Origin of the sequence: Mesorhizobium loti (assembly GCF_003148495.1) — a bacterium.
In the GTDB taxonomy this organism is placed as follows: domain Bacteria; phylum Pseudomonadota; class Alphaproteobacteria; order Rhizobiales; family Rhizobiaceae; genus Mesorhizobium; species Mesorhizobium loti.
This window is the reverse complement of the sequence record NZ_QGGH01000008.1, coordinates 57175-113237: the sequence shown is the minus strand read 5'-3', so window position 1 is coordinate 113237 and position 56063 is coordinate 57175. Positions and strand designations below refer to the sequence as shown.

General features: G+C 61.8%; 58 protein-coding genes, 1 tRNA gene and 1 pseudogene (2 of these 60 only partly in view). 44 read left to right on the top strand and 16 right to left on the bottom strand.

Translation table 11 applies throughout. The annotated features are described in order from the left end of the window. Positions 1 to 1263, bottom strand: a pseudogene (locus C8D77_RS25390) (SulP family inorganic anion transporter) (its annotated part extends 411 nt beyond the left edge of the window); the annotation flags it as partial. Positions 1264 to 1472: 209 nt separating this feature from the next. On the opposite strand from C8D77_RS25390, the gene gyrA reads away from it, so the two are divergent. Next, positions 1473 to 4277, top strand: a complete 2805-nt coding sequence (gene gyrA / locus C8D77_RS25385; RefSeq protein ID WP_109669172.1) for a DNA gyrase subunit A — start codon at positions 1473 to 1475, stop codon at positions 4275 to 4277. 74 nt (positions 4278 to 4351) lie between these two features. Here the strand turns inward: gyrA and C8D77_RS25380 are convergent, their stop codons facing one another. Beyond that, positions 4352 to 4504: a hypothetical protein gene (locus C8D77_RS25380; RefSeq protein WP_082525247.1), complete on the bottom strand. Its 153-nt coding sequence runs from the start codon at positions 4502 to 4504 to the stop codon at positions 4352 to 4354. Between the two features lie 194 nt (positions 4505 to 4698). Between C8D77_RS25380 and coaD the strand changes: the two genes are divergently transcribed. The 6 genes from coaD to tgt all read left to right on the top strand — a co-directional run bounded on the left by coaD (position 4699) and on the right by tgt (position 9069). Further along, the gene (gene coaD / locus C8D77_RS25375) at positions 4699 to 5199 is read left to right on the top strand and encodes a pantetheine-phosphate adenylyltransferase (protein WP_109669169.1); all 501 of its coding nucleotides are present in this window, start codon (positions 4699 to 4701) and stop codon (positions 5197 to 5199) included. A 108-nt stretch (positions 5200 to 5307) separates the two neighbouring features. Continuing rightward, on the top strand, positions 5308 to 5802 hold the full coding sequence (locus tag C8D77_RS25370; RefSeq protein WP_245951871.1) for a peptidylprolyl isomerase: 495 nt from the start codon (positions 5308 to 5310) through the stop codon (positions 5800 to 5802). A gap of 27 nt (positions 5803 to 5829) precedes the next feature. Next, a complete protein-coding gene (locus C8D77_RS25365) occupies positions 5830 to 6342 on the top strand; it encodes a peptidylprolyl isomerase (protein WP_109669164.1) in 513 nt (170 codons plus the stop codon). 12 nt (positions 6343 to 6354) lie between these two features. Then, positions 6355 to 6804: a DMT family transporter gene (locus tag C8D77_RS25360; protein WP_109669161.1), complete on the top strand. Its 450-nt coding sequence runs from the start codon at positions 6355 to 6357 to the stop codon at positions 6802 to 6804. After that, positions 6804 to 7946, top strand: a complete 1143-nt coding sequence (gene queA / locus C8D77_RS25355) for a tRNA preQ1(34) S-adenosylmethionine ribosyltransferase-isomerase QueA (protein ID WP_109669158.1) — start codon at positions 6804 to 6806, stop codon at positions 7944 to 7946. Before C8D77_RS25360 ends, queA begins: the two co-directional genes overlap by 1 nt. Continuing rightward, a complete protein-coding gene (gene tgt, locus C8D77_RS25350; RefSeq protein ID WP_109669156.1) occupies positions 7939 to 9069 on the top strand; it encodes a tRNA guanosine(34) transglycosylase Tgt in 1131 nt (376 codons plus the stop codon). The genes queA and tgt overlap by 8 nt, the downstream gene beginning before the upstream one ends. 4 nt (positions 9070 to 9073) lie before the next feature. Here tgt and C8D77_RS25345 read toward each other — a convergent pair whose 3' ends face one another. Beyond that, positions 9074 to 9493 carry a DUF4864 domain-containing protein gene (locus tag C8D77_RS25345; RefSeq protein WP_109669154.1) on the bottom strand — a complete coding sequence of 140 codons (420 nt, stop codon included), beginning with the start codon at positions 9491 to 9493 and terminating at the stop codon, positions 9074 to 9076. Positions 9494 to 9758: 265 nt separating this feature from the next. On the opposite strand from C8D77_RS25345, the gene C8D77_RS25340 reads away from it, so the two are divergent. The 16 genes from C8D77_RS25340 (at position 9759) to C8D77_RS25265 (ending at position 26439) form a co-directional block, all read left to right on the top strand. Further along, complete coding sequence (locus tag C8D77_RS25340) at positions 9759 to 9995, top strand: Lrp/AsnC family transcriptional regulator (protein WP_010909609.1); 237 nt, start codon at positions 9759 to 9761, stop codon at positions 9993 to 9995. Between the two features lie 171 nt (positions 9996 to 10166). After that, the gene (locus C8D77_RS25335) at positions 10167 to 11579 is read left to right on the top strand and encodes a circularly permuted type 2 ATP-grasp protein (RefSeq protein WP_164548689.1); all 1413 of its coding nucleotides are present in this window, start codon (positions 10167 to 10169) and stop codon (positions 11577 to 11579) included. Between the two features lie 21 nt (positions 11580 to 11600). After that, positions 11601 to 12542 (top strand): alpha-E domain-containing protein, encoded by a 942-nt coding sequence (locus C8D77_RS25330; protein ID WP_109669149.1) that lies wholly within the window; start codon positions 11601 to 11603, stop codon positions 12540 to 12542. 85 nt (positions 12543 to 12627) lie between these two features. After that, positions 12628 to 13422: a transglutaminase family protein gene (locus C8D77_RS25325; RefSeq protein WP_109669147.1), complete on the top strand. Its 795-nt coding sequence runs from the start codon at positions 12628 to 12630 to the stop codon at positions 13420 to 13422. Positions 13423 to 13454: 32 nt separating this feature from the next. Beyond that, positions 13455 to 14186: a proteasome-type protease gene (locus tag C8D77_RS25320; RefSeq protein ID WP_109669145.1), complete on the top strand. Its 732-nt coding sequence runs from the start codon at positions 13455 to 13457 to the stop codon at positions 14184 to 14186. A 101-nt stretch (positions 14187 to 14287) separates the two neighbouring features. Continuing rightward, positions 14288 to 15700, top strand: a complete 1413-nt coding sequence (locus C8D77_RS25315) for a pyridoxal phosphate-dependent decarboxylase family protein (RefSeq protein ID WP_109669143.1) — start codon at positions 14288 to 14290, stop codon at positions 15698 to 15700. 127 nt (positions 15701 to 15827) lie between these two features. Further along, complete coding sequence (locus C8D77_RS25310; RefSeq protein WP_109669141.1) at positions 15828 to 16595, top strand: DeoR/GlpR family DNA-binding transcription regulator; 768 nt, start codon at positions 15828 to 15830, stop codon at positions 16593 to 16595. 126 nt (positions 16596 to 16721) lie between these two features. Further along, a complete protein-coding gene (gene glpD, locus C8D77_RS25305) occupies positions 16722 to 18248 on the top strand; it encodes a glycerol-3-phosphate dehydrogenase (RefSeq protein ID WP_109669138.1) in 1527 nt (508 codons plus the stop codon). 42 nt (positions 18249 to 18290) lie between these two features. Beyond that, positions 18291 to 19370, top strand: a complete 1080-nt coding sequence (locus C8D77_RS25300; RefSeq protein ID WP_109669136.1) for an ABC transporter ATP-binding protein — start codon at positions 18291 to 18293, stop codon at positions 19368 to 19370. Between the two features lie 10 nt (positions 19371 to 19380). Beyond that, entirely contained in the window at positions 19381 to 20448 is a 1068-nt protein-coding gene (locus C8D77_RS25295; protein WP_109669133.1) for an ABC transporter ATP-binding protein, read from the top strand. Beyond that, entirely contained in the window at positions 20449 to 21315 is an 867-nt protein-coding gene (locus C8D77_RS25290; RefSeq protein WP_109669130.1) for a carbohydrate ABC transporter permease, read from the top strand. It abuts the gene before it with no gap. 1 nt (position 21316) lies between these two features. Next, positions 21317 to 22240: a carbohydrate ABC transporter permease gene (locus tag C8D77_RS25285; RefSeq protein WP_109669127.1), complete on the top strand. Its 924-nt coding sequence runs from the start codon at positions 21317 to 21319 to the stop codon at positions 22238 to 22240. A gap of 2 nt (positions 22241 to 22242) precedes the next feature. Further along, a complete protein-coding gene (locus C8D77_RS25280) occupies positions 22243 to 22530 on the top strand; it encodes a DUF2160 domain-containing protein (protein ID WP_109669124.1) in 288 nt (95 codons plus the stop codon). 79 nt (positions 22531 to 22609) lie between these two features. After that, positions 22610 to 24334 carry an ABC transporter substrate-binding protein gene (locus C8D77_RS25275; protein ID WP_109669121.1) on the top strand — a complete coding sequence of 575 codons (1725 nt, stop codon included), beginning with the start codon at positions 22610 to 22612 and terminating at the stop codon, positions 24332 to 24334. Positions 24335 to 24431: 97 nt separating this feature from the next. Then, the gene (gene glpK, locus C8D77_RS25270; protein WP_109669119.1) at positions 24432 to 25925 is read left to right on the top strand and encodes a glycerol kinase GlpK; all 1494 of its coding nucleotides are present in this window, start codon (positions 24432 to 24434) and stop codon (positions 25923 to 25925) included. Between the two features lie 34 nt (positions 25926 to 25959). Continuing rightward, complete coding sequence (locus C8D77_RS25265; protein WP_109669117.1) at positions 25960 to 26439, top strand: DUF6882 domain-containing protein; 480 nt, start codon at positions 25960 to 25962, stop codon at positions 26437 to 26439. Positions 26440 to 26537: 98 nt separating this feature from the next. Here C8D77_RS25265 and C8D77_RS25260 read toward each other — a convergent pair whose 3' ends face one another. Further along, positions 26538 to 27053 (bottom strand): BA14K family protein, encoded by a 516-nt coding sequence (locus C8D77_RS25260; protein WP_109669115.1) that lies wholly within the window; start codon positions 27051 to 27053, stop codon positions 26538 to 26540. 304 nt (positions 27054 to 27357) lie between these two features. Here C8D77_RS25260 and C8D77_RS25255 point away from each other — a divergent pair. Then, positions 27358 to 27433 (top strand) — tRNA-Lys (locus C8D77_RS25255). A 745-nt stretch (positions 27434 to 28178) separates the two neighbouring features. Here C8D77_RS25255 and C8D77_RS25245 read toward each other — a convergent pair. The 6 genes from C8D77_RS25245 to C8D77_RS25225 form a co-directional block, all read right to left on the bottom strand. Beyond that, positions 28179 to 28475, bottom strand: coding sequence for an adenylate cyclase (locus C8D77_RS25245; RefSeq protein ID WP_206438728.1), 297 nt, complete (start codon positions 28473 to 28475; stop codon positions 28179 to 28181). 143 nt (positions 28476 to 28618) lie between these two features. Then, on the bottom strand, positions 28619 to 28825 hold the full coding sequence (locus tag C8D77_RS37690; RefSeq protein ID WP_170136814.1) for a hypothetical protein: 207 nt from the start codon (positions 28823 to 28825) through the stop codon (positions 28619 to 28621). 244 nt (positions 28826 to 29069) lie between these two features. Continuing rightward, positions 29070 to 30203: a DNA-processing protein DprA gene (gene dprA / locus C8D77_RS25240; RefSeq protein ID WP_109669367.1), complete on the bottom strand. Its 1134-nt coding sequence runs from the start codon at positions 30201 to 30203 to the stop codon at positions 29070 to 29072. A gap of 17 nt (positions 30204 to 30220) precedes the next feature. Then, positions 30221 to 30808, bottom strand: coding sequence for a glycerol-3-phosphate 1-O-acyltransferase PlsY (plsY, locus tag C8D77_RS25235; RefSeq protein WP_109669109.1), 588 nt, complete (start codon positions 30806 to 30808; stop codon positions 30221 to 30223). A gap of 57 nt (positions 30809 to 30865) precedes the next feature. After that, on the bottom strand, positions 30866 to 32152 hold the full coding sequence (locus C8D77_RS25230) for a dihydroorotase (RefSeq protein WP_109669107.1): 1287 nt from the start codon (positions 32150 to 32152) through the stop codon (positions 30866 to 30868). Continuing rightward, on the bottom strand, positions 32149 to 33114 hold the full coding sequence (locus C8D77_RS25225) for an aspartate carbamoyltransferase catalytic subunit (protein WP_056587495.1): 966 nt from the start codon (positions 33112 to 33114) through the stop codon (positions 32149 to 32151). The genes C8D77_RS25230 and C8D77_RS25225 overlap by 4 nt, the downstream gene beginning before the upstream one ends. Before the next feature lie 193 nt (positions 33115 to 33307). Between C8D77_RS25225 and C8D77_RS25220 the strand changes: the two genes are divergently transcribed. The 3 genes from C8D77_RS25220 to C8D77_RS25210 all read left to right on the top strand — a co-directional run bounded on the left by C8D77_RS25220 (position 33308) and on the right by C8D77_RS25210 (position 36041). Beyond that, a complete protein-coding gene (locus tag C8D77_RS25220) occupies positions 33308 to 34936 on the top strand; it encodes a DNA alkylation response protein (protein WP_109669365.1) in 1629 nt (542 codons plus the stop codon). Between the two features lie 194 nt (positions 34937 to 35130). Then, positions 35131 to 35700 carry a hypothetical protein gene (locus C8D77_RS25215; RefSeq protein WP_109669105.1) on the top strand — a complete coding sequence of 190 codons (570 nt, stop codon included), beginning with the start codon at positions 35131 to 35133 and terminating at the stop codon, positions 35698 to 35700. Then, positions 35700 to 36041 carry a DUF6105 family protein gene (locus C8D77_RS25210; RefSeq protein ID WP_109669102.1) on the top strand — a complete coding sequence of 114 codons (342 nt, stop codon included), beginning with the start codon at positions 35700 to 35702 and terminating at the stop codon, positions 36039 to 36041. The genes C8D77_RS25215 and C8D77_RS25210 overlap by 1 nt, the downstream gene beginning before the upstream one ends. On the opposite strand, the gene ruvX is transcribed toward C8D77_RS25210, so the two are convergent. Further along, a complete protein-coding gene (gene ruvX / locus C8D77_RS25205) occupies positions 35959 to 36465 on the bottom strand; it encodes a Holliday junction resolvase RuvX (RefSeq protein WP_109669100.1) in 507 nt (168 codons plus the stop codon). The two genes, C8D77_RS25210 and ruvX, sit on opposite strands and share 83 nt — an antisense overlap. A 122-nt stretch (positions 36466 to 36587) precedes the next feature. Between ruvX and C8D77_RS25200 the strand changes: the two genes are divergently transcribed. The 8 genes from C8D77_RS25200 (at position 36588) to C8D77_RS25160 (ending at position 42426) form a co-directional block, all read left to right on the top strand. Beyond that, entirely contained in the window at positions 36588 to 37295 is a 708-nt protein-coding gene (locus C8D77_RS25200) for a metal-dependent hydrolase (RefSeq protein WP_109669097.1), read from the top strand. A 54-nt stretch (positions 37296 to 37349) separates the two neighbouring features. Next, positions 37350 to 37736: a hypothetical protein gene (locus C8D77_RS25195; RefSeq protein WP_164757647.1), complete on the top strand. Its 387-nt coding sequence runs from the start codon at positions 37350 to 37352 to the stop codon at positions 37734 to 37736. After that, on the top strand, positions 37733 to 38575 hold the full coding sequence (locus C8D77_RS25190; protein WP_215732081.1) for a radical SAM family protein: 843 nt from the start codon (positions 37733 to 37735) through the stop codon (positions 38573 to 38575). The genes C8D77_RS25195 and C8D77_RS25190 overlap by 4 nt, the downstream gene beginning before the upstream one ends. 198 nt (positions 38576 to 38773) lie before the next feature. Then, positions 38774 to 39061, top strand: a complete 288-nt coding sequence (gene gatC / locus C8D77_RS25180; RefSeq protein ID WP_109669093.1) for an Asp-tRNA(Asn)/Glu-tRNA(Gln) amidotransferase subunit GatC — start codon at positions 38774 to 38776, stop codon at positions 39059 to 39061. A 7-nt stretch (positions 39062 to 39068) separates the two neighbouring features. Continuing rightward, positions 39069 to 39524: a GNAT family N-acetyltransferase gene (locus tag C8D77_RS25175; protein WP_109669091.1), complete on the top strand. Its 456-nt coding sequence runs from the start codon at positions 39069 to 39071 to the stop codon at positions 39522 to 39524. Continuing rightward, the gene (locus tag C8D77_RS25170) at positions 39524 to 41089 is read left to right on the top strand and encodes an amidase (RefSeq protein ID WP_109669089.1); all 1566 of its coding nucleotides are present in this window, start codon (positions 39524 to 39526) and stop codon (positions 41087 to 41089) included. Before C8D77_RS25175 ends, C8D77_RS25170 begins: the two co-directional genes overlap by 1 nt. Before the next feature lies 1 nt (position 41090). Beyond that, a complete protein-coding gene (locus tag C8D77_RS25165) occupies positions 41091 to 41621 on the top strand; it encodes a hypothetical protein (RefSeq protein WP_109669087.1) in 531 nt (176 codons plus the stop codon). Between the two features lie 7 nt (positions 41622 to 41628). Continuing rightward, on the top strand, positions 41629 to 42426 hold the full coding sequence (locus C8D77_RS25160) for a YdcF family protein (RefSeq protein ID WP_109669085.1): 798 nt from the start codon (positions 41629 to 41631) through the stop codon (positions 42424 to 42426). On the opposite strand, the gene C8D77_RS25155 is transcribed toward C8D77_RS25160, so the two are convergent. After that, positions 42399 to 43118: a DUF599 domain-containing protein gene (locus C8D77_RS25155; protein WP_109669083.1), complete on the bottom strand. Its 720-nt coding sequence runs from the start codon at positions 43116 to 43118 to the stop codon at positions 42399 to 42401. The genes C8D77_RS25160 and C8D77_RS25155 overlap by 28 nt on opposite strands. Before the next feature lie 178 nt (positions 43119 to 43296). Between C8D77_RS25155 and C8D77_RS25150 the strand changes: the two genes are divergently transcribed. The 4 genes from C8D77_RS25150 (at position 43297) to C8D77_RS25135 (ending at position 46728) form a co-directional block, all read left to right on the top strand. After that, on the top strand, positions 43297 to 44700 hold the full coding sequence (locus tag C8D77_RS25150) for an L-serine ammonia-lyase (protein WP_109669081.1): 1404 nt from the start codon (positions 43297 to 43299) through the stop codon (positions 44698 to 44700). Between the two features lie 76 nt (positions 44701 to 44776). Beyond that, positions 44777 to 45214 (top strand): DUF1489 family protein, encoded by a 438-nt coding sequence (locus C8D77_RS25145; protein WP_109669079.1) that lies wholly within the window; start codon positions 44777 to 44779, stop codon positions 45212 to 45214. Positions 45215 to 45298: 84 nt separating this feature from the next. Then, positions 45299 to 46030: a vWA domain-containing protein gene (locus C8D77_RS25140; protein WP_109669077.1), complete on the top strand. Its 732-nt coding sequence runs from the start codon at positions 45299 to 45301 to the stop codon at positions 46028 to 46030. Then, a complete protein-coding gene (locus C8D77_RS25135) occupies positions 46030 to 46728 on the top strand; it encodes a DnaJ domain-containing protein (protein ID WP_109669075.1) in 699 nt (232 codons plus the stop codon). Before C8D77_RS25140 ends, C8D77_RS25135 begins: the two co-directional genes overlap by 1 nt. A gap of 46 nt (positions 46729 to 46774) precedes the next feature. Here the strand turns inward: C8D77_RS25135 and C8D77_RS25130 are convergent, their stop codons facing one another. Continuing rightward, positions 46775 to 48205 carry a D-alanyl-D-alanine carboxypeptidase gene (locus C8D77_RS25130; protein WP_109669073.1) on the bottom strand — a complete coding sequence of 477 codons (1431 nt, stop codon included), beginning with the start codon at positions 48203 to 48205 and terminating at the stop codon, positions 46775 to 46777. Positions 48206 to 48488: 283 nt separating this feature from the next. Between C8D77_RS25130 and C8D77_RS25125 the strand changes: the two genes are divergently transcribed. From C8D77_RS25125 to C8D77_RS25105, 5 genes are all read left to right on the top strand, one after another. Continuing rightward, a complete protein-coding gene (locus C8D77_RS25125) occupies positions 48489 to 48818 on the top strand; it encodes a phasin family protein (protein ID WP_109669071.1) in 330 nt (109 codons plus the stop codon). A 296-nt stretch (positions 48819 to 49114) separates the two neighbouring features. Then, positions 49115 to 49444 (top strand): ATP-dependent Clp protease adapter ClpS, encoded by a 330-nt coding sequence (gene clpS, locus C8D77_RS25120; protein WP_056587551.1) that lies wholly within the window; start codon positions 49115 to 49117, stop codon positions 49442 to 49444. A gap of 6 nt (positions 49445 to 49450) precedes the next feature. Beyond that, positions 49451 to 51919, top strand: coding sequence for an ATP-dependent Clp protease ATP-binding subunit ClpA (gene clpA / locus C8D77_RS25115; RefSeq protein WP_109669069.1), 2469 nt, complete (start codon positions 49451 to 49453; stop codon positions 51917 to 51919). 63 nt (positions 51920 to 51982) lie between these two features. Beyond that, positions 51983 to 52582: a chloramphenicol phosphotransferase CPT family protein gene (locus C8D77_RS25110; protein WP_109669067.1), complete on the top strand. Its 600-nt coding sequence runs from the start codon at positions 51983 to 51985 to the stop codon at positions 52580 to 52582. A gap of 135 nt (positions 52583 to 52717) precedes the next feature. Next, positions 52718 to 53620 carry a phosphatase PAP2 family protein gene (locus C8D77_RS25105; RefSeq protein ID WP_245489019.1) on the top strand — a complete coding sequence of 301 codons (903 nt, stop codon included), beginning with the start codon at positions 52718 to 52720 and terminating at the stop codon, positions 53618 to 53620. Between the two features lie 3 nt (positions 53621 to 53623). Here C8D77_RS25105 and C8D77_RS25100 read toward each other — a convergent pair whose 3' ends face one another. The 3 genes from C8D77_RS25100 to C8D77_RS25090 all read right to left on the bottom strand — a co-directional run. Then, the gene (locus C8D77_RS25100; RefSeq protein WP_109669065.1) at positions 53624 to 54052 is read right to left on the bottom strand and encodes an HIT family protein; all 429 of its coding nucleotides are present in this window, start codon (positions 54050 to 54052) and stop codon (positions 53624 to 53626) included. A 99-nt stretch (positions 54053 to 54151) separates the two neighbouring features. Continuing rightward, a complete protein-coding gene (locus C8D77_RS25095; RefSeq protein WP_109669063.1) occupies positions 54152 to 55366 on the bottom strand; it encodes a GNAT family N-acetyltransferase in 1215 nt (404 codons plus the stop codon). Positions 55367 to 55422: 56 nt separating this feature from the next. Beyond that, positions 55423 to 56063, bottom strand: the 3' portion of a protein-coding gene (locus C8D77_RS25090; protein WP_109669354.1) for a glycerophosphodiester phosphodiesterase. It continues 88 nt past the right edge of the window; the window shows 641 of its 729 coding nt (coding positions 89–729); the start codon falls outside the window, past its right edge; its stop codon occupies positions 55423 to 55425.

Below are 56063 nucleotides of genomic sequence, written 5' to 3'. Positions count from 1 at the left end.
GATCGGAAGCGTGCGGGTCGCGCTCCAGATGCCGTGCAGCAGCGACAGGCCGATGCCGATCGCCACGCCGGTCTCGATCGGCAGCACGACGATCGCTGCCATGGTGATGAGGATCAGTGCGAATTCGACCGGCGCCTGCCGGTAGACATTGGCGAATACCTTCCAGCGCAGAATGTGCTGCGCCACGAACAGCAGAACACCGGCAAGGGCGGCCTGTGGAACATCGGCAAGCAGGCCGCCGCCGAAAGCACCGAACGCCAGCACGATGGCCGCGGCAATGAGGCCGGACAATTGCGAGCGGCCGCCCGACTGGGCGACGATTGCGGTGCGCGGCGGGCTGGCATTGACGGCAAAGGCGCCGAACAGGCCCGATACGATGCTGCCGGCGCCAACGCCGACGAAATCGCGATTGATGTCGGGAGCCTCGCCCTGTTGCGGCGCGAAGGAACGGGAGGTGGCCGCCGTCTGCACCATGACGACGATGGCGATCAGCAATGCCAGTGGAAACAGCGCCTGCACATCGTCGAGACTGGCACGCGGCAGGCCGGCTTGTAGCAGCCCATTGGGCAAGGCGCCGAGCACTTCGACGCCGCGGTCCTTAAGGCCGAGGACGGCAACCGCGATGGTGGCGAGCACCATGGCGATCAACGCGCCGGGGACGCGGGCGCTGATCCGGTCGGCACAGAAGACGATCGCGAACACGCCGAGACCGAGCCCGAGGCTCCAGGGATTGGTGAGATGGAGATTGCCGGCGATCTCACCGATGCGCCGCAACGTCTCGCCGCTTTCGGCGGGCAGGCCGAGCAATCCGGGCAATTGCGAAACGATGATATGGACGGCGATGCCGGCCAGAAAACCCGTTGTGACCGGCACCGACAAGAGGTCGGCGATCCAGCCAAGGCGAAAGACACCGCTGAGCGTCACGATCAGCCCGACCATCAGCGCCAGCATGGCTGCCAGCGCCAGATAATGCGGCGACCCGGATGCGGCGAGCATCGCGAGGCCACCGGCAAACAAGGGCGTGATGGTCGAATCCGCGCCGGACGAGAGATGCCGGTTGGCACCGAACAGGGCAAATGCCACCGAACCGGCGACAAAGGCGAAGAAGCCGATCTCCGGGGCAAAGCCGCCCAGCCGGGCCGTTGCCATCTGTTCGGGAATGGCAATCGCCGCCAGTGTCACGCCCGCGATCAGATCGCTGTTGAGATCCCGCGGTCGCCAACCGCTCAGTGCTCGCAAAGGCAGCCACGGGGTCCAATTCATCGCGCTCGTGGCTTTCGCAGGGGAAAACGGTCCATTGCAGGCTTTTGCCTCAGTGCGGCGAAAACCGCCTTGGCCATATCGTCGCAATCAGTGGTATCCATTTGAAATTACCACCAAAAATGACACTGGAAAAGTGCCTGGCATGTTGGAGTTTCAGCCTTGCTTCCTATATAAGCACCAAGTGATTCCTGATTAGATTGTGATCCGATTTGACCGACCAGAAGACACCGCGCGGCGCCGAAGGCGGCCCCACCGGCATCGAGCCGATATCCATCGTCGAGGAGATGCAACGTTCCTATCTCGATTACGCCATGAGCGTGATCGTCAGCCGTGCGCTGCCCGATGTGCGCGACGGCCTGAAGCCGGTGCACCGCCGCATTCTCTTCGCCGCCCATGAGAGCGGCTACCACTGGAACCGCAAATATGTGAAGTCGGCGCGTCCGGTCGCCGACGTGATGGGTAAATACCATCCGCATGGCGACGCTTCCATCTATGACGCCTTGGTGCGCATGGCGCAGGACTGGTCGCTGCGCGTGCCGCTGATCGACGGACAGGGCAATTTCGGTTCCATCGACGGCGATCCGCCTGCGGCGATGCGCTACACGGAAGCGCGGCTTACCAAGGTCGCGCATGAGCTTTTGGAGGATATCGACAAGGACACCGTCGATTTCCAGGATACGTATGATGCGTCGGGCAGCGAACCAAAGGTTCTGCCGGCACGGTTTCCCAATCTTCTGGTCAACGGCTCCGGCGGCATCGCCGTCGGCATGGCGACCAACATCCCGCCGCACAATCTCAGTGAAATCTGCAACGGCGCCATCGCCATCATCGACAATCCGGCGATCGACCTGCCGGCGTTGATGGAGATCATTCCGGGACCGGATTTCCCGACCGGTGGCATCGTGCTTGGCCGTTCCGGCATCTACAGCGCCTATTCGACCGGCCGCGGCTCCATCGTCATGCGCGGCAAGGTCAACATCGAGCAGCGCGGCAACGACCGCGAGTCGATCATCATCACCGAAGTTCCCTACCAGGTGAACAAGTCGTCGATGATCGAGAAGATGGCCGAACTGGTGCGCGACAAGCGCATCGAGGGCATTTCCGACATTCGCGACGAGAGCGACCGGCAGGGCTACCGGGTTGTCATTGAATTGAAGCGCGACGCCGTTGCCGACGTCATCCTCAACCAGCTCTATCGTTTCACGCCGCTGCAGACCTCTTTCGGCGCCAATATGGTGGCGCTGAACGGCGGCAAGCCGGAAGTGATGAACCTGACCGATATGCTGAAGGCGTTCGTCACCTTCCGCGAAGAGGTGATTACCCGGCGGACGAAATTCCTGCTGCGCAAGGCGCGCGACCGCGCCCATGTGCTGGTCGGTCTCGCTATCGCCGTCGCCAACATCGACGAGGTCATCAAACTGATCCGCACCGCGCCGGATCCGCAGACCGCGCGTGAGCAGTTGATGGAGCGGCGCTGGCCGTCCGGCGACGTCGAATCGCTGATCCTTCTGATCGACGATCCGCGCCATCGCATCAACGAGGACGGCACCTACAATCTGTCCGAGGAGCAGGCGCGCGCCATCCTCGAGCTGCGCCTGCAGCGCCTGACCGCGCTCGGCCGCGACGAAATCGCCGACGAGTTGAACACGATCGGTGCCGAAATCATTGATTATCTGGACATTTTGTCTTCCCGCGCGCGCGTCCAGCAGATCGTCAAGGACGAGCTTGCCGCCGTACGCGACGAGTTCGGCACGCCACGCCGCACCGAGCTCACCGATGGTGGGGCGGACATGGAAGACGAGGACCTGATCCAGCGCGAGGACATGGTCGTGACGGTGAGCCATTCCGGCTACATCAAGCGCGTGCCGTTGTCGCTCTACCGGGCACAGCGCCGTGGCGGCAAGGGCCGCTCCGGCATGTCGACCAAGGAAGAGGATTTCGTCACCCGGCTGTTCGTCGCCAACACGCATACGCCGGTGCTGTTCTTCTCATCGCGCGGCATCGTCTACAAGGAAAAGGTCTGGCGGCTGCCGATCGGCAATCCGCAGTCGCGCGGCAAGGCGCTGATCAACATGCTGCCGCTGGAGCAGGGCGAGCGCATCACCACCATCATGCCGCTGCCCGAGGACGAGACCAGTTGGGGCGAGCTCGACGTGATGTTCGCCACCACGCGCGGCACCGTGCGCCGCAACAAGCTTTCCGATTTCGTCCAGGTCAACCGCAATGGCAAGATCGCCATGAAGCTGGAGGAGGAGGGCGACGAGATCCTTGGCGTCGAGACCTGCACCGACAATGACGACGTGCTTCTGACCGCCAGTTCCGGTCAATGCATCCGCTTCTCGGTTGGCGACGTGCGCGTCTTCCAGAGCCGCAATTCTGTCGGCGTGCGCGGCATAACCATGGCTGAGACCGACCGCATCATCTCGATGTCGGTGATCGAGAATGTCGATGCGCCGCCGGCCGAGCGCGCTGCCTATCTGAAGCGAGCGGCGGCCGAACGGCGGCTTGCCGCTGGAATCGCTGCCGGCGAAGAGGAAGAGATCGCGCTGACCAATGAAGAGGTCGGCGAGGAGACGGAGCTTTCCGACGAACGCTACGAGTTCCTCAAGGCGCATGAGAAGTACGTGCTGACGGTGACCGAATTCGGCTACGGCAAGCGCTCTTCGTCCTATGATTTCCGGCTGACCGGACGTGGCGGCAAGGGCATCCGCGCCACCGATGTGTCGAAGGTGGCCGAGATCGGCCGGCTGGTGGCGACCTTCCCGGTCGGCAATGACGATCAGATCATGCTGGTATCGGATGGCGGCACCGTTATCCGGGTGCCGGTCAACGGCATCCGTTTCGCCAGCCGCGCCACCAAGGGCGTGACCATCTTCAACACGGCTGAAGGTGAAAAGGTGGTGTCGGTCGAGCGAATCTCGGAACCGCAATCGGATGAAGAAAGCGAAGAGATCGTCGAGGGCGGTGCTGATGCCGCTGCGGCGCCTGACGCCGGTCCGGAAGGTGCGGACTAGGTCCGGCACCCAGGTTTTGACATAGCAACGCCGGCCCATCGGCCGGCGCGGCAGCAAGTTCAGGCTCTATCAGTTCAGTAGTGACGATAGGGCTTGCGGGGGCCGAAGCCTTCGAAGCGCTTGGTGTTTGCCTTGACGCGGACACGTTGTGCCTCCTGATGCAGCCCAAAGACGGTGGCGATCAGCATGGCGACGGTCATTGCGGTGGCGAGCATGTAGATCAGCATGTGCGTGTTCTCCTGCGCCTAACAACGGATAGATGGGATTTTGGTTTCATCTTATTTAGGTGCAACCTAGTGAACGCTGCGTGAAGGCTTCGTGATCAGCGTGTTCATCTGTCGTTCATGTGCCGGAAAAGGTTCACGGCCGGCGCGCCGATCGGATTTGCCTTTGCGAGAGAGGCTCGCTAGAAGCACCTGCCATGACTGAACGCATCGCCCTCTATGCCGGCTCCTTCGACCCGCTGACCAACGGCCATCTCGACGTGCTGAAGGCGTCGCTGGCGGTGGCCGACATCGTCTATGCGGCGATCGGCATTCATCCGGGAAAGCAGCCGCTGTTTTCCTTCGAGGAGCGGGTGAAGCTGATCGAGACAGCGACGAAGGCAGAATTCGGCAGCGACGGCGCCCGCATCAAGGTCGTCGCCTTCGACGGGCTGGTCATCGACGCGGCCAGGAAGCAGGGCGCCTCGATCATGATCCGCGGCCTGCGTGACGGCACCGACCTCGACTATGAGATGCAGATGGCCGGCATGAACGAGACCATGGCGCCTGAACTGCAGACGGTTTTTCTGCCCGCCAGCCCTTCCGTGCGCACCATTACCGCCACACTTGTCCGCCAGATTGCCTCGATGGGAGGCGACATCCGCCCCTTCGTGCCGGCGGCGGTTGCCGGCGCGCTCACCGCCAAATTCAAGAAATAAGACCCGGAGACAGATATGCAGCTGAAAAAGCTCGCCTCGTTCCTCGTTGTGCTTGCCGGTCTTGTGACCGCATCGGTCTCGGCTTTTGCCGCCGACCCGGAAAACACCATGATCGTCACGCTGAAGGACGGCGACGTCACCATTGCGCTGAGGCCCGACCTCGCGCCCAAGCATGTCGCCCAGATCAAGAAGCTGGTGCGCCAGGGCGCCTATGACAACGTCGCCTTCCATCGCGTCATCGACGGCTTCATGGCGCAGACCGGCGACGTCAAGTTCGGCAATATGAAAAAGGGGTTCAGCGCCGAGGCCGTCGGCACCGGTGGTTCCGATCTGCCCGACCTGCCGGCCGAATTCTCGCAGACCGAACACTACAAGCGCGGCGTGGTCGGCATGGCCCGCTCGCAGGACCCCAACTCTGCCAATTCGCAGTTCTTCATCATGTTCGCGCCGGCGCCGCCGCTCGATGGGCAGTACACCATCGTCGGCAATGTCGTCAGCGGCATGGAACTGGTGGATCACATCAAGAAGGGCGACCAGGCGGACAACGGCACGGTCTCCGATCCCGACCGGATGATCAAGGTGCGCATCGCTGCCGACAAATAACTCTGTTTTCTCAAAAGGATATCTGACATGGCCGAAATCAAGGACCGCGAGAACGCGCTCATCATGGAAACGACCAAGGGCAAGGTCGTCATCGAACTTTTCCCCGACCTGGCGCCCGGCCATGTCGCCCGCATCAAGGAACTGGCCCGCGAAGGCGCCTATGACGGCGTGGTCTTTCACCGCGTCATCGAAGGCTTCATGGCGCAGACCGGCGACGTCAAGTTCGGCAATTCCTCGAAGCCGACATTCGCTCCATCCCGCGCGGGCATGGGCGGCTCGGAAAAGCCGGATTTGAAGGCTGAATTCTCCAACGCCAACCATGGCCGCGGCACCTGCTCGATGGCCCGGTCGCAGAACCCGAACTCGGCCAATTCGCAGTTCTTCATCTGCTTTGACGATGCCGCCTTCCTCAACCGTCAGTATACGGTCTGGGGCCAGGTCATCGAAGGCATGGACAATGTCGACAAGATCAAGCGCGGCGAGCCGGTGCAGGATCCCGACAAGATCGTGTCGCTGAAGGTCGCGGCTGACGTCAAGTAAGGGTAAGCGACAATGATGGGCGTCGTCTGGTCGCTTCTCGGCATCCTGTCCGGCGCCTTCATTGCCATTCAGGCACCGATCAATTCGCAGTTGGCGCGCGGCCTGGGTCTCCCGGTCGCGGCGGCTGCGTTTTCGTTCCTGTCGGGCGCGATCGTGCTCGGCATCATCTCCGTTACGGTGGTGAAGCTGCAAGGTATCTCGCTCGACTGGAAAGCGCCGGCGCCCTGGCTGTTCGTGGCCGGTGGCATGCTCGGCGGCTTCTATGTCACGCTGTCGACGATTCTGACGCCGCGCATCGGCGCCGCCGCGCTGATGGCGTTTCTGGTCGCCGGCCAGTTGCTGGCCGGCATGCTCATCGACCGCGTCGGCTTCCTCGGCGTCGCGGTGCGTGAAATCTCGCTCGGCCGCATCGCCGGCGCGGTGCTGCTGCTGGCCGGAGCGCTGCTCGTCCGGCTCTACTGATGCGCGTCGACCTCTTCGACTTCGACCTGCCGGAGGAGCGCATCGCGCTTCGCCCTGCGGAGCCGCGCGACAGCGCCAAGATGCTGGTGGTCAAGTCAGGCGAAGGGTTGGACGACCGCAGGGTTGGCGACCTGCCGTCTTTGCTGAGGGCGGGCGACGTGCTGGTGTTCAACGACACCAAGGTCATTCCGGCGCAGCTCAAAGGCATCAGACGGCGCGGCGAGGCGGCGGCGCAGGTCGAAGCCACGCTGCATATGCGCATGGCGCCGGATCGCTGGCTGGCCTTCATGCGGCCAGGCAAGCGCATCGCCGCAGGCGACCGCATCCATTTCGGCCATGACGGCAATTCCTGTTTCCTCGGCCAGCTCGACGCCACGGTGATCGAGAAAGGCGAGGGCGGCGAAGCACTGCTTGGCTTCGACCTGTCGGGGCCATTTCTCGACGAGGCACTGCACGCCGTCGGCCATATTCCGCTGCCGCCCTATATCGCCTCGAAGCGCGACGATGACGAACGCGACCGGGCCGACTACCAGACCATTTATGCCCGCGAGGAAGGCGCCGTCGCGGCACCGACAGCGGGCCTGCATTTCACGCCGGAGCTTTTTGCAGCGCTTGACGCCAAGGGCATCGAACGCCGCTTCGTCACCCTGCATGTCGGCGCCGGCACGTTCCTGCCGGTGAAGGCGGACGACACCGCCGACCACAAGATGCATGCCGAGACCGGTTCGGTCAGCCGAGAAACCGCGGATGCGCTCAATGCGGCGAAGGCGAGGGGCGGGCGCATCGTTGCTGTCGGCACGACCTCGCTGCGGCTGCTGGAGAGTGCGGCGCGTGAGGACGGCACTCTGCTTGCATGGTCCGGCCCGACCGATATCTTCATCACGCCCGGCTACCGCTTTCGCACCGCCGACATGCTGATGACCAATTTCCACCTGCCGCGCTCGACACTGTTCATGCTGGTTTCGGCCTTCAGCGGCCTCGAGACGATGCGCGCGGCCTATGCGCATGCCATCGAGAACCGCTACAGATTCTATTCCTATGGCGACGCAAGCCTGCTTTTCCGAGCGGAGACGAGCGATGGACAGTCGCTCGACAAGCAGGCACCGGGCGCCCCGGTCCACGACAAGGAATTCAATGGCTAAGCCGTTCAGCTTCAAGGTTCTGGCGACTGACGGTAAGGCGCGGCGCGGTGTGATCGACATGCCGCGTGGCGAAATCCGCACGCCGGCCTTCATGCCGGTCGGCACCGGCGGCACCGTCAAGGCAATGTATATGGACCAGGTGCGCGGCGTTGGCGCCGACATCATCCTGGGCAACACCTACCATCTGATGCTGCGGCCTGGCGCCGAGCGCGTGGCGCGGCTCGGCGGCCTGCATGAATTCGCCCGCTGGCCGCATCCGATCCTGACCGACAGCGGCGGGTTCCAGGTGATGTCGCTGTCGAAGCTGAGAAAGCTGACTGAAAAGGGCGTCACCTTCCGCTCGCACATAGACGGCGCCGCCTACGAGATGTCGCCGGAACGCTCGATCGAGATCCAGGGGCTGCTCGATTCCGACATCCAGATGCAGCTCGACGAATGCACGGCGCTGCCGGCCGAGATGAAGGAGATCGAGCGCGCCATGGAGTTGTCGCTACGCTGGGCCGAGCGCTGCAAGACGGCGTTCGGCGACCAGCCGGGCAAGGCGATGTTCGGCATCGTGCAAGGCGGTGACAATGCAGCACTGCGGATGCGTTCGGCGCAGGCGCTGAGCGCAATGGAGTTGAAAGGCTACGCTGTTGGCGGCCTTGCCGTCGGCGAGCCGCAAGCCGTGATGCTCGAAATGCTCGACATCACCTGTCCGGAACTGCCCGACAACAAGCCGCGCTATCTGATGGGTGTCGGCACGCCGGACGATATCCTTAAATCGGTGGCACGCGGCATCGACATGTTCGATTGTGTGATGCCGACGCGGGCCGGCCGCCACGGCCTTGCCTATACAAGGCGCGGCAAGGTCAATCTGCGCAACGCCCGCCATGCCGACGATCCGCGTCCACTGGATGAGGAAAGCGATTGCCCGGCCGCCCGGGACTACTCGCGCGCCTATCTGCATCATCTGGTGCGCTCGCAGGAAGCGCTTGGCGCCATGCTTTTGACCTGGAACAATCTTTCCTACTACCAGAAACTGATGCAGGACATCCGCGCTGCGATCGAGGTCGGCACCTTCCAGGCGCGCGGCGCAGAAATCACCGAGGGCTGGGCGAGGGGCGATATCTCGTTGCTGTGAGGCCTCAAGTGCTGAGCGAATTCGACGCGCGCAGGCTGCAGCCGGTGATCTGGAATGTGCCGTCGGGCTGTTGCTGCAACGTGTAGACAGCCTCGTAGTCCTTGCCGTCGGGGCCGACGATCAGTACCTGCTGGACGATCGAACCCGGGGCCGTCTCCTCGACCTTGCCGAAGGAATAGGTCTGCGGCTTGCGCACCGGCGGGTAGCCGTTTGTCACCATGTTCATGAAGGCATCGACGCTCGGGAAAATCCGTTTCACATTAGGCGCGGCGAAGCTATAGGCAGTGGCGCCGTCATTGGCGATGAGTGCCTTCAACTGGCCATCGATGACGGACTGCCCTGCCTTGATCTCGGCATCGCCGGCAAATGCCGACGACACAAAGAGGAATGGAACGAATGCGAATGCGAAAAAGGCGCGGCGCATGGCCTGTCTCCGTTGTCCCGTGGAATATCTTCCCTCAAAAATAGTGCTGTCCGAAGACGCATCATAACATACGCTTGGCAGCGCATCGCGGTTTCAGCGATTGCGAATAATCGCTGGCGATCGGCGGCAGGTTGCAGCCTGTGGCGGAGCTGCGGGAGCTCGTAGCCCAGGTCCAGGCCGGCTGAGCATTCATTCCAGCGCTTGAAAGCCCGCCTCCAGTCTGCCAGAAGGGCCGCTGGACTTGGACGTTTAGCGGGACGAAGCCATGAAGGCGTTTTTCGTGCAGATCAAATGCGAGTTGGGCAAATCCTATGAGGTTGCCAGCGCGCTTGCCGATGCCGAGATCGCTTCGGAAATCTACTCCACCGCCGGCAATTACGATCTGCTCGCCAAATTCTATGTCGACGACGAGGAAGACGTCGGCCATTTCGTCAACGAGAAGGTGCAGATTCTCCCCGGCATCAAGGACACCTTCACCGTCGTCACGTTCCGCGCCTTTTAGCCATCGAGCGCACTTGCCCGGACACCAGGCAAAGCCTGATTACCGTCATATTTTGACTGCCTTAATTTTAGGCAGGTGCAACATACTGATCGCCCGTATCTCCCAAATCACCGATTGCGCTTGATTTTCTCCGGCGACGCCAGTGAAATGGCGTCACAGGGGAGTATGCGATTGGCAGCGTTCGATGAAATGCTTCCGGAAGTCTCCGGATTGAGAAGACCATATTCGGCTTATGATCGCTGGCTGAAGGAGCAGGATCCGGCCAGGTTGACCGAGAAAATGCAGGACGCCGAACGCGTCTTCCGCAAGACCGGCATCACCTTCGCCGTTTATGGCGAGCAGGAAGCCTCCGAGCGGCTGATCCCGTTCGACATCGTTCCCCGCATCATTTCAGGCAATGAATGGCGCCGCCTCACGCAAGGCATCGAGCAACGCGTGCAGGCGCTGAACGCCTTCCTCGACGATATCTACCATCGTCAGGAAATCCTGCGGGCAGGGCGCGTTCCCAGGGAGTTGATCGCCAGGAACGAGGCATTCCTGCCGGAAATGATAGGCGTCAGGCCGCCGGCTGGCGTCTATACGCACATCATCGGCGTCGACATCGTCCGCATCTCAGAGGACGAATTCTATGTGCTGGAAGACAATGCGCGCACGCCGTCGGGTGTCTCCTACATGCTGGAGAACCGCGAGACGATGATGCAGCTGTTTCCCGAGCTGTTCCAGAAGATCAAGGTGCGGCCGGTGGAAAACTATCCGCAGCTTCTGCGCCAGTCGCTGGCGGCGGTGCGGCCGCAAAGCACCAAGGGCGCGCCGACCATCGCGGTGCTGACGCCCGGTAGTTTCAACTCCGCCTATTTCGAACACGCCTTCCTCGCCGACCAGATGGGCGTGCAACTGGTCGAAGGCCAGGATCTGCGCGTTGTCGATGGCCATGTCGCCATGCGCACGACCGAAGGCTACAAGCAGATCGACGTGCTCTATCGGCGCGTGGACGATTCGTATCTGGACCCGCTGACGTTCCGGCCGGATTCGGCACTTGGCGTGCCCGGCATCATGGATGTCTACCGCGCCGGCAACATCACCATCGCCAATGCGCCTGGCACCGGCATCGCCGACGACAAGGCGATCTATTCCTACATGCCCGAGATCATCGAATTCTACACCGGCCGCAAGGCAATCCTCGGCAACATTCCGACCTGGCGCTGCTCGGAGCCGGACAGCCTGAAATACGTTCTCGAACACATCGACGAACTGGTGATCAAGGAAGTGCACGGTTCCGGCGGCTACGGCATGCTGGTCGGGCCGGCGGCGACCAAGAAGGAATGCGAGACGTTTGCCAAGAAACTGGCGGCAAAACCCTCGAATTACATTGCCCAACCGACCCTGGCCCTGTCGACTTGCCCGATCCTGACGGAAAAGGGGCTGGCGCCGCGCCACGTGGATCTCAGGCCTTATGTGCTGGTCTCCGATCGCATCCAGATTGTGCCCGGCGGGCTGACCCGCGTGGCGCTCAAGGAAGGCTCACTGGTGGTCAATTCCTCGCAGGGCGGCGGCACCAAGGATACGTGGGTGCTGGATGACTGATTTCCATTTGAAGGTTCTTGCATGCTTTTAGGCCGCACCGCCAACGGGCTCTATTGGATGAACCGCTATATCGAGCGGGCGGAAAACATGGCGCGCTTGGTCGACGCCGGCCTGCGCATGGCGCTGACTCGTACCCAGAGCGCCTCGGAAGAGTGGAATTCGGTGCTGCTCAGCGCTGGTTCTGACGTCACTTTCAGCCAGAAATATTCTGATTATACCGCCGCCAATGTCGCCGACTTCCTGTTGCGCGACACGTCGAACCCGTCGAGCACGATGGCGTCGATCGAAACGGCCCGCAACAATGCCCGCATGGTGCGCACCGCGCTGACGCGCGAGACCTGGGAAAGCATCAACGAAGCCTGGATGTCGCTGAAGCGGATGCTGGCCAGGCCGATCGACGAGCGCGACCTGCCCAGCGTGCTCGATGCGATCAAGCGCGAGACGGCGCTGATCCGCGGCTCGTTCTACGGCACCATGCTGCGCAACGAGATCTTCGACTTCTCGCAGCTCGGCACCTATGTCGAGCGCGCGGACAACACGGCGCGCATCCTCGATGTGAAATACTACGTGCTCCTGCCGTCGATCTCCTGGGTCGGCTCGACGCTCGACAACTACCAGTGGGAATCGATCCTGCGTTCTGTGTCGGCACATCGCTCTTATCGCTGGGTCTATGACGCCGATTACAAACCGACGAACATTGCCGACTACCTGATCCTCAATGTCCGCATGCCGCGGTCGCTGATGTTCTGCTATCGCTTCCTGTCGGAGCATCTGAAATTCCTCGGCGACGACTACGGCGAGCGCCATGCCTGCCACGCAACGGCCGAGAAAACGCAGGCAATGCTGAGAGCGGGATCGATCAAGGATATTTTCGATACCGGCCTGCATGAATTCCTGGCCAATTTCATTCGCGATAACACCAAACTGGGCGACGAAATCGCACAAGATTACCGGTTCAACTGAGCATGGTCCCGAACCGGAGGACCGCGATAGCGAAAAGTGGGAACCGGTTTTCGGACAAGATCATGCTCACAAACGGAAAAAAAGCATGCGGCTGAAGATCACCCATCGGACCGAATACCGCTACGATGCACCGGTGCACTATCTGTTGCAGCGGCTGCGGCTGCTTCCGGTCAGCGGATCGACGCAGACCGTTCTGTCCTGGGCGCTGGCCATCGAAGGCGCGCGCGAAGAGGTTCGCTTTGTCGACCATTTCGGCAACGACACAAGGCTGTTGAGCGTCGAGGGCGAGCGCGACTTCATCACCGTGGAAGCATCAGGCGAAGTGGTGACGCGCGACACCGCAGGTGTCTCGGGACCACACCAGGGCTTTACGCCGCTCTGGCTGTACAGCCATGAAACGCCATTGACGACGATCGGCAGCGGTGTTCGCGAACTCGCGGCATCGGTCGGCAAGGGCACCGACATCGAGAGGCTTCACCGGCTGATGGCTGTCATCGGCGAGCGCGTTGCCTACACGCCCGGCACCACCAATGCGGCGACGCCGGCGGAGGAAGCCTTGGCGCTCAAGACCGGTGTCTGCCAGGATCACACCCATATCTTTGCCGCCGCGGCGCGCGCCATGGGCTTTCCGGCTCGCTATGTCAGTGGCTATCTGATGCTGGATGCAACGGTTGAGCAGGCCGCAAGTCACGCCTGGGCCGAAGCGCATGTGTCGGGTCTCGGCTGGGTTGCCTTCGATGCCGCCAATGGCATTTCGCCTGACGAGCGCTATGTAAAGGTGGCAACGGGCCGCGACTACCGCGACGCCACGCCGGTGTCGGGAATTCGGCTGGGACAGGCGGAAGAACAGCTTGCGGTCACCGTCACGGTGGAGCAGTAATCTTTCGCAAGATTGCTGCCAGAAGAGATTCCATGACTTATTGCGTTGGCCTGAAGATCGATCGCGGGCTCGTGTTCATGTCGGACACGCGCACCAATGCCGGCATGGATTCGATTTCCACCTTCCGCAAGATGCATATCTGGGAACTGCCGGGCGAGCGCGTCATCGTTTTGATGTCGGCGGGCAATCTGGCGACGACGCAGGCCGTGGTCAGCCTGCTCGACGAACGCACCAAGGCAATTGCCGACCGTCACGCCACGCTTCTGGAAACGCCGTCGATGTATCAGACGGTGCGGCTGGTCGGCGATACGGTCAAGGAGGTCATCGCCAGTTCGTCGCCTGCGGGCGAGAAGGCGGATTCCTACTTCAATGCTTCCTTCATCCTCGGCGGCCAGATCAAAGGCAGCGAGCCGCGCCTGTTCATGATCTATCCCGAAGGCAATTTCATCGAATCGACCGATGACACGCCGTTTTTCCAGATCGGCGAGACCAAATACGGCAAGCCGATCATCATCCGTGCCTATGAAAAGACGATGAGCCTCGCCGAGACGGTGAAGCTGCTTTTGGTGTCGTTCGATTCGACGTTGAAATCGAACCTGTCCGTCGGCTTGCCGCTCGACCTGCTCTTTCTGGAGAAGGACGCCTTCAAGGTCGGGTTGAAGAAGCGGATCGGCCAGGACGACCAGTATTACCGCACGATCTCGGACGGCTGGTCGAATGCGCTGAAGACGGCCTTTGCCAGCCTGCCGGATTTCCCTGGCTAGGGCGCCCGTCATTCGCTGGCCGTTGCATATATTTCACGCGTTAATTAATAAAGAGGCCAGCCGTTATGGATGGCCGCGAGGGATCATGTCGGGAGGACAGGATGAACAACGATGAGTTCCGGCAATGGTCGCGGCGCGCCGCCGATTGGGGCGCCGACTACCGCGACACACTGCGCGAACGGCCGGTACGGCCACTGGTCGAGCCCGGCGACATCTTCAAAAGCATCGAGGCTTCGCCGCCCGAAGACGGCGAACCGATGGACCGGATCTTCGCCGACTTCGAAGAGAAGATTCTGCCGGGGATGACGCACTGGCAGCATCCCCGCTTTTTCGCCTATTTCCCGGCCAATGCGGCGCCGGTCTCGGTGGTGGCGGAGTATCTGGTTTCGGCGATGGCCGCACAGTGCATGCTTTGGCAGACGTCGCCGGCGGCGACCGAGCTGGAAACGCGCACCGTCGACTGGATGCGCCAGGCGCTCGGCCTGCCGGAAGGTTTTTCTGGGGTGATCCAGGATTCGGCCTCGTCGGCGACGCTGGCCGCGGTGCTGACCATGCGCGAGCGGGCACTCGAGTGGCAAGGCAACAAACAGGGCCTGGCAGGGCAGACACGGCTGCGCATTTATTCGTCCGACCAGGTCCACACCTCGATCGACCGGGCGATCTGGGTGTCAGGCATCGGCGAGGACAATCTCGTGCGCATTCCGGTAGGCGGCCGCTTTCGCGCCATGGACACGGCAGCGCTCGAGGCGGCAATCACCGCCGACCGGGAAGCCGGCATGCTGCCGGCCGGCATCATCGCTTGCGTCGGCGGCACCAGCATCGGCGGCACCGACGACATTGCTGCGGTTGCCGCGGTGGCGCGGCGGCATGGGCTCTATCTTCACGTCGATGCCGCCTGGGCCGGATCGGCGATGATCTGTCCGGAGTATCGGCATTTCTGGGCAGGCGTTGAAGGTGCCGATTCGATCGTTTTCAATCCGCACAAATGGCTGGGTGCCCAGTTCGATTGCTCGATCCAGTTCCTGCGTGACCCCGAAAGTCATGTACGGACGTTGGCTATCAAGCCGGAATTCCTGAAGACGCATGGGCGTGATGGCATCATCAACTATTCCGAATGGTCAGTGCCGCTCGGCAGGCGGTTCCGCGCGCTGAAATTGTGGTTCCTGCTGCGCGCCCATGGGCTGGAAAGCCTGCGCACGATGATCCGCAATCATGTCGCGTGGAGCGAAGGGCTTGCCGCGCGGCTGGCAAGGGAACCGGATTTCGAGATCGTCAGCGAGCCGATGCTGTCGTTGTTCTCGTTCCGGCACAAGACTGCAGCCGGCGCCGATGCGGACGCGCACAATCTGCAACTGGTCAATACGATCAACGACGATGGCCGCATCTACCTGACGCAAACGAAGGTCGATGGGCTGATAGCAATCCGTTTCCAGGTCGGTCAGTTCGAGGCGACCGCCGCCGATGTCGATATGGCCTTCACCGTCATCACGGAAATCGCGCGCGGAATAGCTTGATCAGGCACAATCTGGTTTGCGTTGGCGTTTGCCTTGGCAATCCTATGTATTTCATTAGCCGGCTTATGCCTTTTCATCGGTTTCGTTTTCGACTATAGACAAGAAAAACGAAAACGGGAGGTTGCTTATGTATCTGTCGCCACGCCATGCCGAAATCATCCAGATGGCCAAGGATCATGGTCGCGTGCTGGTCGATGACCTGGCCACCCACTTCAATGTGACGCCGCAGACCATACGCAAGGATCTCAACGATCTGTGCGACCAGCGGCTGCTTTCGCGCATCCATGGCGGCGCGTTGTTCCCGTCCGGCATCGAGAACATGGAGTATGAGGCGAGGCGCAAGATCGCTGCCGACGAGAAGGAGGCGATCGGCCGTGCGGCAGCCAGGCTGATCCCCGACAATGCCTCGCTGTTCATCAACATAGGGACCACGACCGAGTCGGTCAGCAAGGCGCTTCTCGATCACAACGGTCTCATGGTCATCACCAATAACATCAATGTTGCCAATAGGATGCGGATATATCCGTCGATCGAGGTGGTGATTGCTGGTGGTGTTGTGCGCGGTTCCGATGGCGGTGTGGTCGGCGAAGCGGCGGTTGATTTCATCAGGCAGTTCAAGGTCGACTATGCGGTGATCGGCGCATCCGCCATCGACCATGACGGCGCCTTGCTCGACTTCGATTTTCGCGAGGTCAAGGTGGCGCAGGCGATCATCGCCAATGCAAGGCATGTCATCCTGGTTTCCGACCAGACCAAATTCGAGCGAACCGCACCGGTGCGCATCGGCCATCTGTCGCAGGTCAACACCTTCATCACCGACCGTTGCGACATCCCGTCGGTGCGCAAGATCTGCCAGGAGGCCGAGGTTCAGCTGATCGAGACGTCGCTCACCTAGGCGGTTTCGACCTGATATCACGCGCTCGTGATATTTCGTTTGACATTCGTTATCATTTCGAAATAATTCCGACACGGTTTCGTAAAAGCCCAAAAATGGTGCAATGCGAAATCGCTGGAGGAATTTGTGGACGCATCTCCGATCCGTGACATTTTCGTCATAGGTGGCGGCATCAATGGCTGCGGTATCGCCCGCGATGCCGTCGGGCGTGGCTTTTCCGTCTTTCTCGCAGAGATGAACGATCTGGCGAGTGGAACTTCCTCAGGTTCCACCAAACTGATCCATGGCGGCCTGCGCTACCTCGAATTCTACGAATTCCGCCTGGTGCGCGAGGCGCTGATGGAGCGCGAGGTTCTGTGGAAGAACGCGCCGCATATCATTTGGCCGATGCGCTTCGTGCTGCCCTATGCCAAGGGCCTGCGTCCGGCCTGGCTGATCAGGCTCGGTCTCTTCCTCTACGACCACATTGGCGGGCGCAAATTGCTGCCGGCGACCAGGACGCTGGACATGGCCAGGGATCCGGCCGGCAAGCCTTTGAAACCGCTGTTCAAGAAGGCCTTCGAGTATTCGGATGGCTGGGTCAATGATGCGCGACTGGTGGCGTTGAACGCGCGTGATGCCGCCGACCGCGGCGCAACGGTCCGCACCCGTACGAAAGTGGTCGGCGCGCGCCGCGAAAACGGTCTGTGGACGGTCCAGATCGAGGACCTGCAGACCGGCGAGACGGAGGAGATCAAGGCGCGCCTGCTGGTCAATGCCGCCGGACCCTGGGTCGATCATGTGCTTTCCGGCGTCGTCGGCCTCAACGACGTGCACAATGTCCGCCTCGTGCAGGGCAGCCACATCGTCATCGGCAAGAAATTCGACGATCCGCGCGCCTATTTCTTCCAGAACAAGGATGGCCGCATCATCTTCGCCATTCCCTACGAGGAAGAGTTCACCTTGATCGGCACCACCGACCAGGACTACCCCGGCGATCCGCATGACGTGAAGATCAGCGACACCGAGATCGACTACCTCTGCGCCGCGGCAAGCGAATATTTCGCGCAACCGGTCAAGCGCTCGGACATCGTCTGGACCTATTCGGCCGTCCGCCCGCTCTATGATGACGGCGCCTCCAAGGCGCAGGAAGCGACGCGCGATTATGTGCTGAAAGCCGATGGCGGCGAGGGCGCGGCCCCGATCGTCAACGCCTTCGGCGGCAAGATCACCACCTATCGCCGGCTGTCGGAATCGATGCTGGAAAAGATCGAGGGTTTTCTCGGCAAGCGCGGCAAGCCATGGACGGCAAACGCGCCACTGCCGGGCGGCGATTTCCCGGCCACCGGTTTCGATGCCGAGGTGGCGAAACTGAAAACCGCCTACCCGTTCCTCGACGCGCGCTTGGCCCGCCGGCTGACCAGGCTCTACGGCACCCGCGCAAGGATGCTGTTGGGGCTAGCCAAATCGAATTCTGATCTCGGCCGTAACTTCGGCGCTGATCTTTACGAGGCCGAGGTGCGCTATCTCGTTCAAAACGAATGGGCGGTCACATCAGAAGATCTATTGTGGCGCCGGACCAAGCGCGGTCTGCATCTCAGCCGCGAGCAGGTGGCGGCGCTCGATGAATTCATGCGCGGCATAAGCCGGCGCCATGTCGCGGCTGCCGAATGAAGAGGGGTTTGAGCTGATGCAGAAGGCCTGGGAGGAGGCGTCATGCTGGAACTGAGAAACGTCACCAAGACGGTTGGTGCGGTCGAGCATATAAGCGACGTGTCGCTGACGCTTCAGCACGGCTCGCTCAACGTCCTGCTCGGACCTACGCTCTCCGGCAAGACCAGCCTGATGCGGCTGATGGCCGGCCTCGATGTGCCGACCTCCGGTTCGATCTGGTTCGACGGCCAGAATGTCACCGGCGTGCCGGTGCAGAAGCGCAAGATCGCCATGGTCTACCAGCAGTTCATCAACTATCCGGCGATGACCGTCTATGAGAACATCGCTTCGCCGCTCCGGGTGGCCGGCACCGATCAGGCCAAGATCGACAAGGAAGTGCGCGATGCCGCCGCACTTCTCAAGCTGACACCCTATCTCGACCGCACGCCGCTCAGCCTGTCCGGCGGCCAGCAGCAGCGCACCGCACTGGCGCGCGCCATCGTCAAGAACGCCAGCCTGGTCCTGCTCGACGAACCGCTCGCCAATCTCGACTATAAATTGCGCGAAGAGCTGCGCGCCGAGTTGCCCAGGATATTCGCCGCCGCTGGCACCATCTTCGTCTATGCAACGACCGAGCCGCACGAAGCCCTGCTGCTCGGCGGCAACACCGCCACGCTTTCCGAAGGACGCATCACCCAGTTCGGACAGACCATCGAGGTGTTCCGCAAGCCGGCCGACCTGGTGACGGCCAGGACGTTTTCCGATCCACCGCTCAACACCATCGTGCTCGCCAAGAAGGGCCGGGATTTCCTGCTCGAGGGTGGCGTCAACCTGCCGGTGCCAGCCGAGCTCTCCGGCATTGCCGACGCCATCTATACGATCGGCTTTCAGCCGCATCATCTGTCGCTCGAGCGGCCCAACGCGGCGGCGGTGCCGGTACGGGCCAAGGTGACGATCACCGAGATCACAGGGTCGGAGAGCTTCATCCATCTCGATTTCGCCGATGCGCGCTGGGTCATGCTGACCCACGGCATTCGCGATTTCGAGCCTGACGAAGTGGTCGAGGTGTTCATCGATCCGCGCCACATCATGGTTTTCGACGAGCACGGCCGCGCCGTGAGCGCGCCGAAGCTGGCGGCTTGAGGGGAAAGAGATGGCGCGCATCGACGTCAACCATGTCAGGCATTCCTATCTGCCCAACCCGCAGAAGGATTCCGATTTCGCGCTCAGGGAAGTGCATCACGTCTTCGAGGACGGCGGCGCCTATGCGCTGCTGGGGCCCTCGGGCTGTGGCAAGACCACGCTGCTCAACATCATTTCGGGATTGCTGCACCCCTCACACGGCCAGTTGCTGTTCAACGGCAAGGACGTGACCAATTTGTCGACACAGGAGCGCAACATCGCGCAGGTGTTCCAGTTCCCGGTCATCTACGACACCATGACCGTCTACGACAATCTGGCTTTCCCGCTGCGCAACCGCGGCGTGCCGGAAGCAGATGTCGACCGCAAGGTGCGCGAGACGCTGGAGATGATCGATCTGGCGTCCTGGGCGAAGAAGAAGGCGAGGGGCCTGACCGCCGACCAGAAGCAGAAGATCTCGCTCGGCCGCGGCTTGGTGCGCTCGGATGTCAACGCCATCCTGTTCGACGAGCCGCTGACCGTTATCGACCCGCATATGAAATGGGTGCTGCGCTCGCAGCTGAAGCAGCTGCACCGCCGGTTCGGCTACACCATGGTCTACGTCACCCACGACCAGACCGAGGCGTTGACCTTCGCCGACCAGGTGGTGGTGATGTATGATGGCGGTATCGTCCAGATCGGCACGCCGGCCGAACTATTCGAACGGCCGCGCCACACTTTTGTCGGTTATTTCATCGGCTCGCCCGGCATGAACGTCATGCCGGTGGCGATCGACGGCAAGACGGCAAAATTGGGTTCGCAGCGGATCGAACTGCCCGGCGTGCCCAAGGCTGGCAGCGGCACCGTCGAGCTCGGCATCCGTCCCGAATATGTCCGGCTTGGCCGCGACGGCATGGCCGTTTCGATCAGCAAGGTCGAGGATCTCGGCCGCCACAAGGTGGTCCGCGCCAATCTCGAAGGCCGCGAGATTGCGGCGGTCATCGGCGAGGACGAGACCGTGCCTGCCGATCCGAAGGTGCGGTTCGACCCGGCCGGCATCAACATCTATGCCGATTCCTGGCGCGTCGAGATGGGGGCATAAATGGAAAAGACCTGGAACAACAAGGCCTGGTTCCTGGTGCTGCCGGTGCTGGTGCTGGTGGCCTTCACCGCCGTCATCCCGCTGATGACGGTCGTCAACTATTCGGTGCAGGACACGTTCGGCAACAATGTCTTCACCTGGGCCGGCACCGAATGGTTCGAAGAACTGCTCTCGTCCAGCCGCTTCTGGGAAGCGATGGTCCGCAACCTGATCTTTTCCTTCATCATCCTGGCGATTGAGGTGCCGCTCGGCATCTTCATTGCGCTCAACATGCCGAAGAAGGGCTGGGGCGTGCCGGTCTGCCTGGTGCTGATGTCGCTGCCGCTGCTGATCCCGTGGAACGTCGTCGGCACGATCTGGCAGGTGTTCGGACGCAACGACATCGGGCTGCTGGGCTATTATCTCAACGCGATCGGCATCGATTACAATTACGTGCAGGATCCGTTCGATGCCTGGGTCACGATCATCGTCATGGATGTCTGGCACTGGACCAGCCTCGTCGTGCTGCTCTGCTACGCCGGACTGGTCTCGATCCCGGATGCCTTCTACCAAGCGGCCAAGATCGATGGCGCCTCGCGCTGGGCGGTGTTTCGCTACATCCAGTTGCCGAAGATGCAGCGCGTGCTTTTGATCGCCGTTCTGTTGCGCTTCATGGACAGTTTCATGATCTACACCGAGCCCTTCGTCGTCACCGGCGGCGGGCCTGGCAATTCGACGACGTTCCTGTCGATCGACCTCGTCAAGACGGCACTCGGCCAGTTCGACCTTGGTCCGGCAGCCGCCATGTCGCTGGTCTACTTCCTCATCATCCTGTTGTTGTCGTGGGTGTTCTACACCGTGATGACCAACTACGACGCGGAGCGCTGAGATGGCTGGCGCCAACGAAACGACGACGGAGCGGGACCGGGTGAGTCAGGCGGCTGTTTCAGAAGGGCTCTCCAGCGCGCTGTCGCAGAGCGAAATCGATCGGTTGATGCGCCGGCGCGGCGAGGAATCGCGCTGGTGGTGGATCGTGCCGACGCTCTACATCATCGTGCTTTTGCTGCCGATCTACTGGCTCATCAACATGAGCTTCAAGACCAATGCGGAGATCGTTAACTCGCTGACGCTCTACCCGCACGCGCCGACAATCGCCAACTACGTCACCATCTTCACCGAGAAGGCCTGGTACTCCGGCTACATCAACTCGATCACCTATGTGGTCATGAACATGGTGATTTCGGTATCGGTGGCGCTGCCGGCGGCCTATGCCTTCTCGCGCTACCGCTTCCTTGGCGACAAGCATCTGTTCTTCTGGCTGCTGACCAACCGCATGGCGCCGCCGGCAGTGTTCGCGCTGCCGTTCTTCCAGCTCTACTCGGCCTTCGGCCTGATCGACACGCACATAGCGGTCGCGCTCGCGCACTGCCTGTTCAATGTGCCGCTGGCGGTGTGGATCCTCGAAGGCTTCATGTCGGGCGTGCCGAAGGAAATCGACGAGACCGCCTATATCGACGGCTATTCGTTCCCGCGCTTCTTCATCAGGATCTTCATGCCGCTGATCGCCAGCGGCATCGGCGTCGCCTGCTTCTTCTGCTTCATGTTCTCATGGGTCGAACTGCTAATCGCCCGAACGCTGACCACCACCGATGCCAAGCCGATCGCCGCCACCATGACCCGCACCGTGTCGGCCTCCGGCATGGACTGGGGGCTGCTGGCGGCCGCCGGCGTGCTGACGCTGATACCCGGTGCGCTCGTCATCTGGTTCGTGCGCAACTACATCGCCAAGGGCTTCGCCCTGGGGAGGGTGTGATCATGAACCTCGACTTCTCCTGGATGGCATGGACCTGGCCGACGGCCGCTTTTTTTGCCGTCATCGCCCTGCTGCTGGTCGGCATGGGCGTCTGGGAATACGCCTCGCCGGGCGGCAATCCGCGCGTCGGCGTGCTGCGCTTCGAGACGACGCGCGGCGACCGCTTGTTCTTATCGCTGCTCGGCAGCGCCTTTATCCATCTCGCTTGGCTGGGTCTTGTCGGACCGAGCCTCTGGTGGGCTCTCGCTCTCTCCGTGGTCTACGCCATTGGCGTGTTCCGCTACGTATAGAGGGGGAAACTGTTGGAGCGGCCGCGTGCCGGCGACCGCTCCAGATCGCACTTGAAACCTTAAACAGTGGAGGAAACACATGCGACGGCAATTTTTAACATCAACAACGGCCCTTGTCCTGTTGCTCGGCGTAGGCAATGCCTATGCCGGGATGGATGAGGCAAAAGCCTTTCTGGACAAGGAGATAGGCGGCGTGTCGACGCTTTCCCGCGCCGACCAGGAAAAGCAGATGCAGTGGTTCATTGACGCGGCCAAGCCCTTCGCCGGCATGGACATCAAAGTCGTGTCGGAAACCTTGACCACCCACCAGTACGAGTCTCAGGTGCTGGCGCCGGCCTTTACCGCCATCACCGGCATCAAGGTCACGCATGACGTCATCCAGGAAGGCGACGTCGTCGAAAAGATCCAGACCCAGATGCAGACCGGCCAGAACATCTACGACGGCTGGGTCAACGATTCCGATCTGATCGGCACGCACTGGCGCTACCAGCAGGTGCGCAACCTGACCGACTGGATGGCGGGCGAAGGCAAGGACGTTACCGATCCGATGCTCGATGTTGACGACTTCATCGGCACCAAGTTCACCACCGCGCCGGACAAGAAGCTCTACCAGCTGCCCGACCAGCAGTTCGCGAACCTCTACTGGTTCCGTTACGACTGGTTCAACGACGAGAAGAACAAGGCCGACTTCAAGGCCAAGTACGGCTACGATCTCGGCGTGCCGGTCAATTGGTCGGCCTATGAGGACATCGCCGAATTCTTCACCGGCCGCGACGTCAACGGCAAGAAAGTCTTTGGCCACATGGACTACGGCAAGAAGGATCCGTCGCTCGGCTGGCGGTTCACCGACGCCTGGCTGTCGATGGCCGGCAACGGCGACAAGGGCCTGCCGAATGGCGTGCCGGTCGATGAATGGGGCATCAAGGTCGATGCGAATTCGCGGCCTGTCGGCTCGTGCACAGCGCGCGGCGGCGACACCAATGGACCAGCATCGGTCTATGCCATCCAGAAGTATCTTGATTGGCTGAAAGCCTATGCGCCGCCGGAAGCCCAGGGCATGACCTTCTCTGAATCCGGCCCCGTGCCGTCGCAAGGCAATGTTGCCCAGCAGATCTTCTGGTACACCGCGTTCACCGCCGACATGGTCAAGCCCGGCTTGCCGGTCATGAACGACGACGGTACGCCGAAATGGCGTATGGCGCCGTCTCCGCACGGCTCATACTGGAAGGACGGCATGAAGCTCGGCTATCAGGATGTCGGTTCCTGGACGCTGATGAAGTCGACGCCGACCGACCGCGCCAAAGCCGCCTGGCTTTATGCGCAGTTCGTCACCTCGAAGACCGTCGACGTGAAGAAGAGCCAGGTTGGCCTGACCTTCATTCGCGACTCCACCATCCATGACAAGAGCTTCACCGAACGTGCGCCGAAGCTCGGCGGTCTGATCGAGTTCTACCGCTCGCCGGCCCGTGTGCAGTGGACGCCGACCGGTACCAACGTGCCGGACTATCCGAAGCTGGCGCAGCTCTGGTGGCAGAACATCGGTGACGCATCCTCGGGTGCCAAGACACCGCAGGAAGCCATGGATTCGCTCTGCGCCGATCAGGAAAAAGTCATGGCCCGTATCGAGAAATCCGGTGTTCAGGGCGACATCGGACCGAAGATGGCCGAAGAGCATGACCTTGCCTACTGGAACGCCGACGCGGTCAAGGCCGGCAATCTCGCGCCTCAGCTGAAGCTCGAGCAGGAGAAGGACAAGCCGATCACCATCAACTACGACGAACTGGTGAAGAGCTGGCAGAAGTAACCTTGGTGTTGGCGTTCGCGCCCGCATCATGAGAATAGGGGGAGGCGGCATCTTGCCGTCTCCCCTGTTTGTGTAAAAGACTGAGTGGGGAGGCAGAATGACCGGATACATCCTTGCCATTGACCAGGGCACGACATCGACCAGGGCGATCCTGTTCGACGACAAGATGAAGGTTGCCGGCAGCGGGCAACAGGAGTTCACCCAGCACTATCCGGCCTCCGGCTGGGTTGAGCACGATCCCGAGGACATCTGGACGAGCGTCGTATCGACCGTGAAGGCGGCGCTGAAGAACGCCGGTCGGACTGCTTCCGAGGTGGCCGCACTCGGCATCACCAATCAACGCGAAACCGTTGTCATCTGGGACAGGGTGACCGGCAAGCCGATCCACAATGCCATCGTCTGGCAGGACCGGCGCACCGCGTCGCTGTGCCAGAAACTCAAGAGGCAGGGGTTGGAGAAGAAGTTCACCCGCAAGACCGGACTGCTGCTCGATCCCTATTTTTCCGGCACCAAGATCGCCTGGGTGTTGGACAAGGTGAAGGGCGCCAGAAAGCGGGCCGAGAAAGGCGAACTGCTCGCTGGCACCATCGATAGTTTCCTGATCTGGCGGCTGACCGGCGGCAAGGTCCATGCGACGGACGCCACCAACGCTTCGCGCACGCTGGTCTACAACATCGCTGAGAATGCCTGGGATGACGAGCTGCTGACGATCCTCAACATCCCGGCGAAAATGCTCCCTGAGGTAAAGGACTGTGCCGATGACTATGGAATCACGGAGAAAAGTCTCTTTGGCGCCGAGATAAGAATCCTCGGGGTTGCCGGCGACCAGCATGCCGCGACCATCGGCCAGGCCTGCTTTGAGCCAGGTATGATGAAGTCGACCTATGGCACTGGCTGTTTTGCGCTGCTGAACACTGGCAGCGACCTGGTGCGTTCGAAGAACCGGCTCTTGACCACCATTGCCTACCGGCTGAACGGCAAGACGACCTACGCACTGGAAGGCTCAATCTTCATTGCCGGTGCCGCGGTTCAATGGTTGCGCGATGGCATCAAGGTGATCGGCAAGGCCGAGCAGAGCGGCAAACTGGCGGCAGAAGCCGATCCGACGCAAAATGTCTACCTGGTGCCCGCCTTTGTCGGACTCGGCGCACCGCATTGGGATGCCGAGGCACGCGGCGCCATCTTCGGGCTGACCCGCAATTCCGGTCCGGCGGAGTTTGCCCGCGCCGCGCTGGAAGCCGTGGCCTACCAGACGCGCGACCTGCTCGACGCCATGCGCAAGGACTGGAAGGGCGCTTCGGCCAAGACCGTGCTTCGGGTCGACGGAGGCATGGTTGCGTCGGACTGGACCATGCAGCGGCTGGCCGACATCCTCGACGCGCCGGTCGACCGTCCGACCATTCTCGAGACGACCGCGCTGGGCGCCGCATGGCTGGCCGGCTCGAAGGCAGGAGTGTGGCCGGATGCCAAGAAATTCGCGAAAAGCTGGGCACTCGAACGGCGCTTCCAGCCGGACATGGATGGCTCCGTGCGCGTAGCCAAGCTTGCTGGTTGGCGCGATGCTGTGCGCAGGACGCTGAGCGTGTCATAAACAGCCGTCAGTGGTGGGTGATGGGGCGCGAGGAATGCAGCCAGACTGGTATCCTGCTTGGCGCGACGAGGCTATCGAACAGCTGAAGGCCAAGAACGCACGCTTGAAGAAAGATCTCCACCTTGGTAGCTGGTCGCGCTATGATTATGATCTGACGGCCGGAACGCTTCTGTTCTCGCAAGACGGGGTGGTCAAGGTCGTCACCGAGATCCAGATTGTCGGCTCAACGAGTACCGAGGGCGGCAACTGGCTGTGGGCTTGGGCAAATTCAAGCCTGCCTAGCGAGCTCCTCAGCGACGCAAAGCTGGTTCGATCCTTCGGCGAACAGCATGGCATTGACGAACTGGCCCGAGCCTATGCGACACGCGCGGACAATGCGCTGGAAGTGCTTGGTTGGGAACTCAGCGCGGTGATGTCTCGAATCTGCGACGGGTTGGGTATCTATCGTTGTCCCAGCAGAGAGGACGGCGGGGGTTTTTATCTGATGCTCAAGAGCATCAACTGGGCAAGCTGACGGCAACTTGTTCCTCTTCCGGCCAATCGATCAAGAGCCCGCGCCGTTGCCGGCGCGGGCTTTACTCAACGCATCTCAGCTACGCAAACGCGCCTTGATCAATAAGGCGAACGACATTCCTGACGGGGGCCGTAATTCGGCTGGAACGTATTGTCCGAAGAGCGATAGCTGCGATAGTGGTCATAGCACCACTGCACATGCGAATTGCCTTCGTAGACACGGTTGTTTTCACTGTTGATGATCGCGCCGGTGATCAGGGCGCCGGTGGCGAAGGCAGCCAGCGGGAACCAGTTGTCGCCATGGCGCCGATAGCCGCGATGGTATTCGCGATAGCCGCGGTGGCCGTTCCAATACACGCCACGATCATTGTTGCGGGCAAAGTTCCGATTGCCGTTGAAATTGCGGCTGAAGTTGCGGCGATCGCCGTGACGCTTCCACTCAGGATATTGGGAAGGATGTTGGGCTGGCGTGTCGCCGGCTGCGACGTTCAGGATATTTGACGACGTCGCCGGTGCCTGAGGCACGAACATTTGTGCTGCATTGGCCGGACCGGCGGCTGCCGCGAACGAAACTGACAATGTGGTCGCCAGTATACCCGATACGATCTTGTTCATTATCTTCTCCTTCGAAAGGGTGATTGACGTCCCTTGTGGCGAGGAAACGGGCGAGGTGGCTTATAGTTCCCCGCGAAAACGCCAAGTTGCTGATTTGTAATGTTTCTCCGGCCTGCTGGCGAGGCGACAGACCGGTCGTGCAATCGCTCTGCCAGGGCGGTGTCTCTCATGATCGAAGCGGCCACTCAGACCCGGCGATCATGCTGGAAAAGCCCGGCCTGCGAATGCTGTTTTTCCGGTTGACCGGTCGAGGCACTCTCCCTATGTTCCGCGCAATTTCGAGGGTCGCCTTTCGCGCCCGCGGGAGCGCGTAGCTCAGCCGGTAGAGCAACTGACTTTTAATCAGTAGGTCATGGGTTCGAATCCCATCGCGCTCACCAACAAATCAATCACTTAGATCGAAAATCTATGCGCACGTGCATTTACCGGTATTACCTAGAATTCCCATGTTTTCCGGGCTTTTCTTGGCGTTATCCGGGAATCGCTGGCGCACGCGGCGCATGAAAAAGCCCGCGCGAGGCGGGCCTTCGATCCGATGTTGATGATGCGGTTAGGCCAAGTGCGTGCCCCGTGCAATGCAGATCGCCCAAGCCGCTTCATCGATCGGCTTCAGGCCGTCGGCCAGGAACGTCCTGTCGCGACAAGGATCCACATCAGCGAACGACCGTACGCCATACACCTCTTGCCCCTTGCTCGTTCTTGCCCTCGATAGAACCAGCGACGGCATAGGCTGGTCTTTATCGTACCTCAGGCGCAAAGCGCACAGCCCGACGTCATCCAAATTCGGAGCGGTGCCAGATGGCGCAACAATTATTGGGCAGGCGGCCATTATGGGCGATACAGGGGTTACTATGGCCACCCCTACTATGGGCGTGGATGCGGCGGCTATGACGACTTCCTTCCAGGAGGACAGTGATCGGAAGCATGTTCAACAACGGCTGCTACGGTGGCGGTTACTACGGCGGCGGCCATTACCGCTCTGTGTGTTACGACAGGCACTACTATCACCGACATCACTACCGTAGGCACTACTACCGCTACTCAAATACCGACATGCTATCGCATCTAGCCCGCTGCCTCCACGGTGGCGGGCCTGCCTTTTCGTTCGCAGATTGCGGCAGTCCATTAATGGTTATTGGACTGCTGGAAGCCGGCCACGTCGTATTGAGATACGCTCTTCGGATTCTTTGAGTTCTGCGGCTGCTCGCCAGCGTAGTGTGTTCCCGCATTACCAGCTGGGTTGAAGGCTGAACCCGGAGCAGAGCTTGCGTGGCCTGGAGTGGCACTTCCTGTTTGAGGGGTTCCGATCGTTTGATTGGGCTGACCTGTCGTGCCTGTTACGGTGTGGACGTTGGCGGCGAAGGCCATGCCAGTGGAGGCTATGAATAAGCCGGCCATCATTGGTGTGAGGAGATGTTTCATGGTGTTCCTCCTAAAGCATTGGGTTTCAGGAAGGGCGCTCGGGTCTTTATGAGCACCCGGCGAGTTAGACGTCATGTGCCAGGAACGCTTTTCGGACCGCTATTCGTCCCGAGCATCGCGAATCTGTGATGTCGCGCGACATTTCAACGTTTCTTCGCCTTCGGCGTGATCTCTTCGACCCGCACCTTGTCGCCGATCTCCTTGGCCGCCGCCAGGGCTTCGGCCTTGTCTTTGGCGTCAGTACCGTGCGCCAGTGCGGTTTCTCGAATGCGCTGACGATGTAGGTTGTGGCGAGCTTGTCGGGTATCTCTTCCTCTGATCGATGAAAACCCGCGCCATGGAGCGACCAATGGCGCGGGCCGGCTGACGGTTAGCCGACCAGCCTTTCGCCGGATGCCAGTGACAACATCCGAGCATGAACTTAACTATTCGAAACGGCTAATGTTCCGTTCGAGCCAGCGGATCATCGCTGCGCTTGAATGTCGGTTTCCAGTCGCGGTTGCTCTTCGCCTGGATCCCTTCGTAGACAGGAACCACCGTGAAAAACACCGACCGGCGGTCGCGAGGTTCGAATCCCATCGCACTCACCATTGCTCACTCATTCGCAAACACCAGCGAGACATTGCCGCCGGCGTGGCGCTCGAGCCGGCCGGCGAGGTCGAGTTCCAGCAGCACCATGAAGACCTGGGCCGGGTGCAGGCGCGTGTGGCGGATGATCTCGTCGACCGCCACCGGTGTCGGGCCGAGCGCCTCGATGACGCGGGCGCGGTCGCTTTCACCGGGCGGTGGTGTGGCCGAGAAGTCGGGCGGCTCTTCGAACGGAGGCACGTCGGGCGCTCGCATGCCGGTCAGCGGGGCGATCGCCCTGGAAATATCCGATGCCTCGGTGACCAGGGTGGCGCCATCCTTGAGCAGGCCGTTGCAGCCTGCGGCGCGTGGATCGAGCGGTGAACCCGGTACGGCGAAGACCAGCCGGCCCATTTCGCCGGCAAGCCTGGCGCTGATCAGGGATCCCGAGCGTTGCGCTGCCTCGACCACCACCAGCCCAAGGGCCGCACCCGCGACAAGGCGGTTGCGGCGCGGGAAATCCTGGGCGCGCGGCTGCCAACCGAAGGGCATTTCCGAGATGACGGCGCCGCGCTCGGCAATGTCCTGACACAGGCCGGCATTTTCAGGCGGGTAGGGCAGGTCGAGGCCTCCGGCCAGAACGCCGATGGTGCCAGTCGCCAGACTGCCCTGATGCGCCGCCGTGTCGATGCCGCGGGCCAGGCCAGAGACGATTGCATAGCCGTCGCGGCCGAGATCCGCCGCCAGCATGCGCGCCATCTTGATACCGGCCAGCGATGCGTTGCGGGCACCGACAATGGCGATCCCCGGCAGCCGGAAGACGGCGGCATTGCCTTTGACCGCCAACAGCGGCGGCGGATGGTCCATGTTGCGCAAGAGGGGCGGATAGTCAGGCTCACCAATGCCGACAAAGCGCGCGCCAGCCTTTCGGGCCGTTTCCAATTCGGCCTCGGCTTCCGCGATCGCTGGGATGCGGGCAATGCGGTTGGCGCCGCCCGAAATCATCAATTCCGGCAGCATTTCCAGTGCGACTTCGGCCGAACCGAAGCGGTTGATCAGGTCGCGAAAGGAGGCGGGGCCGACATTCTGGGTGCGAATCAGCCGCAGCCAGCTGAGCCGCTGCCGGTCGCTGAGGCGCGGCCCGGCGGTCGGCTCGCTCACCTCGGCGGCGCGCTCGCTCACCCCTTGGCTCCGATCTTGCCCTCGGTGCCGGCAAGCAGGCGGGAAATGTTCTCCCTGTGCTTGATGAAGACGATGATGCTCATCACTACGAACAGTCCGGCAATTTGCGGTGTACTCAGGACATAGAGCGCGATCGGCACGACGACGGCCGCCGTCAGCGCCGCCAGCGAGGAGAAACGGAACAGGAAAGCCACCACCAGCCAGACGACGGCGAAGATCAGCGCCACCTGCCAGGCCAGGCCGATCAGCACGCCGAGATAGGTGGCGACGCCCTTGCCGCCCTTGAACCCGAGCCATACCGGGAAGAGATGACCGAGAAAGGCACCGAGACCGGCCCAGATCGCCAGGTCAGGCGCAAAATGGCCTGCAACAAGCACGGCGGCCGTGCCCTTCAGCGCATCGAGCAGCAGCGTCGCAGCGGCAAGGCCCTTGTTGCCGGTGCGCAAGACATTGGTGGCACCGATATTGCCGGAGCCGATCTTGCGCACATCACCAAGGCCGGCCGCGCGCGTCAGCAGAAGCCCGAACGGAATCGAGCCAAGCAAATAGCCAAACACAAGCGCTGGGATGAGGCTGTAAGTCATTGTTTCCCCCGCATTTCCCCAGTTTGACCGGATCAGGCGCGGTGCGCGTTTGCCGGCTCAGGCGGAAAACACTGTGCGGCCCGCAACCAGCGTTTGCAAGACCTTGCCTTGCAGCCGCGCGCCTTCGAAACAGGTGTTTTTCGAGCGCGAACGAATGCCGCTTTCGCTGACGATCCAGGGTTCGTCGAGATCGACAAGCGCAAGATCGGCGACAGCACCCGGCTTCAGCGTGCCGCCGGGCAGTCCGAACAGTCTTGCCGGAGCCGTGGACAGGGTCTCGATCAGCCGGAGCAACGGCACGTCGCCATTGTGGTAGAGCCGCAATGCCGCGCCCAGCAGCGTCTCCAACCCTATGGCGCCGGCCGCCGCGTCGGCGAAAGGCAGGCGCTTGGTGTCGACGTCCTGCGGGTCGTGCGAGGAGACGATGATGTCGATCGTGCCGTCCCTGACCGCCTCGATCATCGCCAGCCGATCTTCTTCGGCGCGCAGAGGCGGCGTCAGGCGAAAGAAGGTGCGGTACTCGCCGACATCGTTTTCATTCAGCGACAGATTGTGGATCGCGACGCCTGATGTGACAGCTGCACCATCGGCTTTCGAGCGCGTCACGGCGTTTGCCGCCATCGCCGTCGAGATCTTTGCCGCATGGTACGAACCGCGCGTCAGCCGCGCCAGCGCAAGATCGCGCTCCAGCGGAATGGATTCGGCTTCGCGCGGAATGCCGGAAAGGCCGAGCCAGCTTGCGTAGAGGCCTTCATTCATTACGCCGGATGACCCCAGGTCGGCATCCTGCGTTTCATGCACGACGGTGGCGCCGAAGTCGCGTGCATAGGTCAGTGCGCGGCGCATCACCAGCGCGCTCGATATGGTGTGGCGGCCATCGGTGAAGGCAACGGCGCCTGCTTCGCGCAGCAGGCCGAACTCGGTCATCTCGCGCCCGTCAAGGCCCTTGGTGATTGCCGCTGCCGGAAAGACGTTGACGCTTGCCGTGTCCTTGGCGGTGCGCAGCACGAACTCGACCAGCGCGACATTGTCGATCACCGGGTCGGTATCGGGCATCATGACGATGGAGGTGACGCCGCCGGCCGCTGCCGCGACACTTGCCGATGCAATGGTTTCGCGATGCTCGCCGCCCGGCTCGCCGATGAAGACGCGGCCATCGATCAGGCCGGGAATGATCGCCTTGCCGGCGCAGTCGATAACGGCCGCGCCCTCGGGGGCGCCTTGGTTCAGCGCTGCCTTGCCGGCGGCGACGATCTTGCGGCCATCGACGATGACGGCGCCGACTTCGTCCATGCCGCGCGAGGGATCGACAATGCGGGCGCGCTCAAAAACCGTTATGCTCATGCGCCGCGGCCCTCATGGTTGCGGCGCGGGTCAAGCAGGGCTTCCATGACGGCCATGCGCACGGCAACGCCCATCTCGACCTGTTCCTGGATGACGCTTTGCGGACCATCGGCGATTTCCGAGGCGATCTCGACACCGCGGTTCATCGGCCCGGGATGCATCACCAGCGCGTCGTCCTTGGCCGCCTTCAGTTTCTCCGCATCGAGGCCGAAATAGCGGAAATACTCGCGCACCGAAGGCACGAAGGCGCCTTCCATGCGCTCGCGCTGCAGGCGCAGCATCATCACCACGTCGGCGCCCTTAAGGCCTTCGGCCATCGAACGAGTGACGATGACACCCATCTTCTCGATGCCGGTGGGCAACAGCGTCGACGGCGCGACGACACGCACCTGCGCGCCGAGCGCGTTGAGCAGCATGATGTTCGAGCGCGCCACGCGCGAATGCAGGATATCGCCGCAGATCGCCACGATCAGCTTCGACAGCGGCCCCTTGGCGCGGCGGATGGTCAGCGCATCGAGCAGCGCCTGTGTCGGGTGCTCATGCGCACCGTCGCCGGCATTGACGACGGAGCAGCCGACCTTCTGCGCCAGCAGCGCCGCCGCGCCCGCCGATTGGTGGCGGATGATCAATATGTCGGGCCGCATGGCGTTCAGCGTCATCGCCGTGTCGATGAGCGTTTCGCCCTTCTTCACCGAAGAGCTTGCCACCGACATGTTCATGACGTCGGCGCCGAGCCGCTTTCCGGCAAGCTCGAACGACGACTGCGTGCGCGTCGAGGCTTCATAGAAGAGGTTGATCTGGGTGCGGCCGCGCAGCGTCGAGGTTTTTTTCTCGGACTGCCGCGAGATCGCGACTGCGCGGTCCGCCCTGTCGAGCAATAGCTCGATGTCGGCGGGGGAAAGGTCGCGGATGCCCAGAAGATGGCGGTGAGGGTAGAGTGGCAGGGACGAAGCGTCGGTCATCTCAAGGCGCTGCTATAGGGTGGAGATTTTGCGGCTGCAAGCGCCAGCTTTGGATTGGAGCCGTTCTCCTCAATTTTTTCGTGTAGATGGCCGATTGTATCGGCCGGTATTTTCATCGCGCGCGCTGCATGGCTTGGCTATATCTAGCCGACAGCCTCGGATTCGTGGCTTTCTGACGATAGAAGGATTGGGCGTGACCGACGACGTGACCAACCAGCCGCCGCCGCTGACGGGCGGCAACGCCTGGCGGGGCGATCCGTTGCTGATCCAGCTCGCGGAGCGCTTTTCCGATCCGGTGCGCAAGGATCTCGACGGGCTCGGCCGTTTCGTGCTGACGCAGGAGGCGCAGGAACTGGCGCGCCTCGCCAATGTCGAGACGCCGAAGCTCAGGACGCATGATCGCCAGGGCCGGCGCATCGACGTGGTCGAGTTCCATCCCGCCTATCACGCCTTGATGCGCCGCTCGGTGGCCAACGGACTGCATTCCTCTGTGTGGGAAAACGGCGACGCCGAGATCGGCCGCCGCCATCAGGTCCGTGCCGCCCGGTTTTACCTCACCGCAGAGCTCGAGACCGGGCATCTGTGCCCCATCACCATGACCAACGCTTCGCTAGCGGCGCTGATGGCCAGCCCAAAATTGTTTCGCGAATGGGCGCCGCGCGTGACGACGCGCAAATATGACCAGAGCCAGAAGCCGCCGGTCGAGAAGACCGGGCTGACGCTCGGCATGGGCATGACCGAGAAACAGGGCGGCACCGATGTGCGCGCCAATGTGACAAGGGCGGAACGCGCCGGCAGCGGGTTTTATCGCCTGACCGGGCACAAATGGTTTATGTCGGCGCCGATGTCGGATGCGTTCCTGGTGCTGGCGCAGGCGCCGGAGGGGCTGTCATGCTTCCTCGTGCCGCGCGTTCTCGGCGACGGCTCGGGCAATGGCTTCCGCTTCCAGCGGCTGAAAGACAAGCTCGGCAACCGCTCCAACGCGTCCTCCGAAGTGGAATTCGTCAACGCCATCGGCGAGATGGTCGGCGAACCGGGTGCCGGCGTGAAGACGATCATGGACATGGTGACGCTCACCCGGCTCGATTGTGCCATCGCATCGTCGGCGATCATGCGCGCCGGCCTCGCCGAGGCTGTTCATCATGCCCGCCACCGCCAGGTGTTCGGCTCAACTTTGATCGAGCAGCCGCTGATGCAGCGCGTGCTGGCCGACATGGCGCTTGATGTCGCCGCAGCCACCGCACTGTCGTTCCGGCTGGCGCGGTCCTTCGACGAGGCGGCGAGCGATCGCGGCGAAGCGGCGTTTGCCCGCGCCATGACGCCAGTCGTCAAATACTGGGTCTGCAAGATCGCGCCGCCGTTGCTCTATGAGGCGATGGAGTGTCTCGGTGGCAATGGCTATGTCGAGGAGGCGCCACTCGCCCGCTATTATCGCGAAGCCCCGGTCAACGCGATCTGGGAAGGCTCGGGCAATGTTATGGCGCTCGACGTGCTGCGTGTGCTTGGCCGTGCGCCCGGCCTGTTCGAGGATGTGCTGGCCGGCATCGACCGCGATCTCGGCGCCGGCGGGCGCGGCACGATCGGGGTGCTGAAGGCGGCGATGCAAGTCGCTTCAACCGACGAGGGCTCGGCCCGGCTGCTCACCGAACAGCTGGCGTTGTCGGCGGCAGCGGCGGAATTGCGCCGGCTGGGGGCAGGGCGAATCGCCGACGCTTTCGTCGAGACGCGCCTGGCAGGCCAATGGCGCAATACCTATGGCATGCTCGATTCGCGCCACGATGCGCGCATGATCATCGACACGCTCTATCCGCCGGTGAATTGAGCCGCGAGCATCGCAAAAACCGGCGCCATCCACGGTTTTGAGGCGTTGGTCTGTATCCTCACGCGTATAGCTAATCGCCGTTAACCTTAACAAATGGTTTCCGTTGCGATGGCGAGCGGCAAGGCCCACTGTCCCGGCGAAAGCAGGGAATGGTTCAAATTGGCCGTCCCTTGCTTTGCGAAGCAGGAATACCGATGCGACAGGTACTGACCTCTTTTCTGGCGTTGCACTGGGCGATCGTTTTCGCCCTGCTTGCGCTCATCTGCATCGACGGAAACCGCGGCGTGGCGGCGGCGCTCGGCGTGTTGGGTACCACAATCGAGGGTACCCGCTTCGTCGACCTCGACAACGTCGTTGTCGTGGCGCCGCTTGCCACCGCATTGCTTGTCGTCTCCGTGCTGTTCTTCTGGGCCTTTGTCGAAGCCCTGATCAACGACGCAGCCAGCCCTGGCGCTGACAGCGTTGCCCGCATCGCCTTCATCTCCGCATCCGGCGTGTTGTCGCTGATCGTCATCGGTGGCGCCGCGCAAGGCATCAACGGGCTGTTCATGGCTGTCGCCGTGCAGTTGGCAGCACTTCTGGCGTCCTATGTCGCCATGCTTGCCGAGCGGCGGTCCGTGGTTGCGGCAGCGGCTTCGGGCGAGGGCGAAGTCCGCGCCGTCGCGCACGGCATGGCAAAGGCCGCGGCCCACAATTCGCTGCTTTCACTCATATCGGGCCGAACGGTCTCTAAGACGGGCTCCAATCCCAGGGGAGGCCGCTGATGCGTTACATCTTCGCATTCTGGGCGGCTCCGATGGCGATTTTCTGGGGCTGGTTCTACCTGTCGGCCAATGACATGAATTTCGGCTACACCATGCTCAGCCGACAGATGCACGACTTCTTCTTCCAGCTCTATGGTCAGATGCTCGGCATCGATCCGGCGATCATTCCCGGCATGGTGGCGAAGACGTGCATCTTCGACGGGTTTCTGCTGATGGCGCTGTGGGCATTCCGCCGTCGCCGCGAAATCGCCGGCTGGGTCAAACAGCGCTGGGCGGGTCCGATTCCGTTCGAGCGGATGCGTGGAGCGACTGAAGCCGGTCCAAAACTCCCTGCAGAATAAACGCGGCTGCCGCCGAATCGATCTTGCCGGCGCGCTTGCGGCGCGAGAAATCCATCTCGATCAGCGTCCTTTCGGCCGCGACCGTCGATAGCCTTTCATCCCAGAGCACGAAGGGCAGGTCGCTCATCTGCGCCATGTTGCGGACGAAGGCGCGCGATTTCTGCGCACGCGGCCCTTCCGACCCGTCCATATTGATCGGCAGCCCAATCACCACCGCGCCGGCATTCTCCTTCTGCAGCAAGGCGAGCAGGACCGCCGCATCGAGCGAGAATTTCCTTCGCATGATGACCGGGCGCGGATGGGCGAAGGAAAACCTCTGGTCCGAGATCGCGACGCCGATCGTCTTGTCGCCGAGGTCAAGCCCTGCCAGCGTCTTGCCGCCGGCCAGCCGCGCCGGCAATTCCTCTATCGTGATAATGCCCAACGGCCGTCCTCACCTTTCACCGCCATGTGTTCTCTCAAACGCACAACGGACACAGTAACCCTTTGATCTCGGGGCTATCGGCGTTCTATCCTTTGGCACGCCAAAAATCGAGGAATGCATTTATGAAACTGACCTGGTACGGCCACTCGGCCTTTCGTATCGAAACGGCTGACGCCAAGATCCTCATCGACCCCTATCTGATCGGCAATCCGTCCTGGACGGGCGGCTGGGAGGGACCGGCTGAGGGCATCACGCATGTGCTGTTGACGCATGGCCACAGTGACCACATCAGCGGCGCCGTGGAAGTGCTCGGCAAAAGCGGCGCCCAGCTGGTCGCCAATTTCGAGATCTGCATGTATCTGGTCGGCAAGGGTGTCAGCGACAAGAAGATCAACCCAGGCAACATCGGCGGCACCGTCGATTGCGGCAGCTTCACCACCACTTTCGTCCAGGCGCTGCACTCGTCCTCGTTCCCTGGTGAGGGCGGCCAGAACACCTATCTCGGCAATCCGGGCGGCCTCGTCCTGCATTTCCCGGAAGACAAAACGCTCTACCATATGGGCGACACCGACATCTTTTCCGACATGGCGCTGATCAACGAGTTGCATGAGCCGAAGATCGGGGTCGTGCCGATCGGCGATCGCTTCACCATGGGCGGTGCGGTGGCGGCACTTGCCTGCCGCCGCTTCTTCAAGTTCGACACAGTGGTTCCCTGTCACTTCGGCACCTTTCCGATGATCGATCCGACCGCCGACAAGTTCGAGGCCGGCCTGGAAGGATCCGGCATCAAAGTGGCATTGCCGAAAATCGGTGAGACGATTACAATTTAGAGGCAGCTAAAGCGGAATAAATCCATGGTGTTGGGACGATCTCTTTGCGTGTCCATGTTGGTCGCGGCGTCGCCCGCGCTCGCAGCGGATGATTTCATTGAGGGCGTCTACCTTCAGTCCGAGGAGCTTTGCAAACAGGCCAAAAAGGACACGCTGCAAACGCTGATCGACGCCGGCAACATCGTGCTTTCGGCGCACGGGCTGCAAGGCGTCGAATACAATTGCGAGTTCCTGCAGGTCAGCAAGGCGGCGGCTTCGCCGAGCTGGGCGGTGACGGCCATCTGCCAGGAACCGGGCTATGTCTTCCCGGATGTCCTCTCGGTGACGCAAATGAACGCCAAGCAAGTCGATCTCGTATCGGTCCGGCCGGTCGACGACGAAAGCGAGGCACGCGGCAACAGCGGCAGCTACTATCTGTGCGACGGCGTTGCCCTGCCATGACGATGCTGCAAAGGGTGAGTGCACTTCTTCGCGGCGAGCGGCCCGTGTTCCGAAAACTGGAACTGCATGTCGCGCATGGCTGCAATCTGTCCTGCGAAAGCTGCTCGCACTACTCCAATCACGCCCATGCCGGCACCGTCTCGCTCGAGGAGGCGGACCGCTGGATGGGGCTTTGGAGCCGACGGGTGTCAGTGACGCGCTTCAGCCTGCTTGGAGGAGAGCCCAGCATTCATCCGCAACTGCCGGGCTTTGTCGGGTTGGTGCGGCGGCACTGGCCGCGTGCCCATATAGAGATCGTCAGCAACGGCTTCTTCCTGCATCGTCACCCGTCGCTGCCGGCGATCCTTGCCGCCGATCCCGATGCACGGTTGGTCGTGTCGGTCCATCATGATTCCGAGGATTACCGGGAGAGGCTGAAGCCGGTTTTCGAATTGCTGGAGGGATGGCAGCGGAACCACAAATTGCGTCTCGAGATACGCCCTTCGGACAAGAACTGGACCCGACGCTACGAGGGCTTTGGCAATGCCATGTTGCCATTCGAGGACCGTGACACTCGCGCCAGTTGGGAAATCTGCCCGGCTCGCCACTGCAAGCAACTGCATGACGGGCAAATCTGGAAATGCGCACCGCTGGCCTATCTGCCGATGCAGAACGCGAAATATCGCCTGTCGGAGAAATGGGATCCCTATCTCGCCTATCGGCCGCTCGAACCGGGCTGCTCCGAGGCCGAATTGCAGGCATTCGCCGCGCTCGAGGACGAGGACGCGTGCGGCATGTGTCCGGCAAAACAGCGCTTTTCGAATTGCCTAACCCTTTGCGTCGTCCCAAGGACCGGGTGAGCACTGCGGCCTAATGCACGTCGCCCAAAAGTGGTTCCGGTTTTGGGAGAACGACGTGCATGAAAACAAAGACCTAAAGCGCGTCGCTTGAATCCGTTCAAACTCGACGCGCTTTAGGCCTAGCACCCGGCACGATGCATGTTGCGCAGCGCGCGCGGCGCCGCTATAGCCCGAACTGGTTTTCCCCGAGGCAGAAACATGTCCGTAGATCTTCAGACAGTGAAGCGCGTCGCGCGTCTCGCCCGCATCGCGGTGAGCGAAGAAGATGCCAAACGCATGACCGGCGAGCTGAACGCCATTCTGGGCTTCGTCGAACAGCTGAACGAGGTCGACGTTTCCGGCGTCGAGCCGATGACCTCGGTGACGCCGATGGAGATGAAGAAGCGCCAGGATGTTGTCACCGACGGTGGCAAGGCGGCGGACATCGTCGCCAATGCGCCAGCGACCGAAGAGAATTTCTTCCTCGTGCCGAAGGTAGTGGAGTAGCCGGCCGATGGCAATCGAGATCGCCATTGAAACGCCGCTGCAGGACGATGTGCGCGGGCTGGTCAAGGAACTCAACGAGACCTTGCTCGAACTGACGCCGCCGGAGCACTGCTACCATCTGACGGTCGAGCAGATGGCCAGTGAGGATACGACCGTTTTCATCGCCCGCGATAATGGCCTGGCCATCGGCTGCGGTGCGCTGAAACGCCATGACGGCGCCATCGGCGAGGTCAAGCGCATGTACACGCGGCCGTCGCATCGCGGGCAGAAGATCGGCGCCAGGATCGTCGAGCGGGTCGAGACGCTGGCACGCAATGAGGGGCTGAAGCGCCTGGTGCTGGAGACGGGCGATCGTCATCCCGCCGCGTGGACCGTCTACGAACGCGCCGGGTTTTCGCGCTGCGGCCCGGTGCTGGATTATCCCGATTCCGAGTGGTCGGTGTTTTACGAAAAGAGCCTTTGATGAGCGACCTGACCCAGCTGACGATTTCACAGGCCCGCGCCAAGCTGCGCGGCAAGGAAATCACCGCGACCGAGATTACCGAGGCCTATCTCTCGGCCATCGATCGCGCCAATCCCGCGCTCAATGCCTATGTCGCGGTGACCGGCGACAAGGCGCGCGACATGGCCAAGGCGTCCGACGCAAGGCTGGTCAAGGGCGAGGGCGGTGCGCTGGAAGGCATCCCGCTCGGCATCAAGGACCTGTTCGGCACCGAAGGCGTCCATACGCAGGCCTGCAGCCATGTGCTCGACGGGTTCAAGCCGCGCTACGAATCGACCGTTACATCAAATCTATGGGCCGACGGCGCCGTCATGCTGGGCAAGCTCAACATGGACGAGTTCGCCATGGGCTCATCCAACGAGACGTCCTACTATGGCCCGGTGATCAACCCGTGGCGGCGTTCGCGCCTCGACACGGTGGTGATGCCGACAACGCATCAGGGTGACGGCGGCTTCGTCTCGGCCGGCGGCACCAGGACCGCCCGCAGCCTGGACAATGCGCAACTGGTGCCGGGCGGTTCTTCCGGCGGTTCGGCAACCGCAGTCTCCGCCTTCCTGTGTGCCGGCGCGACCGCGACCGATACTGGCGGTTCGATCCGCCAGCCGGCCGCCTTCACCGGCACCGTCGGCATCAAGCCGACCTATGGCCGCTGCTCGCGCTGGGGCATCGTCGCGTTCGCCTCGTCGCTCGACCAGGCCGGACCGATCGCCCGCGACGTGCGCGATGCCGCGATCCTGTTGAAGTCGATGGCGTCCGTCGATCCGAAGGACACGACGTCGGTCGACCGGCCCGTGCCGGATTATGAGGCGGTGATCGGCAAGCCGATCAAGGGAATGAAGGTCGGCATTCCCAGGGAATACCGTGTCGACGGCATGCCCGAAGAGATCGAGGCGCTGTGGCAGAAGGGCATTGCCTGGCTGAAGGACGCCGGCGCCGAGATCGTCGACATTTCCCTGCCGCACACCAAATACGCGCTGCCCGCCTATTACATCGTGGCGCCCGCCGAGGCTTCGTCCAACCTCGCCCGCTATGATGGCGTCCGCTACGGCTTGCGCGTGCCGGGCAAGGATATCGTCGACATGTATGAGAAGACCCGCGCCGCCGGTTTCGGCCGCGAGGTCAAGCGCCGCATCATGATCGGCACCTATGTGCTGTCGGCCGGCTATTACGACGCCTACTATTTGCAGGCGCAGAAAGTGCGCAATCTGATCAAGCGCGATTTCGAGACTGTTTTCGCCGCCGGCGTCGATGTCATCCTGACCCCGGCGACGCCATCCGCCGCCTTCGGCATCGCCGACGAGGACATGGCTGCCGATCCGGTCAAGATGTACCTGAACGACATCTTCACGGTCACCGTGAACATGGCCGGCCTGCCGGGCATTGCCGTGCCCGCCGGGCTCGACGCCAAGGGCCTGCCGCTCGGGCTGCAACTCATCGGCCGGCCGTTCGATGAGGAAACCCTGTTCCAGACCGCTGCCGTCATCGAGCAGGCGGCGGGCACATTCCAGCCGGAGAAATGGTGGTAGCATGCCGCCCCCGTCTCGCATTTCCATCGTCGAGACGGGAGACGAACTGCTGATTACCAACCCACCACGCACCACGGATTTCAGGACGGGCTTCGTTCTGATTGGGGCCGGGATCGTTGCCTACACCGGCTACATGGGATTGACCGACACGTCGCCCGCAACCGTCGCCAGCGGCACTCTCGGCCTGCTGTCGTTCGCGGCGATCATTGCCCTTTTCACCTATTTCCTCGGCAAGGATTTCATCTGGCTGGTATTCGGCAAGGAAACCCTGCGGCTAACCAACGCCGCAGCCGTGCGCGACGTCAGGGGTTCTTTGCGAAATCGTTCGTCATTGCCTTTGAAAGGGCACCTTGAGACCGAAATCCTCGACCATACCTATCCAACGGATGAAGCGGGGCTGTCGGAAGTCATCAGGTTGACCAACACGAACGGCGTCCTTGTTTTCGGCAGGGAGCTGAGCCGACCCGAGGCCGAGGCTGTGACGAGTGCCGTCGAGCACTTCATCGGTCGTGAGAATTCGAGCCGACGATAGGCAGCCAATGTTCTTCTATCTCTCCAAGATCTTCTGGTTCTTCATCCAGCCGCTCAATCTGGCGATCTTCCTGCTGCTGGCGGGACTGCTCGCGGCCATGATCGGCCGAAGGCGGTTGGCGGCCACCGGCGGCGTGCTGGCATTTCTGATCCTTGCGCTGTCGGCCTGGACGTCGCTCGGCGCCATGATGCTCAATCCGCTCGAAGAGCGCTTTGCGCGCCCGCCGCTGCCGGAAAAGGTCGACGGCATTGTCGTGCTCGGCGGCGGTTTTGAGGGCGCCATCAATCTGGTGCGAGGCGGCTATGAGCTGAACAGTGGCGGCGATCGGATGGTCGAGACAGCGGTTCTGGCCCGGCGCTTTCCCACGGCCAAGGTGATCGTCTCCGGCGGCACCGGCGAGTTGTTTCTCGAAGGCGAGGGTGACGCCGCCACGGCCCCTCGCTTGCTCACCGCGCTTGGCGTGACGGCCGATCGCCTGATCCTCGAAAACAAATCCCGCAACACCTATGAGAACGCGGTCTTCACCAAGGAGTTGGTAACGCCGAAGCCCGGCGAGACCTGGCTGCTGGTGACCTCGGCTTTCCATATGCCGCGCGCCAAGGCGCTGTTCGACAAGGCCGGTTTTGCGACTGTTCCCTGGCCGGTCGACTATCGCACCTCGGGCAAAGAAGGCATCGGCCTGTTCCGCGACAATCCAGCCGATTCGCTGCAGGCCACCACCATCGCCATCCGCGAATGGATCGGGCTGACCGCCTACTGGCTGTCAGGGCGGATCGATCAGCCTTTTCCGAGCCCTGGCGGCTGACCGATCACCGCCTGTCTGGCGGCCGAGAAGAACTGGCGCCTCACCAGCACCGCCAGCAGCAACAGCGTTGACAGCACGAACACCATGGGGTCGACGAACCAGCCGAGATAACCGATCGAGAAGAACACGCCGCGCAGGCCGGAGTTGAAGTGTTTTCCGGCGAGCATGTTCATTTGCGCCGCCCGCCACACCGCCGTCTCGGTGACCGGATTGCGCGAGGCTTCGCCATGCGGGATCGGCACCGCGCCGATCAGGATCGTGCAATAGTTGAACAGCCGGTACGCCCAGCCGAATTTGAAGAACGAAAACGCCAGGATCAGCACCAGTCCGAACACCTTTATCTGGAAGGCCGCGCGCGACGGCGCACCACCCAGGGGCAGGTCGCTGAGCACTTCAAGAACCCGGTCGGACGCGCCGAGCAAGGCAAAACAGCCGCCGATCGCGATCAGTGAGCTGGAGGCGAAGAAGGCGGTGCCTTGCTGCAGGCCACTCATGATGGCAGTGTCGACGATGCGGATCTCGCGCTCGGCCATGGTCCGCATCCAGGCTTGCCGCTGTGCATTCATCGCCGTCGTCAGCGACACGCGGCTGACAAGCTTGCCGTCGGAGGCGAACGTGTGCAGCAGCCATGCGACGAGGAAGAAGGCCAGCGCCGCGAGATCGGCTGTCGAAAGATCGAGGGAATCGCCCATGGCTTGAATTTATCACATTCAGCCCGATCGCTTCGATCTTCGCATACAGCGATCGGCACCAATGTCGCTGCCGGAGCAAACAAGGTCGGCGGGCGCAGCGCCGCGATTTCCAAAAGAGCGGAAACATCCTGGGAATTCCTATATGTAGTCCTCGACTGACTCCAGGAGACAACGCCGCGTGTTCCTTTCGGTTTTCGACCTGTTCAAGATCGGCATAGGACCCTCGAGTTCGCACACGATGGGGCCGATGACCGCCGCGGCGCGGTTTCTCGACGAGGTCGCGGGAAATGACTGGCCCCGTCCGGCGGGTGTGAAGGTCGACCGGCTTGGCGCCAGCCTGCACGGGTCACTCGCCTACACCGGCATCGGTCACGGCAGTGATCGCGCCGTCATCCTCGGCCTTGCCGGCCTGACGCCGCAGACGGTCGATCCCGATCAGGCCGATGGCATTGCCAGCCGCATCACCGCCGAAAAGCGCATTTCGCCGCCCGGCCATCCCTCCTATCGCTTCGATCCGGCCATCGATCTGGTGCTCGACCGCAAGACGCCGCTCACCGGTCACGCCAACGGCATGGCGTTCTACGCCTATGACGCTGGCGGCCGCCTGCTGCTCAAGCGCATCTATTATTCGATCGGCGGCGGCTTCGTGGTTTCGGAAGAAGAACTGCAGCGGATGAAGGCCAAGGGGTCGGTTACGACAGAAGGCAAGAAAGTGCCTTATCCTTTCAAGAATGCGGTCGAGATGCTGGCCATGGCCGGCAAAAGCGGCCTTTCCATCGCCGACATGAAGCGCGTCAACGAGGAGACGCAGATGTCGCGCGAGGCGCTCGACGCCGGCCTCGACGGCATCTGGAGCGCCATGAAGGGCTGCATCGACCGCGGCCTGTCGCAGGATGGCATCATGCCGGGCGGGCTGAAGGTGCGCCGGCGGGCGCGCATGCTGCACGACAAGCTGCAGGAGCAGTGGCAGCAGAACAAGCCCAATCCCTTGCTCGCCAATGACTGGCTGTCGATCTACGCCATGGCGGTGAACGAGGAGAATGCCGCCGGCGGCCGCGTCGTCACCGCGCCGACCAACGGCGCTGCCGGCACGCTGCCGGCGGTGCTGCGCTACTGGTTGCACTTCCATCCGGAGGCCGATCAGCCGAGCATCCGAGATTTCCTGCTGACGGCCGCTGCCGTCGGCGGCATCATCAAGACAAATGCCTCGATCTCCGGCGCCGAGGTCGGCTGCCAGGGTGAGGTCGGGTCGGCGTCGGCGATGGCGGCGGCCGGCCTGTGCGCCGTCATGGGCGGCACGCCCGAGCAGGTCGAGAATGCCGCCGAGATCGCGCTCGAACATCATCTCGGCATGACCTGCGATCCGGTCGGCGGCCTGGTGCAAGTGCCGTGCATCGAGCGCAATGCGCTGGGCGCGGTCAAGGCGGTGACGGCCGCGTCGCTGGCCATCAAAGGCGACGGCACCCATTTCGTGCCGCTCGACGCGGCGATCGAGACCATGCGCCAGACCGGCCTCGACATGAACGAGAAGTACAAGGAAACCAGCCTTGGCGGGCTCGCCGTCAATGTCGTGGAATGCTGAGGGCTGGCCTAAACCGCCACTGTGGAGAAGTCCGTCAGGCCGTTGACGTCTCGGCGCTCAGGACTAACCTTAGCGAATGGCTCTCAATCTCCTAAAACTGTGCGTCGGCTGCGACAGCGTCGAGGATCTCGAAGAGTGGATTGCCTTCCGCCTCGACGAGCGGCGGCGCGCCGGGGAGCCGGTCGAGCAATATCACACCACCCGCATGATGCCGACGCGCGGCGCCGAGGTTACCGATGGCGGTTCGCTTTACTGGGTGATCAAGGGCAATGTGCAGTGCCGCCAGCTGATCACCGAGATTCGGCCGTTCACCGACGGTGAAGGCATCGGCCGCTGCCACCTGATTCTCGACCCCGAGGTTGTACGAACCGACTGGCAGCCGCGCCGGGCTTTTCAGGGCTGGCGCTATCTGAAGCCGGCCGACGCGCCGCTTGATCTCGGCAAGGGCAAGGCCGGGCTGATCGAGATGCCGCCGAAACTCAGGCGCGAGCTTGCCGACCTCGGCCTGCTCTGACCCCAGGTGGCATCACCGTCTGGCCCTTTGTGCCACCCGATGTGGGACTTGCAAGCGATGTAGCAACGCCACATCTTTGTTCTTATGAGCGACAAGAAGCAGCCCGTGCCCGCGAGGGCCAATCCTGCGCCGATCAAGCCTCAATCCAACGCCGGCGAGATCGACGCCTTCATTCGTCAGGCGAGGACACTTGCCGCGTCGGCGACCGGTTCGGGCAGGCTGATCCTTGCCCTCGACGCGACGATGAGCCGCCAGCCGACCTGGGATCTGGCCTGCACGCTGCAGGGCCAGATGTTCGACGCCGTCGGCAAGGCCGGAACCCTCAGCGTGCAGCTGGTTTATTTTCGCGGTCTCGGCGAGTGCCGTTCGTCCGCTTTCGTGAGCGACACCAATGCCTTGAAGCAGCTGATGACGCGGATCGAATGCCGCAGCGGCCACACCCAGATCGGCAAGGTGCTGGCGCACGCGCTGAAACAGACGGCGGCCGCCAAGGTCAATGCGCTGGTCTATATCGGCGATGCGATGGAAGAGGATATCGACGATCTGGCCGAAAAGGCCGGCAGCCTCGGCTTGCATGGCGTTCCTGTCTTCGTCTTCCAGGAAGGTCATGATTCCGGCGCAGAAAAGGCGTTCAAGGAAATCGCGCGGTTGTCCAAAGGGGCTTGGTTCCGATTTGATCGGCGGGCTGCAACGACCCTGGCAGGGCTGCTTTCGGCGGTTGCGGTGTTTGCAACCGGCGGACTGAAGGCGCTTGAGGCCAGAGGCAGGCCGGAAGACCGGCTGATGATCGAGCATCTGCGGGGTGGCGGGGACTGATGGGCGCAATCATCGCATTGGTAGCATTATTTTTGGTGCTTCTCGGCGCGGCCACGATCTTCCTCCGCGCCGACCCAGCAAAACTGGCCAGCGGCATGAAGACACTCGGGCCGGTCCTTCTGGGGCTGGTCGGCATCGCTATGGTTGTGGTCGGGCGCGAAGGCATCGGGGGCATAATTCTGTCGGCGGCAATCGCCTGGTATGGTTCCATGCGGATGAAGCGGCCGCCGGCAAAGCTCGCGCCGGGCAAGCGTTCGACGGTGCGCACCGCAGCGCTCGAGATGGAACTCGATCACGATACCGGCGGCCTTGAAGGACTGGTCCTGGCTGGCCGCCACGAAGGCAAGATGCTTGGCGCGATGGGCCTGGCGGAGTTGCAGCATCTCTTCCGGGAACTCTCCGGCGATCCGGAGAGCCGGCAGCTGCTAGAGACGTATCTTGACGGCAGATTTCCCGTCTGGCGCAAAAACACTGAGACGAACGGTGGTGAAGGGCTGGGTGTTGCGCCAGGTCCGGGCGCCATGACTAAGGAGGAGGCCTACAAGGTCCTTGGTCTTGAAGCGGGGGCCGCCGCGGCGGATGTCCGCAAGGCGCACCGCCGCCTGATGCAACGCCTGCACCCCGATATCGGCGGCACGTCTTTCCTGGCGGCGCGGATTAATGAAGCCAAGGACGTCTTGCTCTCCAATCACAACTAGTCTCCTTCGATGCAGAACTTTTCCGGGAGATGACTTCCACGCCGTCCTACTGCTGGACGGCGTAGCACTCGATGTTCTTCTTCTTCAAAGCGGTGCAGGCCTTCCAGGCCGCGGTCTTCGAACCAAAGCCGCCGAAACGGGCGCGGTAGTAGGTGACGCCGTCCTTGTCGAAGGCGACGGTGAAGCCGGACGCGTCGGCTAGCACCTTGGGTGCCTGCTTGGTGGTCTTGTCGAGGAAGGCCTGGGCTTCGGACTGCTTTGGCGAAGACGCGACCTGAATGGCCCAGCCCGACGGCACCGACGCTGTGTTGACCGGGTCGACGGCCGCCGGAGTTGGCTCGGCATAGGCAGCGACGACCTGGGCCGTGGCAATTTGAGGGGCCGACACGATGACGGTCTTGACCTTCCTGGTCTTGACCACGGGCGCTGTCTCCTCGACCGCGGCCGTTGTCTGCTCATCGGTCGCGTCCGTAGCGTCCGCAGTTGTAGGATCGTCGTTGGACGCCACGGCATCGTCTTCGACCATCGGCTTGTCGTCCGGCGTCGGCGCGTCGTGCTTGGGCAGGAGGACCTTGGCAAGCGCGGTGATCGGGTTGTTGCCGCTGGCCTTGGCGACCAGATCGCCGCCGCCGCGGGTCGATGCCCTCGGCAGATAGGTGTTGATCAACGTGGCCATCTGGTTGTCGCGGCTGCCGCCGGAGGTGCCGCCCATGACCACGCCGACGATGCGGCGATTGCCATCGGCAACCGACGAGACGAGGTTGAAGCCGGAGGCGCGAGTGTAGCCCGTCTTGATGCCGTCGACGCCTTTGATGCGTCCGAGCAGGCGGTTGTGGCCGTTGATGCGCTGGCGCCCGTAAAGAAAGGAACGCTGCGAGAAATAGCCGTAATACTGCGGGAAGTGCTCCCTCAGCGCGATGCCGAGCGTCGCCATGTCGCGCGCGGTGGTGAATTGGCCAGGGTCGGGCAGGCCGTTGGCGTTGCGGAAGACGGTCCCGGTCATGCCCAGCGCCCGCGCCTTGGCGGTCATCATGCGGGCAAAAGTAGGTTCATTGCCGCCGAGCATTTCACCTAGCGCGGTGGCCGAGTCATTCGCCGACTTGGTGACGATCGACAGGATCGCGGTCTCGACCGTAACAGAATCGCCCGGCTTCACCCCGAGTTTCGTCGGCGCCTCGGCGGATGCATGGGCCGAAAACACGACTGGCGAGTTCCTGCTGATCTTGCCCTTCGCCAGCGCCTCGAAGGTCAGATAGAGCGTCATCATCTTGGTCAGCGAGGCCGGATAGCGCCTGCCGTTGGCATCCGCGGAGTAGAGCACCTTGCCAGTCTTGGCGTCCACGACAATGGCCGCCTGCCTCGCTGCCAGCGATGAGACGACGTCGCCACAAACGAACGTCATCGCCATGGCGATGATCACGATCGTCTTGAGAGGGGAGGTGGATTTGGAAACGATGCCCAACAACGCCTTACGCACTGGTACTTCCCTTGAATTCTTCGTTGCGCTGGAGGCGGCAAAGGGTCCTGCCTCGCTTCCGGCCAAGCTACCGGGGCAGCGTTACCAATCCGTTTATGGTAACCGCCGCGTTCACCATTTTCTTCGGGCTTGAAGCTCTCTTTATTCGATTTTTAGCCATTGGCTGTGCAGGCGGGTCCGCACGCCAGTAAAATATTGACTTTTGTGCGGCGCACAATTATTATCTTGCATTGCACAAGGGCGCCCCGAAGAAGGACGCCTCAACCGTCAAGGGAATCGCGAAATGACCCAGACCTATGAGGACTTCAGCAAATACGGCAAAGAGTTCGCCGACACCGGATTGAAGAGCTTTGCGTCCCTCTCCAAGGGCGCGCAGGCGATCGCGACCGAGGCTGGCGAATACACCAAGAAAAGTTTTGAAGCCGGCAGCGCCACCGTGGAGAAGCTGATTTCGGCCAAGTCGCTGGAAAAGGCGATCGAGATCCAGTCGGATTACGCCAAGCAGTCCTACGAGGCGTTCGTCGCCGAGGCCACCAAGATTGGCGACCTCTATGCCGAACTCGCCAAGGAAGCCTACAAGCCGTTCGAATCAATCGTTGCCAAGGCGAAGTAATTTCGCCGGGCGAAGTCATTTCGCCTGATGTGACCCAAATCCGGCCCTTTGGGTCCGGGCCAAAACCCGGCTGCGGAAACGCAGCCGGGTTTTTTCATGCCGATTTCCACTCCAGGGCCTCGCGCCCCTTCACGATTGCGAAAATCGTCCAAGTTTGGTCACCTAGCCATATTGTCAGCTAAACAGAAGGGCTTAAAATCGTCCATCGAACACCTACATGTCGAACTCGCATGGGGATTCGAAAGAGGCAGGAATACGTGACGATCGGTTTGACTGCCACGAGACACGTGGCGCGGATGCAAAACGGCGACGGCAACGGCAATGAGGCCGGCCGTGGGACGGCCGTCATCACGCGCACCAAAACCAAAACCAAGAAGCCCAGCCTTTATCGGGTCCTCATCCTCAACGACGACTACACGCCCATGGAGTTCGTGGTTCACGTGCTGGAGCGTTTTTTCCAGAAGGACCGCGAAGCCGCCACACGCATCATGCTTCATGTTCACAATCATGGAGTGGGCGAGTGCGGGGTCTATACATTCGAGGTGGCCGAGACCAAAGTGTCCCAGGTCATGGATTTCGCCCGACAGAATCAGCATCCGCTGCAATGCGTGATGGAGAAGAAGTGAGGTAACATGCCGGCTTTCTCCCAAGGCCTGGAAAAGGCGCTTCACCAGGCGCTGACGCTCGCCAATGAGCGGCACCATGAATATGCAACCCTTGAACACCTGCTGCTCGCGCTCATCGACGACACCGAGGCGGCCGCCGTCATGCGCGCCTGCAATGTCGATCTCGATGAGCTCAAGCACACGGTGCTCACCTATATCGACACCGAGCTCGACAACCTCGTCACCGGTTACGACGAGGACTCCAAGCCGACGGCCGGTTTCCAACGCGTCATCCAGCGCGCGGTGATCCATGTCCAGTCGTCTGGCCGCGAGGAAGTGTCGGGCGCCAACGTGCTCGTCGCCATCTTCGCCGAGCGCGAGAGCCATGCCGCCTATTTCCTGCAGGAACAGCAGATGACCCGCTACGACGCGGTCAACTACATCTCGCACGGCATTGCCAAGCGTCCGGGTGCGTCGGAGACACGCTCGCCGCGCGGCGCCGATGACGAGCAGGGCGGCCAGAACGGCGCCGAACCGCAAGAGGAAGGTGGCAAGAAGAAGCAGCAGCAGGATGCGCTGACCGCTTATTGCGTCAACCTCAACAACAAGGCCAAGGCCGGCAAGATCGATCCGCTGATCGGCCGCGAGTCCGAGATCAACCGCACCATCCAGGTGCTGTGCCGCCGCTCCAAGAACAACCCGCTCTATGTCGGCGACCCCGGCGTCGGCAAGACGGCGATCGCCGAGGGCCTGGCCAAGCGCATCGTCGAGGGCGACGTTCCCGAAGTGCTGCACAACGCCACCATCTTCGCGCTCGACATGGGCACGCTGCTTGCCGGCACGCGCTATCGCGGCGATTTCGAGGAACGGCTGAAGCAGGTCGTCAAGGAGCTCGAGGACTATCCAGGTGCCGTGCTGTTCATCGACGAGATCCACACGGTCATCGGGGCAGGGGCCACATCAGGCGGCGCCATGGACGCGTCCAACCTGTTGAAGCCGGCCTTGTCGTCGGGTGCGATCCGCTGCATCGGCTCGACCACCTACAAGGAATTCCGCCAGTTCTTCGAGAAGGACCGTGCCCTGGTGCGGCGCTTCCAGAAGATCGACGTCAACGAGCCGACCATCGAGGACGCCATCGAGATCATGAAGGGCCTGAAGCCCTATTATGAGGAATTCCACAAGGTGAAGTTCACCAACGAGGCGATCAAGGCCTCGGTGGAGCTGTCGGCACGCTACATCAACGACCGCAAGCTGCCGGACAAGGCGATCGACGTGATCGACGAGACCGGCGCCTCGCAGATGCTGGTGCCGGAAGCCAAGCGCAAGAAGACCATCGGCATCAAGGAGATCGAGGCGACGATCGCCACCATGGCCCGCATCCCGCCGAAGACGGTTTCGGCCGACGACGAGAAGGTGCTGCAAGGCCTCGATATCGAGCTGAAGCGCGTCGTCTATGGCCAGGATACCGCGATCAGTGCGCTTACCTCGGCGATCAAGCTGGCACGTGCCGGACTGCGCGAACCGGAGAAGCCGATCGGCTCCTACCTGTTCTCCGGCCCGACCGGCGTCGGCAAGACCGAAGTGGCCAAGCAGTTGGCCGCGTCGCTCGGCGTCGAGCTGATCCGCTTCGACATGTCGGAATATATGGAACGCCACACCGTGTCGCGGCTGATCGGTGCTCCTCCCGGCTATGTCGGCTTCGACCAGGGCGGCCTCTTGACCGACGGCGTCGATCAGCATCCGCACTGCGTGCTGTTGCTGGACGAAGTCGAGAAGGCGCATCCGGACCTGTTCAACATCCTGTTGCAGGTGATGGACCACGGCAAGCTGACGGACCACAACGGCAAGCAGATCGACTTCCGCAATGTGATCCTGATCATGACCACCAATGCGGGTGCGTCGGATGCCCAGCGCGCGGCGATAGGTTTCGGTTCGACCAAGCGCGAAGGCGATGATGTCGAGGCGATCAACCGGCTGTTCACGCCGGAGTTCCGCAACCGTCTCGATGCGATCATCCCGTTCGGCTCGCTGCCGGTTCCGGTCATCCATCAGGTGGTGCAGAAGTTCGTCATGCAACTCGAGGCACAGCTTTCCGAGCGTGGCGTCACCTTCGACCTGTCGGCGGATGCGATCGCCTGGCTCGCCGACAAGGGCTATGATGAGCGCATGGGAGCGCGGCCGCTCGGCCGGGTCATCCAGGAGCACATCAAGAAGCCGTTAGCCGACGAGGTGTTGTTCGGCAAGCTCAAGAAGGGCGGCACGGTGCGTGTCACCGTCGAGAAGAAGGAAACCGGCGAGACCGGCCTGAAGCTCGAATCGCTCGCCGACGAGGCGCCGGTGAAGCCGAAGAAGGAAGAGCCGGAAGAAACGCCGAAGCCCAGAAAGGCCGTCGCGAAAAAGCCCGCGGCCAAGAAGCTGGTGGCGCCAAAGCCCGAGGCCAAGGGCAAGGACGGCGGCAAGCGCAGCCTCGTGCCGCAACTGCCCCGAAAGAACTGAGCCTTACGAAAGTCGAAAAAGCCCCGGAAACGGGGCTTTTTCCATTGGAACACGAGGTGACGCATGGTTGGCCAGATCATCATCTTGAACGGCGCGCCGCGATCGGGAAAATCAAGCATCGCCAGAGCTATTCAGGAGAGTTTCGATGGCGTCTGGATCAATCTCGGTGTTGACGTTTACGAGCAGGCCACGCCGGCACGCTATCAGCCTGGAATTGGGCTGCGGCCGGGTGGCGAGCGTCCGGATCTTGAAAGCGTCGTGCCCGGATTGTACGCAGCGCTCTACGAATCGATAGCCGCTCACAGCCGGCTGGGGCTGAATGTCGTTGCGGATGTCGGCCACCACGATGCCTATTCGAAACCCCTTAACTGCCTCGTCGATTGCGCCCGCCGTCTCGCCGGCCTGCCGGTGCTGCTTGTCGGCGTTCGCTGCCCGATCGAAATCATCATGGAGAGGCGTGCGGCCAGCGCCGCGGACAAGGGATATGTGACCGCCTCGGCTGACGATCCCGCGCCATTGCCCGTGCGTCTGTGGCAGGAAGAGGTGCATCGGCCAGGCGTGTACGATCTCGAAGTCGATACGTCACTTCTGAACTCTGCCCAGTGCGCTGATATAATTCGGGAGAAGCTTATATTAGAAAATTCGAATTCAATGGCTTTCTGAGGTTCTTATATTCTCGATAGGATTCTCACAGGAGTTCTTGACCACTCCTGCTTCCATTTTCACTCTTGATTAACGATGATTGGTCATGTTTCAAGCATGACCCTACTACCTGCAGAGCGGACAATACTGACTATTGTGTTGGCGCTAGTCGCCGTCTGCTTTTTCCTTGCATGGGTCAAGGACGTCACCGTTGCGCTTGACAGCCATGTTTTTTCCATCGGCTTTGCCATTGTCATGACCGCTCTCGGCCAATTCTATCGCCGGGTCCGCAAAGCGGAGCGGATCGCGCTCACTGCGCATGCTCTGGCGCTGTTCATCCTCTTTTCAGTTGTTGCCTCGCTGTTCAACCTTCTGCTCTTGCCACGGCATTCAGCGCCGATCGACGCCACCTTGGTGTGGATCGACTCCTGGTTCGGTTACTCGTGGCCAGACGCCTGTGCATGGATTTCTCAATACCCGCTTCTCTCGGATACGCTGAGGCAGGTCTATACTCTGACGCTGGCTCAGATCCTGTTTGTCTTTCTCTTCCTGGGCATGGCCAACGATCGGAAGCAGCTTCACGCTGCCATGCTGGCGGCGGTGTTTGCCGCGCTGGCCACTATTTTTTGCTGGGCGCTGTTTCCGTCCAGTGGCGCTTCCGCCTACTGGACCTTGGACCCTGAAATCGATCGCATTGTTGGACCCGTGGTCAATTCCGCCTACGGGGCGGAATTGAATCGCCTGCTGGTTTATGGCATCAACGACATTTCAGCCATTCGGGCGACAGGGCTCATAGGGTTCCCGTCGTTCCACACGGTCATGGCGCTGATGTCGCTTTTCGCAATCTGGCCGTATCCATTTGCTCGTTTCGCGCTGATCCTCGCCAACACCGCGTTGGTGCCGGCAATTCTTATCCATGGCGGGCACAATCTGATGGATGTGTTCGGCGGCGCGGTGATTACAATAGCCTGCTGGCGACTGGGCCTGCGGGCATTCGAAGCACAGCAGCGACGGCCATTGTCGAGGGCCAAATGCGAGGCGCTGACAACCGAGGGCTAAGCGTCACCGCGCGGCCAGCGCAGCCCGTATCTTTTCGGCGCTCTCGGCCAGCACTTCCGGCTTCTCCATTCCGCCAGTGTGCGGTTTCAGCGGGATGCCATCGAAGCGCGGGATAACATGGACATGCAGATGATAGACGGTCTGCCCCGAGGCCGGCTCATTGAATTGAAGGATCGTGACACCGTCGGCGCCGAAGGCCTTTTTCACCGCCAGCGCCACTTTCTGAACGACGGTGAAGAGCGGGCCGAAAATTGACGGATCGGCGTCGAGCAAGTTGCGCGACGGTGCCTTCGGCACCACGAGCGTATGGCCGGGCCCCTGCGGCATCACATCCATGAAGGCTATGACCGCTTCGTCCTCGTAGACGCGTTGCGAGGGAATCTCGCCGCGCAGGATCTTCGCGAAGATGTTGTCGGTGTCATAGGCGGCCATGGCGAACGCTCCGGATTGTGCCTTTCGTGTAGCGAAGCCGTCGAAAGTCGGCAAGACGACCCGGCGAAGTCGACCCTGCTCATCAGGGCAGCCCTGTTGCTACTCCTCCAGATCCTTGCGGAACGGGGTGTGCTCTTCGAGATATTCGCCCATCCGCTCCACCTCTTGCCGCTCGCGTCTGAGATAGTCGGCGACGGCGTTGCGCAGGCCGGGGTGCGCAATGTAGTGCGCGGAATGCATGGTCACCGGCCGGTAGCCGCGCGCCAGCTTGTGCTCGCCCTGCGCGCCTGCCTCGACCACCTTCAGCTTGCGCTCGATGGCAAAGTCGATCGCCTGGTGGTAGCAGACCTCGAAGTGCAGGAAGGGATGGTCCTCGATGCAACCCCAGTTGCGGCCATAGAGTGCGTCGGAGCCGATGAAATTGATGGCGCCGGCAATATAGCGCCCGTTGCGCCTGGCCATCACCAGCAGGATGTCGTCGGCCATGCGCTCGCCGATCAGCGAAAAGAATTGGCGGTTGAGATAGGGCCGGCCCCATTTGCGGCTGCCGGTGTCCATGTAGAAGGCGAAGAAATCGTCCCAGGCCTTCTCAGTGAGATCCTTGCCGGTCAGCCGGTCGATCGAAATGCCGTCGGCAAGCGCCTCGCGCCTTTCCTTCTTCATCGCCTTTCGCTTGCGCGAGGCAAGGGTAGCGAGGAAGTCGTCATAGGTTGAAAAGCCTTCGTTGAAGAAATGGAATTGCTGGTCTGTGCGGTGCAGGAAACCTGCCGCTTCCAGCACCTCCACGTCGCCCTCTTGCGCGAAGGTGACATGCGCGGAAGAAACACCGAGTTTTTGCGTCACCGCCTTCAGGCCTGCCGCCAAACCGGCCTTGACGGTGACGATATCCTCGCCCTTGGTGACCAGCAGGCGAGGGCCGGTGACCGGGGAGAACGGCACAGCACTTTGCAGTTTTGGATAGTAGCGGCCACCGGCGCGCTCGAACGCATCCGACCAGCCATGGTCGAACACATATTCGCCCTGGCTGTGCGATTTGAGATAACAGGGCACCGCGCCCAGCAATCTGCCTTGCCCATCTTCCAGCCTGAGGTGGTGGCCCTGCCAACCGGTGCGCCGCACGGCGCATCCGGAATCCTCAAGTGCACTCAGAAAAGCGAAGGAAACCAAAGGATTGTAATTGGTTTCTGCATCGCCGCGCGTAGTTTCGGCAAAGCTGTTCCATTCGTCGCATGTGAAAGCGCCGATGCCAGCGGCGACGCGGATTGAATAGTCCGCATTTGCTGTCTGGCCATCGCCCTCATCGCCTTGATCCATGAGGCTTATTTAAGCTCCGTCCGGCTTGGTACAAGTCACATTTCAGACACTCGACTTCAGGCGACTTTGACCAGATCGGGTTCGAACCCTTCGAACGTCATCTGGTCGGCATATCTGAAGGTCAGGTCGACCGCGGGCTGGTCATGCACGGTCCAGGTGATAACAGGCATTTTCAGCTTTTCACGCACGAAGCTGACGAACCGGTTCGGCAGGTCGCCGGCGGCGTACGAAGTGAAGGCGATCTCGTGCGCCAGCATGGCGAAATGCGCCTCGATCAGCTTGACGTCCTTGCCGTAGGCGGTCAGTCCGCCCGGAATGCCCGGCGCGTGTTTCGGGAAATCGCGGATCAGCCAATGGTCGAACGACATGATCGCGGCTTTGCCCTTGTAGCGCTTGAGCATCTTGCCGACGCTGGCCACCAGGCCTTCGTCACGACCGGGAATCCCTTTCAGCTCGACAACCATAGGCACGCGGCCGTCAATCAGGTCGAGCGCTTCCTGCAGCGTCGGCAGGTGGTCCGATGTGCCGCCGACCTTGAGCGCCGTAAGTTCCGCCGCGGTGCGTTGCCAGACGAAACCGTCCTGGCCGGTCAGCCTTTGCAAATCGTCATCATGAATGATCACGGGAACGCCATCCGACGACAGGTGCACGTCGCATTCGATCGCATAGCCGCGCTCGGCCGCCGCCGTGAAAGCGG

Bases quoted from the DNA above. Each gene is read 5' to 3' on its own strand.
- C8D77_RS25380 (WP_082525247.1), bottom strand. From the start codon at position 4,504: ATGCTGATCTACATGCTCGCCACCGCAATGACCGTCGCCATGCTGATC.
- coaD (WP_109669169.1), top strand. From the start codon at position 4,699: ATGACTGAACGCATCGCCCTCTATGCCGGCTCCTTCGACCCGCTGACC.
- C8D77_RS25370 (WP_245951871.1), top strand. From the start codon at position 5,308: ATGATCGTCACGCTGAAGGACGGCGACGTCACCATTGCGCTGAGGCCC.
- C8D77_RS25365 (WP_109669164.1), top strand. From the start codon at position 5,830: ATGGCCGAAATCAAGGACCGCGAGAACGCGCTCATCATGGAAACGACC.
- C8D77_RS25360 (WP_109669161.1), top strand. From the start codon at position 6,355: ATGATGGGCGTCGTCTGGTCGCTTCTCGGCATCCTGTCCGGCGCCTTC.
- queA (WP_109669158.1), top strand. From the start codon at position 6,804: ATGCGCGTCGACCTCTTCGACTTCGACCTGCCGGAGGAGCGCATCGCG.
- tgt (WP_109669156.1), top strand. From the start codon at position 7,939: ATGGCTAAGCCGTTCAGCTTCAAGGTTCTGGCGACTGACGGTAAGGCG.
- C8D77_RS25345 (WP_109669154.1), bottom strand. From the start codon at position 9,493: ATGCGCCGCGCCTTTTTCGCATTCGCATTCGTTCCATTCCTCTTTGTG.
- C8D77_RS25340 (WP_010909609.1), top strand. From the start codon at position 9,759: ATGAAGGCGTTTTTCGTGCAGATCAAATGCGAGTTGGGCAAATCCTAT.
- C8D77_RS25330 (WP_109669149.1), top strand. From the start codon at position 11,601: ATGCTTTTAGGCCGCACCGCCAACGGGCTCTATTGGATGAACCGCTAT.
- C8D77_RS25325 (WP_109669147.1), top strand. From the start codon at position 12,628: ATGCGGCTGAAGATCACCCATCGGACCGAATACCGCTACGATGCACCG.
- C8D77_RS25320 (WP_109669145.1), top strand. From the start codon at position 13,455: ATGACTTATTGCGTTGGCCTGAAGATCGATCGCGGGCTCGTGTTCATG.
- C8D77_RS25315 (WP_109669143.1), top strand. From the start codon at position 14,288: ATGAACAACGATGAGTTCCGGCAATGGTCGCGGCGCGCCGCCGATTGG.
- C8D77_RS25310 (WP_109669141.1), top strand. From the start codon at position 15,828: ATGTATCTGTCGCCACGCCATGCCGAAATCATCCAGATGGCCAAGGAT.
- C8D77_RS25300 (WP_109669136.1), top strand. From the start codon at position 18,291: ATGCTGGAACTGAGAAACGTCACCAAGACGGTTGGTGCGGTCGAGCAT.
- C8D77_RS25295 (WP_109669133.1), top strand. From the start codon at position 19,381: ATGGCGCGCATCGACGTCAACCATGTCAGGCATTCCTATCTGCCCAAC.
- C8D77_RS25290 (WP_109669130.1), top strand. From the start codon at position 20,449: ATGGAAAAGACCTGGAACAACAAGGCCTGGTTCCTGGTGCTGCCGGTG.
- C8D77_RS25285 (WP_109669127.1), top strand. From the start codon at position 21,317: ATGGCTGGCGCCAACGAAACGACGACGGAGCGGGACCGGGTGAGTCAG.
- C8D77_RS25280 (WP_109669124.1), top strand. From the start codon at position 22,243: ATGAACCTCGACTTCTCCTGGATGGCATGGACCTGGCCGACGGCCGCT.
- C8D77_RS25275 (WP_109669121.1), top strand. From the start codon at position 22,610: ATGCGACGGCAATTTTTAACATCAACAACGGCCCTTGTCCTGTTGCTC.
- glpK (WP_109669119.1), top strand. From the start codon at position 24,432: ATGACCGGATACATCCTTGCCATTGACCAGGGCACGACATCGACCAGG.
- C8D77_RS25265 (WP_109669117.1), top strand. From the start codon at position 25,960: ATGCAGCCAGACTGGTATCCTGCTTGGCGCGACGAGGCTATCGAACAG.
- C8D77_RS25260 (WP_109669115.1), bottom strand. From the start codon at position 27,053: ATGAACAAGATCGTATCGGGTATACTGGCGACCACATTGTCAGTTTCG.
- C8D77_RS25245 (WP_206438728.1), bottom strand. From the start codon at position 28,475: ATGAAACATCTCCTCACACCAATGATGGCCGGCTTATTCATAGCCTCC.
- plsY (WP_109669109.1), bottom strand. From the start codon at position 30,808: ATGACTTACAGCCTCATCCCAGCGCTTGTGTTTGGCTATTTGCTTGGC.
- C8D77_RS25230 (WP_109669107.1), bottom strand. From the start codon at position 32,152: ATGAGCATAACGGTTTTTGAGCGCGCCCGCATTGTCGATCCCTCGCGC.
- C8D77_RS25225 (WP_056587495.1), bottom strand. From the start codon at position 33,114: ATGACCGACGCTTCGTCCCTGCCACTCTACCCTCACCGCCATCTTCTG.
- C8D77_RS25215 (WP_109669105.1), top strand. From the start codon at position 35,131: ATGCGACAGGTACTGACCTCTTTTCTGGCGTTGCACTGGGCGATCGTT.
- C8D77_RS25210 (WP_109669102.1), top strand. From the start codon at position 35,700: ATGCGTTACATCTTCGCATTCTGGGCGGCTCCGATGGCGATTTTCTGG.
- C8D77_RS25200 (WP_109669097.1), top strand. From the start codon at position 36,588: ATGAAACTGACCTGGTACGGCCACTCGGCCTTTCGTATCGAAACGGCT.
- C8D77_RS25195 (WP_164757647.1), top strand. From the start codon at position 37,350: ATGTTGGTCGCGGCGTCGCCCGCGCTCGCAGCGGATGATTTCATTGAG.
- C8D77_RS25190 (WP_215732081.1), top strand. From the start codon at position 37,733: ATGACGATGCTGCAAAGGGTGAGTGCACTTCTTCGCGGCGAGCGGCCC.
- gatC (WP_109669093.1), top strand. From the start codon at position 38,774: ATGTCCGTAGATCTTCAGACAGTGAAGCGCGTCGCGCGTCTCGCCCGC.
- C8D77_RS25175 (WP_109669091.1), top strand. From the start codon at position 39,069: ATGGCAATCGAGATCGCCATTGAAACGCCGCTGCAGGACGATGTGCGC.
- C8D77_RS25170 (WP_109669089.1), top strand. From the start codon at position 39,524: ATGAGCGACCTGACCCAGCTGACGATTTCACAGGCCCGCGCCAAGCTG.
- C8D77_RS25165 (WP_109669087.1), top strand. From the start codon at position 41,091: ATGCCGCCCCCGTCTCGCATTTCCATCGTCGAGACGGGAGACGAACTG.
- C8D77_RS25160 (WP_109669085.1), top strand. From the start codon at position 41,629: ATGTTCTTCTATCTCTCCAAGATCTTCTGGTTCTTCATCCAGCCGCTC.
- C8D77_RS25155 (WP_109669083.1), bottom strand. From the start codon at position 43,118: ATGGGCGATTCCCTCGATCTTTCGACAGCCGATCTCGCGGCGCTGGCC.
- C8D77_RS25145 (WP_109669079.1), top strand. From the start codon at position 44,777: ATGGCTCTCAATCTCCTAAAACTGTGCGTCGGCTGCGACAGCGTCGAG.
- C8D77_RS25140 (WP_109669077.1), top strand. From the start codon at position 45,299: ATGAGCGACAAGAAGCAGCCCGTGCCCGCGAGGGCCAATCCTGCGCCG.
- C8D77_RS25135 (WP_109669075.1), top strand. From the start codon at position 46,030: ATGGGCGCAATCATCGCATTGGTAGCATTATTTTTGGTGCTTCTCGGC.
- C8D77_RS25125 (WP_109669071.1), top strand. From the start codon at position 48,489: ATGACCCAGACCTATGAGGACTTCAGCAAATACGGCAAAGAGTTCGCC.
- clpS (WP_056587551.1), top strand. From the start codon at position 49,115: ATGCAAAACGGCGACGGCAACGGCAATGAGGCCGGCCGTGGGACGGCC.
- clpA (WP_109669069.1), top strand. From the start codon at position 49,451: ATGCCGGCTTTCTCCCAAGGCCTGGAAAAGGCGCTTCACCAGGCGCTG.
- C8D77_RS25110 (WP_109669067.1), top strand. From the start codon at position 51,983: ATGGTTGGCCAGATCATCATCTTGAACGGCGCGCCGCGATCGGGAAAA.
- C8D77_RS25100 (WP_109669065.1), bottom strand. From the start codon at position 54,052: ATGGCCGCCTATGACACCGACAACATCTTCGCGAAGATCCTGCGCGGC.
- C8D77_RS25095 (WP_109669063.1), bottom strand. From the start codon at position 55,366: ATGGATCAAGGCGATGAGGGCGATGGCCAGACAGCAAATGCGGACTAT.